The sequence below is a fragment of the Bacillus cereus group sp. BfR-BA-01330 genome, assembly GCF_022663885.1.
Taxonomy (GTDB): domain Bacteria; phylum Bacillota; class Bacilli; order Bacillales; family Bacillaceae_G; genus Bacillus_A; species Bacillus_A cereus.
In genome coordinates this window covers 403,700-461,370 of record NZ_JAKUGK010000003.1, presented here as the reverse complement: position 1 = coordinate 461,370, position 57,671 = coordinate 403,700, and the positions used below count along the sequence as shown (strand labels likewise).

Here is a 57,671-nt window from a genome sequence, read left to right as displayed (position 1 = left end):
CTTTGTATCTGTAAAACAATTAAATGTACAATCTAATATTAAACACGACGTACAAATTTTAGCTGATCCTAAATTTATTCAAACTGCTATTTTTAACATTATTTCAAATGCAATTCATTATACAATTGACCATCAGCACGTATATATAAAGCTTTATGAAAAACCAAATGGTTACGCATTAGAAGTATTAAATACAGGTTCACAAATTGATGAAGATAAACTTGCTCATTTATTTGAGCCTTTCTATCGCGCAAACCCTGATAAACACGGTTTAGTACAAGGTAGTGGTCTTGGATTATATATCGTGAAACAAATATTAGATAAACATCAGTTTCCTTATGGGATACAAAACACGCCTCAAGGTGTAAAATGTTCTATTGTATTCCCAAAAGCAATGTAAAAACCTACTACAATTTCATACCCCAAATTCATACTTCGTATGAGTGGCGGAATTTTGTAGAGTATATGACTCTGTTTCGTTCGCCCGTTATCCTTATTTGGATAGCGGGCGTTTTTTATTACTTAAAAGGAGGATTTTTTATGGAAAAGTTTAAATATTCATTGCTCGTTTTATTCGGTGCTTGCAGCTATGGCATACTTTCAACTATTTTCAAACTCGGATTCATAAATGGATTTTCAGCACATCAACTATTAGGGGGACAATATGTCTTCGGATGGATTGGACTATTTCTACTCGTTCTTTTCTTTTCACGTCATAAAGTAACAAAAAAACAATTCTTTTCCTTACTAACCGTCGGAACAACAATGAGTATGACCGGGATTTTCTACGCTATTTCTGTAGAAGAACTACCCGCATCTATCGCTGTCGTCCTACTCTTTCAGTTCACTTGGATTGGTGTCATTATCGAAGCAATTGCAAATCGAACATTTCCAAGCCGCGATAAGATTATATCTATCCTTATTTTATTTGCTGGTACATTGTTTGCAGGTGGTGTATTTGAAGGCCTCGGACAAAGTTTTTCTACGAAAGGGATTATCTTTGGACTATTAGCTGCTGTCTCTTTTTCATTCTATGTTTTTGCAAGCGGGCGCGTCGCTACGGATGTTCCGCCTTATACGAAAAGCTTCCTTATGACAACAAGCGCTACTCTTATCGTATGCCTATTCTTTCCGCCAACCTTTTTAACAGACGGTGCTTTGCAAGCCGGTCTATGGAAATATGCTTTCTTCCTCGGATTATTCGGCGTTGTTGTACCTGTCATTTGTTTTTCAATCGGTGTACCAAAGGTTGGAACAGGGCTTGGTACAATATTAGGTGCAGCTGAATTACCAACTGCTATTATTGCTTCTATTACACTTGTACATGAAGTCGTAACGTTCATGCAGTGGATTGGAATTATTTTCATATTAGTTGGGATCTTCACTCCTCAGCTGCTTACGGCTAGGAAAAAAAGGAAACAAAATCGCGTGTATAGCGCTTGAAAAAATACAGAATTTATATAAAAGATATAACTGCAATTAAAATAAGTAAATTTATCTGGAGGTATAAATGACTATTTTAAGCATCGTATTTTTTGCTATTATGTGTATCTTCTTCCTAATAAGATATATGAAAGAAAAGAAATTTTACGATTTACTTCTCATTCCCGTTTGTATATATGCAGGAGCAGTGAAAACTCCTTTCGTAGAGTACTTAAACTTTAATACTACATTTAAAATAACGTATGATATTGCAGCTATTATTCTTGTAATCCTTGCTGTACTTTTCTTTTTGAAAGATAAGACAGAGAATCATACTGTATAACAAAAGACCTTTCATTTACTTGAAAGGTCTTTTTCTCTATCTCATTTTACCGCTCCATACAGCTTCTCTATCTCATGCTCAATTTGTTTTACATCGATTCGCTCAAATAATGGCTGTACGCTATCAATTCTACTTGGCAACGTATTTTGCGGTTCCCAATTTCGTTTCACAATCGACAATGTGTTTCGAACTCTTTCACTTGAAAATGGTAAAAACGGTTCAAGGAGATTTGCAAAATTAGCGATAAGATACACACAGTTATAAATCGTTTCTTCACATGAAACTGGATCATCTTCTCTTTGTTTCCAAGGCTGCTTTTCATCAAAGTATTTATTTGCAAAACGTACTGCATCAAATATTGTTTCTAGCGCCACCTTAAATTTAGTTTGCTCAATCGCCTCTCCTACACGCTTATATAATCCTTCTACTTTATCTTTCAGCTCTACCTCAATACTTCCCTTCGGCACGATACCACCATAATATTTTTCGATAAACTTTAATGTCCGGTTCACAAAGTTCCCGTATGCACCTAATAATTCACTATTATGACTGTAAATAAATTCCCGCCATGAAAAATCAGTATCGCGATTTTCTGGTGCGTTGACGGTTAAAAAGTAACGAATAGAATCTGGATCATAGCGTTCTAATATGTCAGGCACCCATACTGCCCAGTTTTTACTTGTAGATAATTTTCTTTTTTCAACTGTTAAATATTCATTCGAAACGATATGACGCGGGATTGCTTCCTCCCCTATTCCAAGTAATACCGCTGGCCAAATGACGGAATGAAACGGAATATTATCCTTTCCGTGCACATAATATGTTTTCGCTTCGCTATCCCAAAACTCTTGATCATCTTTCCCTGTTTCTTCAGCCCAATGTTTACTCGCTGAATAATAGCCTGTCACTGCTTCAATCCATACGTAAATTTTCTTATCTTCATACCCTTCTACTGGAATTGGTACTCCAATTGGTAAATCACGTGATACGGCCCTATCTAGTAATCCTTCCTTTACATATCTCTCTGTTAGTTGAATCGCATTGTCGCGCCATGTCCCTGTTTGCTTGGCAATTTCTACAGCCCTTTTAATTTGCTCCTGAAATGTATGCAATGCGAAATAGAAATGCTCTGTTTCCTGTACAGATGGTGTACTACCACATAACTTACATTTCTTTTCTAACAAATCGAGTGGATCTAAAATAGCAGAACACGCATCGCATTGATCTCCTCTTGCTGCTTCATGGCAATGTGGACATATTCCTTCTACATAACGATCCGGTAAAAACTGCGTACACGTTTCACAATACGCTTGTTCCACTATTTTTTTATAAATATGTCCTTCTTCTAATAAAAGTAAAAAAACATTTTGAACCGTTTCATGATGGTGCTCACTATCTGTACGTGTATAGCAATCATAAGTAAAACCAAGGCTACGAAAACATCGCTGGAACTCTTCATGATACTGATCAGCAATTTCCTTCGCCGTCACACCTTCTTGTTTTGCCCTAATTGCAATCGGTGTTCCATTACAATCACTTCCTGAAACATACAGCACATTCTCACCTTTTGACCGGTAATAACGTGCTAAAATATCTCCAGGTAATAAACTCGCAATATGACCAAGATGTAATGAACCATTCGCATACGGCCAAGCGCCCCCAATAAAAATACTCATCTTACATTCCTCCTTTAAAATATAAAAAGCCCCACCCCTATCTTAAAAAAGATAAGGGCGGGGCTGTATAAACAGTCGCGGTACCACCTTATTTCGCCAATTACTCACATAATTAGCCTTAACAAGTACGGAGCTCTATGCTCTTATACTGTGGTTTTGATAACGAGTACCAACTCTCGTCGCCGCCTACTATTATCATTTGATAAGTTCAGGACGAAGCTCAAAGGCCATTGTTCAAATGAATATTCTTGCTTCTTCTCAGCTACCGAAGCTCTCTGGAAAGAATGTGTTCATCCTACTTTTCCTTTTCAACGCTTTTACGTATAACAAGTATTGTACGACTTAATCACAGAAAAATCAAACTTTTATCCAGAACGAAAAGGAAATCCCATCCTCCCGCCGAATACCTATACGTTCACAAAAGGAGTGATAACATTGAACCAAAAACAACTAAGCACTATAAATGAAAAAAGCTGGAATACAGCTGCTTATGAAGCTTGGACGAATCGCCATGGGGCGCCAGAGGATTATGCAAAAAAAATTATGGAAGATCCCACACGCGAAGTAGCACATTATTTACCTTACATACAATCTCCAAAAGGAAAACGTATTATTAACTTACTCGGCTCAAAAGGAAATAAAGCTGTCGCACTTGCCCTTTTAGGCTCTGACGTAACAGTTGTTGATATTTCAGCAAGTAATGCAAAATATGCAAATGAACTTGCGGACGCAGCAGGTGTCTCTATCCAGTATGTCGTTTCTGATGTATTAAATGTGCAGCTCTCCGAATCATTTGATATCGTATTGCTGGAACTTGGTGTACTCCATTACTTTCTAGATTTAAAACCACTCTTTCAAAAAATTGCTACTTTACTTAAGCGAGATGGAATGCTTATACTTCGTGACTATCATCCTGTTTACACAAAATTATTAGGAGTCGACCACCCATCATTTCAGGCCAATGGAAATTATTTCGATGAAGAATTAATTGAAGATGATGTTGCTTATAGCATCCTTCTTACAGAAGCACAGAAAGAATCGCTACCTAAAACAACCATCCGTCGCTGGACGCTAGGAGAAATCATTACAACACTTGCGGAAGAACGTTTTAAAATCGAAAAACTAGTTGAAGAACATGGATCTCATCAAAGATGGGTCTTTCCTTCTACTGCACCAGAAGGAATCGAAGAACGTATCCCTGGTCTATATACAATAATTGCGACAGCATGCAAAAAAGTTGAGGTTGGAGATTACCATAATTCTGTAGAATAGGACACAAGATATTTCAACATTTCGTCTCTGACTTACGTCGTCAAAAAGGGGTATGACCAACATAACGAAGAGTAATGTTTTTAGTTGATACTGATAATCGTTATCAACTAATTAGAAGTATACATGATGTCATTTCAAATTTCAATAGCATTTCTAATATTTATTTATGAATTTTATGATATGCAAATGTATACATTTTAAGAACTTTTTCTAATACTAATCTGACTCCTTCCATTATCTGCTATAATTTTCATTGAACAGATTAATAACTTCATAATAATGTTTTTATTAATTTTGTTTTAAATATCTATAAATCATAATAAACAGTTTAAATGAGGGTAGGGGTAACGATGAAATATGTTAGTATTCGAAAAAAACTACTGTTCACACTCTTAAGCATTTCTTCTTTATTTAGTATTGCTCTTATTGTTATTCTTTCATTCGCCATGAATCAAGCAAGTGAAATCGAAACGTTAAAAAATGATGTATCAAAAAGAGCGACGATTTTAAAAGAACGTGGCGATTGGTTCCAAGCACAAGTTGCTGGTTTACAAGAATATTTGCTATCACATGATCAAAAAGGATTAGATAAGTTCAATCGAGAAGGGAAAAAATTAGCTGATACTAGAGAGAAAGTAACAAGTGACAAGAAGCTCCCAGAAGGAATGAAAGAAGCTATTTTAATGGGTGGAAAATGGCGTAGCGTCATAGATAATGAGGTACTACCTCTTGCGCGTGAAGGAAAATGGGACGAAGCATCCAAAATTGCTTTATCACAAACAGATTATGTAAATGATCTTTTAGGTCGTTTTAATAAATATACAAATGAAGAGAATGAGAAACGTGACGCATTAATTGCTGATGTCGAGTCTTCTTCATCACTTATTCAATATATTATTTTCTTCTCACTTATTACATGTACATTAACGTCTATCTTATTAGCATGGTGGTTCTCTGGTAAACTCGTTAAACCAATTCGACAAATTGATGAGAAGTTAAAAGAATTAGCTTCTCAAGACGGAGATTTAACGGCTAGATTACACGTAACAAGTAAAGATGAAATTGGTGACATTGCAAATTCCTTTAATCAAATGCTCACTAACTTACAGCATATAATAAAACAAGTTCAACAAACATCAACAAGTGTAAAAGAAGCTTCCGAAAATGTATTTATCGAAACAACCGCTTCTATGGAAAATACCGCAAGAACCCAAGAAACTATGAATGCTCTTGAACACAATATTCGTTCACAAGTTTCTAGCATTGAAGAAAGTTCAACCGCAATGGATGACATGGCAACGAGTGTTCAGCGTATCGCTGAGTCCGCCTCTTCTGTTACTAGTTTAGCTGTCACAACTTCAGAAAAAGCAGATGATGGGAATAAAGTCATTGAGAAATCTATTACACAAATGCATACAATTAACGAAGCTGTTAACGCTACATCACAAGTAGTTGAGCGGCTCATTACACATACAAATCATATAGATACTGCACTTCAATCTATTTCAAATATCGCCGCCCAAACAAATTTGCTCGCTTTAAATGCTTCTATTGAAGCAGCTCGTGCTGGTGAACACGGCAAAGGATTCGCTGTTGTTGCCGATGAAGTTCGAAAACTTGCTGAACAATCTCAACTAGCCGCAACTGACATTAACCATTTACTTCATCAAATTCAAGCTGATACAAAAATAGCAAATGATATGATGACACAAGGTCAAGCAGAAGCTTCTGAAGGAATTACGGTTATTCGTACCGCCGGATCTTCATTCTCAGAAATTGTTAACCACATTAACAAAGTCTCTACACAAATGCAAGAAATGTCTGCAACTGCTGAAGAGATGGCTGCAAGCTCTGAAGAAATGAACGCAGCTTTAAATAATATCGCTTCTATTTCAAACGAAGTTGCTGCAGAAACATCACAAACAGCACATTCGGCTGGTGATCAAGTAAACAAAATGAGTATCGTGGCTAACAAATCATCTGAAATGAAAACAATCGTACAAGAACTTGAAGTTCTCGTCTCTCATTTCAAAACAAACGCTTAAAGTGAAAATGACACGAGCTCAAAGGTATAGGAATGAAAGTTTTACAGTCTCTCTTTTTTCACTTTAAAATATCTCTTTCTATCTCTCATTCCGTCTGCTATAATTCCTAAAGGAAATAAGAAAGCTTTATTCCAACTGGAGTAAAGCTTTCTTTCAATTTTTTACATTTATTAATTCTAATACTAAGATTTCACAAAGGAGGCTTTTAATTATATGAATTTTGTAAGTATCAGAAAAAAACTTATGTTCATGATGGGAACGATTTGCGCTTTATTTGGTGTCGCCTTAGCATTTATTTTATTTTTTGCTATCGACCAATCTCGTAAAGCTGAAACATTACAAAAAGAAATTTCTCCACTGGCAACAGAATTGAAAGAGCGTGGAGACGCTTATCAAGTACAGCTCTCTGCTTTAAGAGGTTATTTACTACAACATGATCAAGTCGAATTAGACAAGTTTAATGAGATGAGTAAACGTCTTGAGGATTCAAAAGATAAACTTCTTTCTAATCCAAATCTTTCTTCGTCCGTAAAAAGCACAATGGAATTAGGGTCTACTTGGAGAAAGTTCATTGAAGAAAAAGTATTCACTCTTGCAAAAGAACAAAAATGGGAAGAAGCTTTACAAGTAGCTTCTTCAGAAAACGGAACGGTCTATAAAGTAATTGGTGACTTCACAAATTACAGTAATGAACAAGCTAAATTACGTGAACAATCTATTGAAAAAATTGATCAATCTGCACTCTTAATCGAATATGTTATTTTCTTATCACTTGTTGTATGTATTATCGTTGCAATTATTCTTGCATGGTGGTTCTCTGGTAAACTGGTGAAACCAATTCAACAAATTGACACGAAACTAAAAGAATTGGCCTCTCAAGAAGGTGACTTAACGGCACGTCTACAAGTAAATAGCAACGATGAAATAGGTGCTATCGCAACATCATTTAATAAAATGTTAGAAAACCTACAACATATTATTAATCGTGTTCAAAAAACATCAGTGGAAGTACAAACCGCTTCTGAAAATATGCTAGAAAAAACGAATACATCACGTGAGGCGACATTAAGAGTCCAAAGCTCGATGTCCAACTTAAATGCAAGTATTCAATCACAAACTTCTAGTATGGAAGAAAGTTCAACTGCAATGGATGATATGGCAGTAAGTGTTCAGCGCATTGCTGAATCTGCTTCATCTGTAGCGGAACTTGCTGTTGCCACATCTGAACATGCTAGCGATGGCAGTACCGTTATCCAAAAATCTGTTTCACAAATGACAACAATACACGAAGCTGTAAATGCTACGTCAGAAGTGGTTGAACGTCTAATCACTCATACGAAATATATTGATACTGCTGTACAATCTATTTCTAATATTGCTGAGCAAACAAACTTACTTGCTTTAAATGCTTCTATTGAGGCAGCTCGTGCTGGTGAGCAAGGAAAAGGATTTGCTGTCGTAGCTGACGAAGTTCGAAAACTTGCTGAACAATCTAAAACAGCTGCAACAGACATTAATCAATTACTACATCAAATTCAAAATGATACAGAAACTGCTAGCTCTATGATGTCTCAAGGCCGTTCTGAAGCATTTGAAGGCATTAATGTTATTCGTGAAGCTGGTACTTCTTTCTCAACAATTGTAGAACAAGTAAATAAAGTATCTACTCAAATGCAAGATATATCAGCAACTGCTGAAGAAATGGCTGCAAGTGCTGAAGAAATGAACGCTTCACTTAATAACATCGCTTCTATCTCTACTGAAGTATCGAGCGAAACTGCCGCAACGGCACAATCTGCTGAAAAAAAAGTTATCGTTATGAATGAAATGGCAGTAACTGCTGGAAAAATGAAACAAACAGTTGAAGAGTTAGATCAACTCGTATCTCATTTTAAAACAGAATAGATGTTCAAAAAATATCCCTTCTTTGAAAGAGGGATATTTTTTTGAGCTCATTTCCTGCACATTATGCTCATTTCCGTTATAATGAGAATCGATATCATTAAAGTGTAGGAGGGGCTGCTTATGTCACAAGAAGCATTTGAAAATAAATTACTTGCCAATTTAGAGGCTGTTATTGACCCTGAACTAGGTGTTGATATCGTTAATCTTGGATTAGTTTATGATGTTACAGCAGATGAAAATAATAATGCTGTCATTACGATGACTATGACTTCTATCGGTTGTCCAATGGCTGGGCAAATCGTATCAGACGTTAAAAAAGTATTATCAACAAACGTACCTGAAGTTAATGAAATAGAAGTAAATGTCGTTTGGAATCCACCGTGGTCGAAAGAACGTATGTCACGTATGGCGAAAATCGCATTAGGCATTCGCGACTAAATAAAGTGGAAATTTCATCATTTGCGGATAGCGGGATAAAGAAAAGACCTGACTAGGATGTCAGGTCTTTTCTCTTATTATTTTACACCTACTGCATCATAAGCTTTCGTTACAGCTTGTACAGCTTTAGAGTTTTTACCATATAAATCTTCAGCTGACTGAAGAGCAGCTTGACGCATCATTTTGAAGTCAGAGTTTGCAGTTAAATATTTCGTAAGAGCACGGTAGTAAATTTTTTCTGTCGCTTCACGGCCCACTCCAGTTACTTTCACGCCGTAATGATCTCCGCCTTCAGATACTAAATATGCAGCTTTATTGTTAATACTGCTGTTAATATGAACACCGCCATTATCAGCTGTTCCAGTATAACGTTTACTATAGTGATCTGGGTAACCTTCACTTGGTTTTAATGGATTTGGAATAGACGCTGGGTCTTTAAGAGAGCGAAGTGCATCACCAGGTTTATCAGGTGTATAAATATCAGCACCTAAATCCCAGCTCTTCTTCTCAACCATAACACCCATAATATCAGATAACGATTCATTTAACGCCCCTGACTCATTTTTGTAAACAAGGTTTGCTGTATGTTCAGTTACAGCATGCGTTAATTCGTGACCGATAACATCAAGTCCAGCAGATAATGGAATGAATGTTTTTCCATCGCCATCACCATACATCATTTGCACACCATTCCAAGCTGCGTTATTCCAGCTCTCCCCTACGTGAACAGTTGAAATAAGCTTCGCACCTTTATCATCGAAAGAGTTACGATTAAATGTCTTTTTGTAGTAATCATATACTTTTCCTGCATTTACATGCGCATCAACTGCAGCTTTATCTTCGAAGAACTTAGATTTACTTTCAACTTCTTCTCCTGTATATCCAAGCCATTGTGAGAATAAATTAAACCAGTTCTCGTCCATATTTTCTGCATCAAATGTATGAACACCTTGTCCTCGTTTACCATCAAACAAGTTGAATTGTCCTGTTTTCGTATCTTGAGCAATTTCAAATGATTGTCTAGCACCTAATACTCCGTAACCAAATCCAGTAATGTTATCTACAGCGTTATATTTCTCAATAACATTTCCATTCGTTGCATCAACAAAATAATGCCAATACCCTGGAGCTGGTTTTGAAATCGATGCCTTAACTAAGTATGCAAGGTAGTAATTACCGTCTTTTTCATATACAAATAAATCTTTTTTCACACCATCATAACTCTTTACTTTACCAATTTCTTTCTCAATATCTGCCTTTGCAATTGTTTCTGCTTGTTCCGCAGTAATGCTTGCAGCTGCAGGAATATTTTTATCATCTAAATTCGGAATAACTTGTCCGAAGAATGCTTTTACATTATTCTCTTTATCAAGTGTAACAGTTTGATCAGAACCGTACACAGGAATGTTATTATGTTTCTCAACTAGCTTCACATGTGTCGTATCAGATTCAGCGTCTTTTTCTTCCCCAACGATATTAAAATGCTTTTCAATATTTCCTGCTAATTTAAACATATCTTTCTTACTCTCTAAGTATTGAAAGACTGTCTCTTTTTTATCTAGCCCTTCCGGTGCTTTCCATTCTTCACCTATGTATGCAGGTGTTTTAAATTCTTGATGATATTGAATTTTTTGTTCTTCCGCTTTCGTTGTCGTTGCCCCAAACGCTCCAAATCCCCCGGCGATAACAGTTAACGCTAATGCTGATGAAATGACTTGCTTTTTCACTATAACATTCCCCATTCCCATAAAGATTTTTGACACTTTTATACAATTCTTATTTTCCCAGCTGATACCTCTACCTAAAATTTGAGAAACATTTTTCAGACAATTCTAATCAAAAAAAGAGGACATCTATCGGATGTCCTCTTTTCTATAAACCTTTTATTGTTTTTTCAATTCAATTGCTAAATAGTGTGATTGCTCTTTCGCTTGAATGTGAATATCTTCTTCTACAGATTCTGCTGCATCCCGCATAACAAACGTTTCACCATTTATTACACTGCTTCCTTCAATTTGTACAAGGTACAATTGACGGCCTTCTTTCACTGGAAAATGAATTTCTTTTCCAGCCTCTAATGATAAAGAATATAAATTCGCATCTTGGTGAATTTGAATTGGTGCATTTCCTTCTACTGAAGATACCATATGGAACCATTCATCTTCACGCTTGCTCCAATCAAATTTAAACTCACCATAGTTTGGTTTATGATCTGCGCGGTCTGGTAAAATCCAAATTTGTAATAAACGCAGCGTTTCATCGCCTAAATTATGCTCGCTATGAAATACACCCGTGCCAGCACTCATATATTGAACATGTCCACGCTCAATTGTTCCGCGATTTCCCATGCTGTCTTCATGTGTTAAAGCACCATCTACAACGTAAGAAATAATCTCCATATCACGGTGCGGATGCATATCAAAACCAGTTTGCGCCGCTACTAGATCATCATTAATAACACGTAACGCTCCGAAGTTCATGTTATTTGGATTGTAGTAATTGGCAAAAGAAAAATGAAAATGTGTATTTAACCAACCATGATTTGCTCTGCCCATATTTTTATGATCAACTTTTCTAAACATATCCTTCACCTCATACTATCTCGAATTCGAGATTTATTTTAAAATTTTTTCTTACTGTAACTTTTTTAATAGTGTTAATAACTGCTTTTGTTCCTCTATATTTAAATTATGAAACTTCTCTGCTTGAAACGTTTCTTGAGGTGGGACGATTTCCTCATATAAAGCTCTTCCCTTTTCTGTTAAAGAAATATATTTCGTAGTACCCTCTTGTTCACGCAAAATCCACTCAAGCTGCTCCATTTTATTTAAAAGCTGCGTTACATTTCCTTTCGTAACAAATAGCTTATTTCCAAGTTCTTGCTGCGTTAAACGATTATGTCCTCCAACTTGAGCTAACACATCAAACTGGGCGGCAGATATATTCCATTTTTTCAAATGCTGATTCGTCTCACGAATACTCTTATTATAAAAGCGTGACAAACGAAACCATAATAGTAGCCCTAGTCTATCTTCTGTTTTCATTTCATCACCTCGCTTGTTTCATATCATTAGTTTAGAACTAAACTTAATAAAAGTCAAATACTTATTTTTAATAAGTACAAAAAGCACAGCGCTATTTCTCCACTATGCTTTACATTAACTTTCTACTCTTATATTCATCTAATTTCCTCTCCGCGAACTTCCTCGCATCTTTTTCAATCCACCGCTCTTCGTACCGTTCACTTCCCACATACAATATATCTCTCTTATGCTGCATCGCATGGCGGAATTCATGCAGTAGCGTTTTGAGAACTTGATCATACTCTTCCCACATACAAACGAAAATTAATTGCTTTTCTTTATGATAAAAACCACCTACTGGGAATAGGAACTCTTCTTCCTCTTCCCCTAATGATAGAAGCACATCATTTGCATCACACGTATCACAAAAAATAACGGGCGTTTTACATACTCCAATAAGAGAAAACAAATCCTCTCTCAACTTTTTGACATCCCAAGGAAGCTCCGAATCCAACACATACCAATTCTCTACCTGTTGATATACATTTTGAAACTGGAGTTCCATTTCTCTTTATTCCCCTTTCCAAGCACCCTTTTTCTATATGTATGCCACAATATGGTAAATATTAAACGTATTCTTTCATCCTTGAAAAAATGCCAATAAAAAAGGAATCTACGTCGACATAGATTCCTTTTCTGTAATCACTTTTTTTTCATCATTTTTTTTAATACAAAATAACCAATTGCACAAACAATAGCAGCAAGTGCAAAGTATTTCACATATGGCCCCGCAACTTTATTAATACTTTCCCACTCTGTTCCTAATTTAAAACCTAAATATACAAACACAATTGACCACGGAATAACAGCTAATGTAGTTAGCGTAATAAACTTAGCATGTGACATTTTCGCAATACCCGCTGGTATCGAAATAGCATGCCGCACAACCGGAATAAAACGTGCGGTAAAGATAACGCCAGTTCCATAACGATTAAACCAATCTTCAGCATAATCAATATGTTTCTTCTGAATTAAAATATATTTTCCATATCGCTCAAGAACAGGTCTTCCTCCATATCGACCAATCCAATAAATGAATAGTTGTGCAATTACACCACCAATTGTACCGAACGCGACAGCGCCCCAAAATGTAATGCTTCCTGTTGATACTAAATAACCTGCATAAGACAATACGATTTCACTTGGAATAACCTCTAGCATTAATCCAAGCATAATTCCCCAATAACCAAGTCCTTCTAAAAAAACTAAAACCGAATGGATCAACTCTCCTAACATCATGTACCTCTCTTTACTGTTTTCATTACAAAAATGAAAGTACAAGCAGGAAATATCTTGTACTTTTATTTTTTAAAATTTAGTTTAGTTAGTCTTCGTATCCCACTTAAAGATTTTATTTAAGAATTTATATACATTCTTCGACTCTTTTGTCAAAAGTGGGCCTAAAATGGATAGTATAAGCACGTATAGTGCTGAGAATGGTTTCAGTACTGACATTAAACCACCGGCGATACCGATATTAGCCATAATGATGGAGAACTCTCCTCTTGAAACGATTGTTAATCCGATATTTGTTGATGCTTTATGAGATAATCCAGCTTGTCTTCCTGCAATCATTCCTGCTACAAAGTTACCGATTATCGTAAGAAGGACAGCACCTAACGTTAACCATATCGCTCCGCCTAATGAGAACGGATCAATACTTAACCCGAAGCTGAAGAAGAAAATAGCTCCGAAAAAGTCTCTAAATGGAACAACAAGATGTTCAATTCGGTCACTATGCTCTGTCTCAGAGAAAACTAATCCTAGAAGAAGTGCTCCAATTGCTTCTGCAACGTGAATTGTTTCTGAAAAACCAGCAATGAAGAATAATGAAGCAAATACTACAATAATAAAGATTTCATCTGAGCTAATATTGAGCAATTTATTTAATAACGGCGTAGCCTTTCTAGCTACTATAAAGAATAGAAGCATATATCCTAAAGCAATTCCAATTGAAGTAAGGGCACCTAAGAAGGAAGCGTGATCCCCTAGTACTAAACCAGAAACAACTGATAGGTATACAGCAAGGAATATATCTTCAAACATAATAATTCCTAAAATTAATTCGGTTTCATTATTACCAGTTCTTCTTAAGTCCACTAACACTTTAGCAACGATAGCGCTAGAAGAAATCGTAATAATACCCGCAATAATTAAGATCTCTAGTAATGGGAATCCCATTATAAATCCGTATAACAAACCAAGTGAAAAGTTAATTAAAATATAAATCGTTCCGCCAATCGCAATAGAGCGTCCAGATTTAATTAGTTTTTTCATTGAAAATTCTAATCCTAGATAGAATAGAAGGAATAGAACCCCAATCCGTCCAAGGAAGGAAATTACACTTGCACTTTCAATAAATTTGAGATCGATAACACCTATTGTCGGTGCATGCGGTCCTACTAACATTCCAAGAACGATTAGAAAAGGAATTACTGAGAATTTAAATTTTCCAGCAATTACTGCTGCAATTGCCACTAAAACTAAAGCTGTACCAACTTCAAAAATTAACGTATCCATCTAATCAGTCCCCCCTATTTGAAAGTAATTCATTAATGATTTTTTTAATTTCTTCTCTCTCACCTGAAACTACAAGCATATCTCCTTCTTCAATTACTGTTTCTGGTCCTGGATTAAATAGCTTCTTCATGTTCTTCTTCATAACCGCGATTATTGTTACGCTATATGTTTTTCTTATTTCAAGATCGCCAATTGTTTTTCCGATTGCTGGAGCTGTATTCTCCACTTTGAACCACTCAATCGCTAAACCTTCAAAAACCATCTCAACATTTTCTAACGCCCTAGGCTTATATACCATTCCACCTAATATTGCAGCGATTTGTCTCGCCTCTGAGTCACGTAGTGAAATACTTGAGATGCTTTCTTCATGATCTGAATCAAAATGATACATTTCTCTACGACCATCATCATGAATGACAATTACCATCTTTTCGTTACCTTTCGTAACGATTTGAAACTTATAACCAATACCTGGAAGTTCACTTTCTCTAATATTCATTTTTAGCTCCTCCATAACTTATTTATTTTAATTTTCTGTTTTTCTGTCTTTTATTCATCCAATCAACTTTAGAAATTCTAACCACTCAGGATATTTGTGATTTGGAAATCTTTTATTGTAATAATAAGTGGACCCTAAAAAGATACTTAAAGATGTAATGATAAAAAATATATTACTTCTCATTTTCAAACTCTCAAGACTTACTTTCCATAAAGAATCTTCTTTCAAATTATCCCCACCTTCTCGCTTTAAATTTAGTTTTTTAAAATGTAAATAATTCTAAAAATATTACGATGTAACATAATCATAACACAAAAATGATTTAAGTAACATAATTTTTTAGAAAAATTGATTCTCGTATATTTTTTGCATATAATTTTCTTATTACGAAAAAAAGGAAGTGTATTATATGGTTGATATCTTTAGCAGATTCCTTGAGGTAACGAATAATATTTTATGGTCATATATTCTTATTGCAATGCTAATCGGCTTCGGTCTTTACTTCTCTTTTAAATTAAAATTTGTCCAAATTACTCATTTCAGTGAGATGGTCAGCTTAATTAGTAAAGGGTTTAATCGAAAAGAAAAAAAGAAAGATAGCATCTCACCATTCCAAGCATTTTGCTTAAGTGCAGCAGCACGTATCGGTATCGGAAACTTAGCTGGTGTAGCATTAGCAATTTCAATGGGTGGACCTGGCGCAATATTTTGGATGTGGTTTATCGCAATTATCGGAGCAGCTACTAGTTTTGTAGAATGTACACTTGCGCAAATTTATAAAGTAAAAGATGGAAGTAGGTTCCGTGGTGGACCAGCATATTACATGGAAAAAGGGTTAAACAAACGCTGGATGGGCGTCTGGTTTTCACTTCTTATTACAGTTGCGTACGGATTAATTTTCAATTCAGTGCAAGCAAATACAGTAACAATAGCGTTTGAAAATGCTTTTGGACTAGAGCGAACAATCGTAGGAGCTCTATTAGCATTATTAGTTGCAGTTATTATTTTTGGTGGCATTAAGAGCATTTCACGTATTACAGAAATGATTGTTCCGCCAATGGCAATCGTTTATATCGGCGTGGCTATTTTTGTCGTTATTAACAACTTCAGTATGTTACCAAGCATTTTCATGGAAATCTTTAACGGTGCATTCGGTTTAGACCAAGCCATCGCTGGTGGTATTGGAGCAGCAATCAAGTTCGGAATTCAGCGCGGTTTATTCGCTACAGAAGCGGGAATGGGTAGCTCTCCTAATGCAGCAGCAACATCTGATGTATCTCATCCTGTAAAACAAGGGCTTGTTCAAGCGTTAGGCGTTTTCGTAGATACATTCTTAGTATGTACATCAACAGCATTTATCGTATTATGTTCTGGACTTTACAAAGGATCAAATTTAGAAGGTATCGAATTAACACAAAACGCATTAAGTTCACAAATTGGACCGTGGGCAAGCACTTTCTTAGCGATTATTATTTTCCTATTCGCTTTCAGTTCACTTCTAGGAAACTACTATTATGGTGAAACAAATATCGCATTCATTAAAGAAAGTAAAACATGGTTAATGATTTATCGTGTTGCAGTTGTCGGAATGGTATTCTTCGGATCAATCGCTGCTCTTAAAACAGTTTGGAGTTTAGCTGATTTATTCATGGGACTAATGGTATTCACAAACTTAATTGCCATCTCATTCCTTAGCAAATTTGCTTACGCTGCATTAGTAGACTATTTGAAGCAAAAGAAACAAGGAAAAGATCCTGTCTTCGTTGCAAACTCTATCCCTGGCTTAAAAAATACAGAGTGCTGGGATGGGCAGGATGTAGAAGAAAAACAAAAGGCCGTTTAACAAATAAAAGCGGAAGTGGCTCGTTCAGAACAGGAGGGTGTTGGAACTCCTGATTACGAGGCGCTTTTTGCCTCGAATGAAGGAGTGAAACAACCGACTGTTCTAGCCGCTGGAGCTGGATATCATTTAAAGCGGAAGTGGCTCATTCAGAACCGCAGGACACTTCAAGCTCTCGACCTTGAAGCGCTTTTTGCTTCGAGCGAGAGAGCGAAATGACCGGAGATTCTAGCCGCTGGAGCTGGATATTAATTAAAAGCGGAGGTGACTTGCTCAGAACAGGAGGGCATTGGAGCTCCTGACGAAGAGGCGTTCTTTGCCTCACAGGAAGGCGCGAAATGACTGACTGGTCTAGTCACCGGAGCTGGATATCACTAAAAGCACAAGCGGCTCGTTTAGAACAAGAGCCATATCTCAAACAAAGGCCCTATTACTTCACCGTAATAGGGCCTTTTATTTACAACAGTTCATAATTTGTTCAAATTAATTCCAGCAAAAGGGTTGATTTATAGAGATTACTAGATTATAATGATTATAAATTAGTAATTGATATCACATAACAACTCAAAAGGAGATTGATCATAATGAACAAACAAGTAATCGAAGTATTAAACAAACAAGTAGCAGACTGGAGCGTTTTATTCACAAAACTTCACAACTTCCATTGGTACGTAAAAGGACCTCAATTCTTCACATTACACGAGAAATTCGAAGAACTTTACACAGAATCAGCTACTCACATCGATGAAATTGCAGAACGTATTTTAGCAATTGGCGGCAAACCAGTAGCAACAATGAAAGAATACTTAGAACTATCTTCTATTCAAGAAGCAGCATACGGAGAAACTGCAGAAGGGATGGTCGAAGCAATCATGAAAGACTACGAAATGATGCTAGTCGAACTGAAAAAAGGCATGGAAATCGCTCAAGACTCTGACGATGAAATGACATCTGACCTACTACTAGGCATCTACACAGAACTAGAAAAACACGCTTGGATGCTACGTGCGTTCTTGAATCAATAATAATTAAAAGCGGAAGCGGCTCGTTCAGAACAGGAGGGTGTTGGAACTCCTGATTACGAGGCGCTTTTTGCCTCGAATGAAGGAGTGAAACAACCGACTGTTCTAGCCGCTGGAGCTGGATATTACTTTAAAGCGGAAGCGGCTCGCTCAGAATCGCAGGGCATTGGAGCTCTCGACCTTGAAGCGCTTTTTGCTTCGAGCGAGAGAGCGAAATGACCGGAGATTCTAGCCGCTGAAGCTGGATATCATTTAAAAGCGGAAGCGGCTCGTTTAGAGTCGCTTTTTTATGTAATGGTCGCACTTAACGGTACACGAAATTATATCAACGATTTTTCAAATATATCGATCATAACTCGCAATATATCAACGATTTTTTCATTATATCGATCATTACCCGCAATATATCAACGATTTGACAAAGGATATCAATTTGCCGACAAATCACGACAATATCAGCGCCCCTCTCCCCTACTTTTATCAATATATTACAATCTCATCTATGTTAAAATATAGGAAACACCCTTTAGCTTTTCCAAATTCATCATTTACTACTTAAATGACGGGAGTGGTTCAGTTGAAAGACTACTTAATTAGAGCATTTTTTGCGTTAATAACAGTTGGTATTCTCTTACTTATGGCTAATATTTTCAATATACGTGTCGAGGTTAAGGACTATGCTTTCCTCGTTGTCGTAGCAATTGGTGGCGGCTGGGGTGGCTGGTATCTGTATAAAAAACAAAGCAATCAAAATGATAAAGGCATTCCAAAGTAATATGGAATGCCTCTTTTATTGCCTTCTGTAATAAATAATGAAATTCAGACCACTAATACAACCAATCGCAATAAACATACAAAACGATTGTGGATCTCCACCTAGATTATACTCATCAACGATAAATCCGGACATAAACAACGTTATCGCTGAAACACCGATACACAATACCGAGATAAACCAAAGCGAAAATTCATTAATCAACTCTTTCTTCTGTCTCAAAACAATTAGCATAACAAGAATAGACGCTGCTAAAATACTTTTAAAAACCGGACGTAAATATACGAACTCCTCCATCTATTTCTCCTTTCCCAAAACATTACATCTAAACATTAACATATTTAACTAAATTAAAAACACATGCCATCTTAAATTAAAACGACATGTGTTTCCGTGTTTCCGTATTTGCTATGATAGTTGCTTCCACTTCGTTCCCAAAACAGGACGCTCATAATTTTGGATTGCATGAATTAGTTTATCTGCTGTCTCAGCTGAAACGATCAATTCTTTATTTGATGAATTCATAAATCCTTCTTCTGCTGCACGTTCAACCATTTGCAAAATTGGTCCGTAAAAACCTTTTATGTTTAATAAACCAACCGGCTTATTATGTATACCAATTTGTGACCAACATACAACTTCAAATAGTTCTTCAAACGTTCCGTATCCGCCTGGAAGCGCGATAAAAGCATCCGCAAGCTCTGCCATTTTTGCTTTACGTTCATGCATCGTCTCTACTTCAATTAATTCTGTTAATCCTGTATGCACAATTTCTCCTCGAAATAGACCGCGCGGCATAACACCTGTTACACGTCCACCTAAACGAAGAACTTCGTTTGCTACTTCTCCCATTAATCCAACGCATGAACCACCGTATACAAGCTCATACTCGTTCTCAACAAACATTTTACCTAACTGAATTGCCTGCTCTTTGAATTCTGGTCTCTCCCCTAAATTAGAACCTGCAAACACACAAATCTTTCTCATTCCTACACCCCGAAACTATATATTGTTATGATACAATTGACATTGTACAACATATTGAGGAGATGAGGAAGAAATGGATATCGTTGCATTTCAAAGATGGGTTGAGGAATTTTACGAAAAACGAAGCTGGTCACAGTATAATGCCTTTATTCGCTTAAATTTCTTAACCGAGGAAGTTGGGGAAGTTTCACGAGTCGTTCGTGCTATTGAAATTGGCCGCGATCGCCCTGATGAAGATGCGAAAACAGAAGAAGAGCTAAAACAAGAACTAAAAGAAGAACTTGGCGATGTACTATCTAACCTTATTATTCTTTCGCAAAAATATGATTTAGACTTACAAGACATTATGGACGCACACGTTGCAAAGCTTTCAAAAAGGTTCGAAGTATCTAAATGAGAATATTATCAATTATGGTATAATATTCTTGTCACAATACTAAGGAGGATTTTATGTTATCAAAAAAATTGCACGACGCATTAAATGAACAAATGAACTTTGAATTTTACTCTGCCCATGCTTATATGGCAATGGCTGCTTACTGTACAGCTGAGAGCTATGATGGATTCGCTAACTTTTTCCTTGTACAAGCTGAAGAAGAACGTTTCCACGCAATGAAGCTTTACAACTATATTAATGACCGCGGAGAGCGCGCTATTATTACTGGATTTGATAATCCGAATAACGAATACGAATCTGTATTAAACGCTTTTGAAGTCGCACTTGAGCACGAGCGTGAAGTAACGAAACGTATTTACAACTTATCTGATATCGCTTGGGACGAGCGTGAACATGCAACAATTACATTCTTAAAATGGTTCGTTGACGAACAAGTTGAAGAAGAAGCTTCATTCGATAGCATCATTCAAAAATTAAAACGTATTACAAGCGATTCAAACGCACTGTTTATGCTAGATGCTGAATTAGAGAAACGTACATTTACGCCTCCAGCTGAGTAATATTTCAATCACCTTAATACATGTATTAAGGTGATTTTTTTGTTTGCTCTCTATCTTAAAATCACCTTAAATTTCCTCATATTTGACATAGTGCCAGATATAAAATGGTATTATTTTCAATATAAAAACGAATATACGAGGAGAGGAAAAATGAATCAACGTGTAGAAGCTGTTGATGCAATTCGTGGTTTTGCTTTGTTTGGCATTTTACTAGTCAATATGACATTAATTCAATTTGGGTTCTTCACCAGTGAAAAACCAACTTATCTATTTGGCGATCTTGATAAAGGTGCTAATTGGTTTATTCAATTTTTCGGCACACATAACTTTATATCCCTATTTTCTTTTCTATTTGGGCTTAGCATTATTTTGTTACAAAAAAGTATTATCGCAAAAGGAAAAAAATTCTTCCCCACATACATAAGACGTATTATCATTCTTTTACTACTCGGCTACATTCACGGCACTTTTGTTTGGGAGGGAGATATTTTATTTGCATACGGAATAATCGGGATTTTTTTAATGATATTCATCAATCGAAAACCGAAAACTTTGCTTATTTGGGCGATTATTCTACTCGCACTTATTACACTTATGTCTTATCAAACTGATCCATCTACAAATATAAATGATTTCGCATCTTATACTGAAAAAGAACATAAAGTCCATCAAACTGGAAGCTATATGGATCACGTCAACTTTAGATTGACTGAAAATCCTTTTGATTACATGGGAATTGACGGTGCATTCGGATTATTTTTCATATCAGTTTTCGCAATAATTTTTATGTCTCCACTGTTCCTACTCGGAATGTATGTAGGGAAAAAAGGCTGGCTATTTGAGGTCAGTAAACATATACCTGCTGTCAAAAAAATATGGTTTGCCACCGGTCTCTTCTCTTTTACAATTAAAATCTTAGCTATGTTCATAAAACACCCGGTTTTAATTATGTTACAAGATGGCCTTACACCAGTAACTATGACCTTCTTTTACGGAAGCACAATCATTTTATTATTCCATTACAAAAAAGCAACCCGTCTACTAACATACATGGCGAACATGGGGAAAATGTCCGTTAGTAATTACTTAGCGCAATCTATTATCGCAACAACCATTTTTTACGCATATGGATTTGGCTTATACGGGAAAATCGGCTATTTCTTCGGTATTCTTTTAACCATCGGAATTTATACAATTCAATTATTCGTTAGCACCTATTGGCTCCAGAAATACCGAATGGGGCCAGTGGAATATGTGTGGAGACTGGGAACTTATTTAGAGAAACCACGTTTTAAAAGAGACTTGGATAAAGCAAGTTAAACAAAAAAAGCAATGAGCCTACGCTCATTGCTTTTCTTAATTTATTAAAGCATAACCCCAACGATAATCGCTGATAATATACTTACTAACGTTGCACCGTATACAAGTTTTAAACCGAATGATGATACAACGTTTGCTTGTTTGCCATCGATACTCTTCGTTGCACCTGCGATAATTCCGATAGATGAGAAGTTCGCAAATGATACAAGGAAGATAGATAAAATACCTACTGTACGAGCTGATAAATCACCAGCTACTTTACCAAGATCAAGCATTGCAACGAATTCGTTCGTTACTAATTTTGTTGCCATAATTTGTCCTGCTTGTAACATCTCTGATGTTGGAATACCCATTACGAATGCTAATGGTGAGAAGATATATCCTAAAATGCTTTGGAATGTGATTCCGAAAATTGAATCGAATACACCATTAATTGCTGTAATTAATGCCACGAAACCGATTAACATCGCCGCTACTGTTACAGCGATTGAGAAACCAAGCATAATATATTCGCCTAACATTTCAAAGAATGTTTGTTTCTTGTCTTCTTGTAATTCTAAAATATCGTCTTCTTCTTTTACTTCATATGGATTAATGATATGAACGATAATAAATCCACTGAATAAGTTTAATACAAGTGCTGTTACTACATATTTTGGATCAATCATTTTCATATAAGAACCGACAATTGACATCGATACTGTAGACATTGAAGATGCACAAAGTGTGTATAAACGATTTTTCGGTAATTTGCTTAGTTGATCTTTTACTGTAATGAATACTTCCCCTTGACCAACGATTGCAGCTGCTACCGCATTATATGATTCTAGTTTTCCTAAACCGTTAACTTTACTTAATAGGAAACCGACTGCACGAATGATAATCGGTAAAACTTTAATATGTTGCAGAATCCCGATTAATACTGCTAAGAAAATAATCGGTAATAATACTGTTAAGAAGAATGGTGCTTGTCCATCGTTTGCTAGACCACCAAATACGAAATTAACCCCAGCTTCCGCAAATTTTAAAATAGCGCCAAATCCATCTGCGATCCCTTTTACTAATACAAATCCGACCTTTGTATTTAGTAAGAAATACGCAAGTACCAATTGAATGACAAGCATAAGTGCAATTGGTTTATATTTAATTTTCTTACGATCTGAACTAATAAGGAAACCTAGTACAAACACTACAAGTAAACCGACTAGAAACATTACGAACTTCATATGTGAATCCTCCACTTCTCCCACAAGTTATTGGTCGTATAACGTATAACGAATGACGTCTGACCATTGTTGTTAAAAAAATTTAAAACCCCTAAAACTATTCAACTGTCATCTAAAATCAGTAAGCGTTTACATAAATTGCAATTTATAAAAGGTAGCTTCTTCTCTCCTACCATACTTGAAAGTCTGAAATTGATACCACCTACAAATCAAATTGTAAGCGTTATCTAGACGAAATGCAATATAAATTTTAAAAGATTTTTATATGTTAATATATTCCTAATCAATTGGTTTTTTCATGTAAATTTACCATAAAAAAATAGCCCTAGCTATGAGCTAGAGCCATCCTTTTTTTATAACATAACACCAACGATAATCGCTGATAGAATACTTACTAATGTCGCACCGTACACAAGGCGTAGACCAAATGATGATACAACATTTGATTGATTTTCATCGATACCTTTCGTTGCACCTGCAATAATTCCGATAGATGAGAAGTTCGCAAATGATACAAGGAATACAGAAAGAATACCAACCGTACGAGCCGATAAATCACCAGCTACTTTACCAAGATCAAGCATCGCAACAAACTCGTTTGATACTAATTTTGTTGCCATAATTTGTCCCGCTGTTACCATTTCTGCTTGCGGGATGCCCATTACGAATGCTAATGGTGAGAAAATATATCCTAAAATAGCTTGGAATGTAATACCGAACATTGTATCAAACAAGCTATTGATTGCTGTAATTAATGCTACGAAACCGAGTAACATAGCTGCTACTGTAATCGCAATCGTGAAACCAAGCATAATGTACTCGCTCAGCATTTCAAAGAATGATTGTTTTTTCTTATTTTCTAATTTCAGTGTATCTTCTTCTTCTGTAATATCGTACGGGTTAATAATATGAATGATAATGAAACCACTAAATAAATTTAATACAAGTGCTGTTACTACATATTTCGGTTCGATCATTTTCATATAAGAACCAACGATTGACATCGACACTGTCGACATAGAAGATGCACATAATGTATATAAACGATGTTTTGGGATTTTACTTAATTGATCTTTTACTGTAATAAATACTTCTGCTTGTCCAACAATGGCAGCTGCTACTGCGTTATATGATTCTAGTTTGCCTAGACCATTCACTTTACTTAACAACGTACCAATAGCACGAATAAATATCGGTAAAATTTTAAAGTGTTGCAGAATTCCAATTAAAACCGCAAAGAATACGATTGGTAATAACGCTGTTAAGAAGAATGAAACCTCTCCTTTATTAACAAGACCACCAAATACGAAAACGATTCCAGCTTCCGCATATCCAAGAAGTGCGCCAAATCCATCTGAAATTCCTTTTACTAAAATATAACCAACTTGCGTATTTAATAAGAAATAAGATAATGCTAGCTGAATAATAAGCATAATTGCGATTGGTTTATACTTAATCTTCTTTCGATCGGCACTTATAAGAAAACCGAGTACAAATACAACGAGTAATCCTACAAGGAACATAACAAACTTCATTAATAAAATCCTCCATTTAACTCTTCATTAACGTTGAACGTCTGACCATTCAAAACAAGAAATAATCCGAACTTTCCATTTCTCCTCCAAAATCTTCAATCGGATAGGAAAGATCATAAAACCTCTTATTTCAAAGGCATTTTCCATTCTAACACAAATCACAAATCATATCCGCACTTTTCTTTAAAAAATTACATTTTATTATAAAACGTCTATGAATGTTCGTCTTTTACTATCTGCAAATAGTTGAATAAAACAAAAAAGAGCATCAAGTTTCACTTGATGCTCTTTTCATTATACCGCTTTTTCTTTATCAGCTACCGCTGACTCACCCCAACACTCTGTATTGTTCAAACCTGGAATAGACTCCGCATAAAAGACTGGATCTTTCCCTTGTTTCTTTTGCTTAATATAATCTGATAACGCTGCGAAAGCATACTTAGACAGGAATACAATTGCTACTAAGTTAATAACAGCCATAATTCCCATAAATAAATCTGCTAAATCCCAAACGATTTGAATTGTCGCTACAGATCCTAGCATAACCATACCAAGTACAGCAATGCGGTATGCATTTAATAGCACTTTACTTCCATTTAAGAATTCAATATTTGTTTCACCATAGTAGTAGTTACCTACTAATGAACTGAACGCAAACAAGAAGATTGCCACTGCTACAAATATAGAAGCCCATGGACCGATATGTTGACTTAACGCCTGCTGCGTTAATTGAATTCCGTTTAAATCAGCTGCATTATGCACATCTGATAAAAGAATAATAAATGCTGTACAACTACAAATTAATAATGTATCAGTAAATACCCCTAAAGTTTGAATGAAACCTTGTTTAACTGGGTGCGTTACGTTTGCAGTCGCTGCTGCGTTCGGCGCACTACCCATACCTGCTTCATTTGAGAATAACCCACGTTTTACCCCTAATAAAATCGCAGCTCCTAATCCTCCGCCTACTACTTCTTTAATTCCGAAAGCATGTAAGAAAATTTCTTTAAATACATATGGAATTGCCGTAATGTTTGTTACAACAACGAATAATGCCACCGCTACATAAATAATTGCCATTACTGGAACAATCATTTCAACCGCGCGAGCAATTCGTTTTACTCCACCGAAAATAATAACTGCAAGTAAACCAGCCATAACAAGACCTACTAATCTACTATCTGTTTTGAACGCCCCATCAAAGGCAGCCGCTACAGTATTAGACTGTACAGCGTTAAAAATCAATCCGAAACTTACTGTTATTAGAACAGAGAACACAACACCTAACCAGCGTTTCTTTAAACCCTTTTCCATATAATACGCTGGGCCCCCACGGAATGCATTCCCATCTTTTACTTTATAAATTTGCGCTAATGTGCTCTCTACAAATGCAGAAGCACCCCCAATTACCGCGATTAACCACATCCAAAATACTGCTCCTGGACCACCTGCTGAGATCGCAATAGCTACACCAGCTAAGTTACCAGTACCTACACGAGAAGCTGTACTCATACAAAACGCTTGGAATGATGATACGCCGCTCTTCTCTTTTTGCGCTTTCCTCGTTTTCGAGCTTGCCCCATCCCCAAGCAAACGAATCATTTCACCGAAGTAACGAACTTGGACAAATTTCACACGAAATGAAAAATAGAGCCCTAACCCAATTAACATCGCAATAATGATATATGACCAAAGGATATTATTTATATCCCCAATTACCTTAGCTAAAAAATCCATAATTGCATTGCCCCCTCTTCCTAACAATAAGAAAATTATATTCTAAAAACTTTTAGTAATCAAGAACTTTATGTTAGGTTTTATAACATCAGTACGTTAACTCTTTTAACATACGTGTTTTTTTACATGAAAATATAGCCATTACATGCATTTATCCAATACTTAATAACTTATCCTATTCGACCAGCCATACTTTTAAAACAGTACGTTCCCCACAAATAACGAGAGAAACAAACAAAAAAGTTATATTAATAATTACCTCTCACCCTTTTCATCATTTACTACAACAAAAAAGGCGAGCATCGAATTTACCTCGATGCTCGCCTTTTCAATTACACTGCTTTTTCTTTATCTGTTACCACTGGCTTATCCCAGCACTCTGTATTCGTTAAACCAGGAATAGAATCTGCACTGAAGACTGGATCTTTCCCTTGTTTCTTTTGCCTTACATAGTCTGTTAATGCCGCGTACGCAAATCGGCCAAGAAGTGTAATCGCAATTAAGTTCGTGATTACCATTAGACCCATAAATAAGTCTGCCATATTCCATACAACTTGAAGTGTCGCAACAGAACCGAATAATACCATTCCAACTACCGCAATACGGTAAATTGTTAACCACGTTTTGCTTTGCTTAATAAATTCAATATTTGTTTCACCATAATAGTAGTTTCCTAAAAGAGAACTAAATGCAAATAAGAAAATAATAATCGCTAAGAAGCTACTTGCCCATGGGCCGATTTGTGAGCTTAATGCATTTTGCGTTAATTCAATACCTTCTAAATTTGTTGCTTTATATGCACCAGAACATAGTACGATAAATGCTGTTGATGTACATACTAAGAATGTATCTACTAAAACGCCGATCGTTTGAATAAAACCTTGTTTTGCTGGATGCGTTACATCAGCTGTTGCTGCCGCGTTCGGCGCACTACCCATACCTGCTTCGTTCGCAAATAATCCGCGCTGAATACCATATTTCATCGCAGCACCGATACCGCCACCTACAGCTGAATCTAAACCGAATGCACCTTTAAAGATTTCCGTAAACACATCTGGTATTAAATAGAAGTTTTTAATGACAACAAAAATAGCTACCGCAATATAAACAAGCGCCATTGGCGGAACAATCATTTCCGACATACGTGCAATACTTTTTACACCACCAAAAATAATAACCGCAACTAATGCAGCTAATACAATACCAACAATATAACGCTCTAAACCAAATGCATTTTCAAACGCTAATGTTACTGTATTCGCTTGTACTGAGTTAAAAATTAAACCGTAACTAACTGTAATAAGGATAGAAAACCAAATTCCCATCCAACGTTTATTTAAACCTTTTTCCATATAATAGGCAGGACCACCACGGAAGCCACTGCCATCTTTTACTTTATAAATTTGGGCAAGCGTACTTTCTACGAAACTTGAAGAAGCCCCGATAATCGCAATAACCCACATCCAAAATACAGCTCCAGGTCCTCCCATAGATATAGCTAATGCTACACCAGCTAAGTTACCGATACCAATACGAGCTGCTGAACTCATACAAAACGCTTGGAAAGAAGATACACTACCTTTTTTACGCGTCTTTCCAGTTAATCCATCACTCATTAGTCGAACCATTTCCCCTAAATGAGTAATTTGTACGAATTTCAATTTAATAGAAAAATAAAGACCTAAACCAATTAACATTGCAATAAGAATATATGACCAAAGAATTGTATTTGTTGATGAAATAAATTGCTCTAAAATATTCATACAATTAACCCCTCCTTTTCTCCATAAAACGAATTATATTTAAAAAACATTCAAAAATCAACATTTTTCGACAATTTGCAATTTCCAAATATTAGCCAGGTTCACAATAACAATATCTTTATGACTGACTACCCTCCCTCTAACTGTGCATACTAAAACAAAAAATAAATTCACAAACAACCCTATTGACAAAAATACCAACCTGTAACTATAATAATTACAACAGGTTGTAACAAACCTAATTACAACAAATTCATTTACTTTCAGATATACACTTTAACAAAACACTTTGGAGGGATTTATTATGAAAATCGGAATTATCGGAGCAACTGGTAAAGCAGGAAGTCGTATTTTAAAAGAAGCATTAGATCGCGGACATGAAGTAACTGCAATCGTAAGAAACGCTGCAAAAATTACAGAAGAAAACGTAAAAGTTTTAGAAAAAGACGTATTTTCTCTTACATCTAACGACTTGCAAGCATTCGATGTAGTTGTAAATGCATTCGGTGCTCCAGCAGGACAAGAACACCTTCACATAGATGCAGGAAACGTACTAATTGAAGCGATGAAAGGTGCACCTAACACAAAATTACTTGTAGTTGGTGGCGCTGGAAGCTTATTTGTAGACGAAGAGAAAACAACACGTGTATTTGAGACACCAGGTTTCCCGAAAGAATATCTTGCAACAGCTCAAAACCAAGGTAAAAACTTAGAAATCTTACAACAAACAAATGACATCACTTGGACATTCATCAGCCCTTCTGCACTATTCGCATTAGGAAAACGTACTGGTTCTTATAAAGCTGGTAAAGACAACCTTCTTGTGAACGCAAAAGGTGATAGCTACGTAAGTTACGAAGACTTCGCAGTTGCAGCACTTGATGAAATTGAAAACCCAAAACATGTAAACGAACGCTTCACAGTAGTTTCTGAAGCTGAATAATAAAAAAATCTCGTAAAACATAATGTTTTACGAGATTTTTTTATTGTTACACTTGTTCTAAACCATTTTGAGTAATCTTAAAGGATATTTCTTGCCCCTTCATCGCATCCTCTTTTTTAACTAACTCATTCTTTTTGTACCAATTCAAACGACTCGGTTCCGCATGGTATACTTTCAGCACATCTCCATACTCAAATGCCGTTCCATTTACTTGTTCTGCAAAATTCTTTGAAGTCTCTTGCCCTTCTGCTGTTACATGCTTTTTCTCAGTTCCGTTTTGATCATAAATCGTAAGGCCTATATACTGCTCATTTACAAAGCGATAATGAATCTCCTCATTTGTAAATGTTGCATGTAATTTCTTTTCAGCGTGGTTTAACGTAACAATTGAACGTGTAACATCGGACACACCTTGATAGACTAGACTATCCCCATATGTCACTTCTACAGGAACTTCCGTCACCTTCTTATTTCCAAATCGATCTTTCGTTTCTACTTTCACTTTTTGCTGACCAATTTTTGTCGTATCTATTTCCCCTACAAAACCTACTACTTCTCCACCCTGTACTTCAACAAAGTTCTTCGCGTCTAGCGTTTCGCTATTTGTTCCGATTACTACTTGCTGCGGATTTGTTTTTACTGTTTGCTCACCGTCTAATCTTTCAAATCCATTTTCAGTTATTTTGAAGACTAATTCCTTTATCTCTTTACTTTTTCCTTCGCCCACATATACATCTTTTTGATACCAATGTAAACGAGAAGATTCCGCATGATATACTTTCACTACATCTCCATACTCAAATGCAATTCCATTTACTTCCTTAGCAAATTCTTGCGTATTCTCTAAACCTTTTACTGCTATATTTTTCTTCACTCTTCCTTCTTTATCGTACAATGTGAATTCAAAATACTTTTCATCTTTAAAGTAATCATGAATTAGGTTCTTTGTATCTGTCGCACTCAGTTTTTTCGTATCATGACGCAAAGTTACAATTGATTTCAAGTCACCATCTCTATAGCTCAGCCCATATACAAGTAGGCTATCTCCATATGTTACTGTTAGAGGAACTTCTGTCACTTTCTTATTTCCAAATCGATCTTTCGTTTCTACTTTTACTTTTTGTTCACCGATTTTTGTTGTATTTGGTTTTTCTACAAATCCAACTACTTCTCCATCTTTTACTTCAACAAAGTTTTTTGCATTTATTTTCTCTACATCTGTTCCGATTACTACCTTCTGTGGTACTGCCTTTACCTCTTGTAAAGTTTCCATTCTTTCAAAGCCTTTTTCAGTTACCTTGAAGAATAATTCTTTTTCTACTTTCGCCTTACCTTGGCCAGCAAGGCTATTATTTTGATACCATTTCAAGCGGTCCGGTTCTGCATGGAATACTTTTACTACATCACCATATTCAAACTGCATTCCACTCACTTGCTCCGCAAATTTCTTTGAAGTTTCTTGTCCTTCCGCTGTTACACGCTTTTTTGTGTTCCCATTTTGATCATATAGCGTAATCCCCATATACTCTTCATTTACATAACGATAATGAACAGGATTACCTGTAAACGTTGCGTGCAGTTCCTTTTTATCATGTTGCAATGTTACAACCGAACGTATTGCATTATCATTAGCATGAAATACTAAACTATCTCCATAAATTACTTCAAGCGGCACTTCTGTTATCTTCTTATTTCCAAAAGCATCCTTCGTCTCTATTTTTACTTTTTGTTCTCCAATTTTTGATGTATTTGGTTTTTCTACAAAACCAACCACTTCTCCATCTTTTACTTGTACGAATTCTTTCGGATCTAGTTTGTCTACATCCATTCCGACTACTACTTTTTGCAGTTTCGCCGTCACTTCTTGTAAACTATCTTTTAATTCGAACCCTTGCTCAGTTATTTGGAATAATTTCTCTTTTTTATTTTTAACTTTTCCTTGATCTACAAGTTCGTTATTTTTAAACCACTTCAAACGGCTTGGTTCTGCGTGGAATACTTTTATTACATCACCATATTCAAAATCCAATTCATTTAGTTCCATCGCAAATCTTTTTCCCGTTTCTTGTCCTTCTGCTGATACACGTTTCTTTTCAATCCCATTTCGATCATATAGCGTTAAGCCCATATATTCTTCTTTTTCAAAACGGTAATGTATTTCATTATTAGTAAAGTTTACATTTAATTTCTTCTTATTGTGGTGAAGTGTCACTGTCGACATTACATCATCTGAAAGTCCTTGAAAAACTATACTGTCATCATAAAATCCGTTAACTTGGACAGGAATTGAATTTTTATTTCCTTTCTCATCCCCAATTTCTACTAACACTTCCTGTTTCCCATTCTCTAATTTAGGCCATACAATCTTTCCTGTTACTTTTACATTCTCACCTAAATTTCGAACAAGCTTACTTGCTTCATTCTCGTCAGAATCTGTACCAACTAAAAGATTTTGTACTTCATTAGCAGGTTCACCATACGGAACCTTATACAGTTCAACTTGCTTCTCACGAATATCATTACTATCTGTAGCTTTCCAGATTTCCTTTTCTAATTTAGGTAACTTTGATTTTTCTATTTTCTCTCTAATATCATCATTTGGTGTTAATCCCCACTCCTCAAAGAAAGGAATTAAATTTTGCCCTGCCACTTTTGATGTCATATAAATAAATAGCTGCTTTTTCTCTTCATCAGAATGAGGCATTTCACTCTGAGGTAACAAACGATAAGCTTGATGTAACCTAGGATAAAAATGTTCTCCATACACTACATTTAATTGCCAAAACATTGTAAGAGGATTAATGTCATCAATGAATCTTTCTGCTTTAGGCTTCTCTAAATACTCAAATGAGTTTTTATAGTGCTCATCCATTTCTAATTGATTCCCTAACGCCTTTTGAACAGCTAATGAGTAAATATTTACTGTTACTTCCCTTACTTTAGACCACTTCCACGGTTCTTGCTGATGTAAATGACCAACTTCATGCCACGGTCCCCATCCATCCTTCTCAAGTACCTCTATATCTAAAACTCTATTCATTGCAGTTGGAATATATCCTGTATGATAATGTTTCGCAAACATAAAGTCCCCTTTAGCAGGCTTCCGTTTTTCAACAAACTGAACATAATGAGTTGGAGATTTTGCAACCCCAACACTGTCCTCAGATAATCCTGCCACTGCGTTTTCTAAACGGATAATCTTATCATGCAATTTCATTAAATCTGTTGGATCCGTATTCTTCATATATTTCTGCACAGAATCGTAAGTAGTAGTAATTAAGCTTCTCTCACCTTTTAATTCAACTGCATAAGGATCCTTATATTTTTTTAACATTTCATCCCAATCTTTTTTCGTATGCTTACCTAAAATAAATAAAGGAAAGTGACTACCACCATTTGTAACGGAAGCTGTTACTTCTCCTTCGTTATTCATATTATAAAAATATAAAATACCGCCTCTTGAAGATGAAATAACATTTTTTCCTGGTTTTAAATCAAACTCCTCTGGGTCCTTTTCATCATAAGATCTCGTTCCAATAAAAGCTTGGATAGACTGCGTTCCTTTTATGTCAATTGTAATCTCTTCATTTGGCTCTGCATAAATTCCAGTCGGTTCATTAGCGGAAAGTTTCCAAGTAACTCTTAAACGATTATTTTCTTCTTCTACGCTACCTTTCCCCGGCAACTGGAATACTCTCTGCTCAAATTTATTCTCTTCCAACTGCCCGCCCTTATTCTCTTCCAAAGGCGCCGCATATCCTTTTGATGCTTCGAAAGCTACTGGTGATAATAATGTAGATATACATATACCTGCTACTAATACCCTACTCTTTTTCTTCTTTGACATAATCTGTGTCCCCTGTCCTTTTTTTAGACAAACCATCCTATATATTCGTTTAATGAAAAATCCTATTATCTTTATAAAAACATTTAACGAATAGACTAACACCTCGCGCACCTGTATCTATTACTACCGCATTTCCCTCCATGTATTCGCTTTCTTACATTGTACAATTTTTATGTAATATCCCCTCCTCACTTCTCTCTATTTGTGATGAGTTCTCTTGCTACATAAAAAAGAGAATAGTAAAAGATATTTTTCAGTATTGTCATCTATACATCTAAAAATGTGAACAACAATATATTTTTACATTTTCTTCATATATGACCATCTATAGGTAGTTTTTCCAACTGAATTGTACACGCTTTACACTTTGTTTGATAGCCTCTCTAATTAGAATAATGTTACAATTTCGCGAATAAAATCCATTTATTGTAACGTTTAGATTTCTCCATATTTTATTATTTTTAAATACTTCTTCAAACGTTAAAATAGTGTTTCACTCGATTAATTATTATCTTGATATATCTTTAAAGGATTCATATGAAAAAGCATTGGCATATACCAATGCTTTTTCATTATCTCTTTTGATTCGGTTTATGCGGTTCATTTGGAGTATATGGCTTATTTGGTTTATTTGGAGCCTCAGCCTTTTTCCAACTTACCGCTAACTCTGGACTTGTTTTTTCTTCACTACGCTCAAGTAATACTACTGCATTTTGAATAGTCGGTGTACCTTTATGCGCAATCCCTTGTAATTTCGTTAAATTTCCTGATACTTTAAAGCTAAATCCACCAGCTGGTGTTTGTTTCGGAATTAAAATGCGGAACTTTTCTCCTACATTAAATTCTGTTTTTGTTTCGCCTTTTTCATTTGCAAATTTCACGCCCGCTGGTGCACCTGTTGCTTGCACTTTATACGTTCCGCTTTTTGCATTTGTTTCTACTGTATATAAGCCTGTTTCAAAGAAATCATTTTTTAAGACTGCTTCTTGTTCTTCTGTAGGAGTTACACTCATCGTAATTTCTTGTAGCTCTTCGCTAGCGTTTGCTTTTGCAACGATATCTTTTGTTACTTTCTCTACATTTTTATTTCGGAAATCTAAATCATTAACATCAATTTGTTTTAACGCATTCCATACTGCAAGCTGCGTTGCGTAATGCGCCTCTCTCCAATCAGATACTCCTAATTCTTGTGGGCTCTTTTGTGGATATCCATTCAACAGTACACGGTACACATTAATATCCACTTTACCCATTTCTGGTAAATCTTGACCACTCGGAGATTTTAAATCTACATTTAAGCAAAATGCAATTTTTCCATCTGCCGTTTTAATAAGTTCTGTTCGAATTGGTTTCTTCTTTGACTTACTATAACTCCAATTCATTTCATACTTTGTATGATCCATAACTTCTGCGAATGCTTTTTGAAGTGGGAATAATACAAATAAGACACTTAAAAACATAGCTAAAAGTTTGAACGATTGCTTTATATTCATGTTTACAGCCCCTTAATAACAAACTTAATACTAAGTAGTATTTATTTAGAAACTATTTTTATGCAAAAAAAAAGAGTGCTTTTAAGCACTCTTTTTTCTTACCTTAATCTTAGAAATCGAAGTTATCAGGATCTGGACCAACGCGATGATTTTGATTTAACGCATCGATTTTTTCCATATCTTCTTTCGTTAATTCAAAGTTAAATACATCTGCGTTTGCAATAATGCGGTGTTCTTTCGTTGATTTTGGAATTGTGATTACTCCATTTTGAAGATCCCAACGTAAAATAACTTGCGCTGTTGTTTTACCGTGTTTCTCAGCAATCTCTTGTAATGTTTCGTTATCTAATAATTGACCTTGCATTAGTGGTGACCATGCTTCCATTTGAATACCTTGTTCTTTACAGAAAGCTTGTAGTTCTTTTTGTGTTAAACGAGGGTGGTATTCTACTTGGTTAATCATTGGTTTAATTTCTGCATCTTTCATTACATCTTGTAAGTGATGGATTTGGAAGTTACTTACACCAATTGCACGTACGCGCTTTTCTTTATAAAGTGTTTCTAGCGCTCTCCATGTATCTTTATATTTTCCTTCTGAAGGCCAGTGAACAAGATATAAATCTAAATAATCTAGTCCTAATTTTTTTAGACTCTCTTCGTATGCAGCGATTGTTGTTTCATACCCTTGATCTGCGTTCCATACTTTTGAAGTAATAAATAATTCTTCTCTTGCAATACCAGTCGCTTCAATACCTGCACGAATTCCTTCACCTACAGCTTTTTCATTTCCGTAAATTGCAGCTGTATCGATGCTGCGGTATCCTGCTTTAATTGCTGATTTTACAGCTTCTACAAGTTCTGGTCCTTCTTCTACTTTAAATACACCTAAACCGAACCAAGGCATTTCTACACCGTTATTTAATACTGCTTTACTTTGTAAGTTTTTCATTTTATTTTCTCTCCTTTTATTTTACTTGATCTCTTTTTTCTAATGTCATGCTCCACGCTGTTAAAATAACAGCGGCTACTACCATAAGGCCACCTACCCAAGCAGTATGGATTAATCCTAATGAATTCGTTACAAGGCCACCTATATAAGAACCTAAAGCGATCCCTCCGTTAAATGCGGCAATATTAATTGCTGAAGCAACATCAACCGCACTCGGAACAAAGCGCTCTGCCAATATAACTACATATACTTGTAGCCCCGGAACATTCATAAATGCGAATAGTCCCATGAAAATAATTGTGATTAATCCAGCTACTTTAAATGGCGCTGTAAATGTTAAAACAAATAATATAATCGCTTGAATCAAGAACATGTAAAATAGCGCTCGAATCGGATTATGATTCGATAATTTTCCGCCGACCATATTCCCTATCGCAATTGCGATTCCATACACTAATAAAATGATAGTAACAGTACTTGCTTCAAATCCTGTTACTTCTTGTAATAACGGAGATAAATACGTAAATGTTACGAATGTACCGCCGTATCCAAGTGCAGTAATAATGAAAACAAGTAATAGTCTTCCATTTTTAATTAATTTAAATTGATCACGAAACGATACAGGTACACCATTTTTTAAATTAGATGGGACGAGTATACTGTTTGCGATGAAAGCAATAATTCCAATTACAACAATCGCCATAAATGACGCTCTCCAGCCAAATTGTTGACCGATAAATGTTCCAATTGGCACACCAGTAATAGTCGCAACTGTTAATCCAGTAAACATAATCGCAATTGCGCTAGCACGTTTATTCTCTGGTACGATTGCAGCTGCAATTGTAGATCCAATTGACATAAACACACCATGTGCAAACGCAGATACAATTCTTGCAATAATTAATACAGTGAAGCTTGTTGCTACCGCCGCAATGCCATTACCAATAATGAAAATAACCATAATCCACATTAATAATGTCTTTCGCGACATACTAGCCGTTAACGCTGTTAAAACAGGAGCTCCTACCGCTGCTCCTAACGCATATAAGGAAACCGTTAAACCGGCTGTTGTAACCGAAACATTTAAATCTTTTGAAATAGATGGTAGTAAACCGACACTAATAAACTCGGTCGTACCAATCCCAAACGCACTAATTGCTAGCGCTAATAAAGCAAACATACTTCTTCGGCTCGTCTGAGCTTCCGAAGATGGTACTGTATATGAACTCAATTGAATTCCTCCTTATTACAAGAAATCCAATCATAATAGTATGATAAAAAGGCCCTTTTATCTTCTAAAAAATATATTTCATACTTACAAATGCTATTATGAATGGTTTCATTCCTTTTTTGAAGAACGCACTTTAAAGTACGATAGGCACTAAAAAGTAACATAGTCACTTTTTGGTACCGTACTACTCATTTGCCTCTTACATGTGCTATTATGAAACATATTTAACATAATAAAAAGTACGTACTTTAAAGTGCTATAGGTACTAAAAAGTAACATTTGTATGATTTAACTTATTTTACTCACAAAGGGAGGATTTCATATGAAGAAATACAATATTCCTGTAGAGGCGACTTTAGAAGTTATCGGCGGAAAATGGAAGGTTGTTATCCTTTGTCACTTAACGAAAGGTACAAAGAGAACGAGTGAACTAAAACGTTCCATGCCTGGTATTACACAAAAAATGTTAACACAGCAATTACGTGAATTAGAAGACGACGGCGTCATTCAAAGAAAAGTATACAACCAAGTCCCACCGAAAGTAGAATATTCTCTTACCGACTACGGTTGGTCTTTAGAATCCATTCTTGATTCTCTTTGTTCTTGGGGCGAATGCCATCTTGAAAAAGAAGGTAACACATCGATGCTAATTGCAGAAGGTGAATAATAGGAAAAAGGAAAAAACGAACATGAATTTGTTCATTTTTTCCTTTTTTTCTATATATATATGTACATTTCTAACTGGAACAAAATATTTTATACGCTTTCATACCTTGTCAGCACTACGTTATACACTCAATATCAAATAATTAGGAATCATTTTTATGTTAACATAGGTGCATATAGTATATAATATAGGATATATATTATATACACTTTCCGGTAACGGAGCTTTTCCATTATGCGGACAAGCCATGTATCGGACAGTTCATAAATAATAAGTAAGACGTTATGGTTTTAGATTTATGTCAGCTTACTTGCTGTCATAAATTTAAAGGCATTTTATTGTGTTTTGTGAAACTTTGTATAAAGTTTCGTAACCGTTTACTATCTTACTTATAAAAAATAAGAGTATTGCTATCGTAAAGGAGAATTGGAGATGCCAGAAACTATGACTCAAACAAAGCCAGAACAAGAAACTGTACAAATTTCTGCTAGCCAAGGACAACTTGATGTACTTGATCAGTTGTTAAAACCTGAGGTACAAGAATCATTAACAACACTAGTAGAACAGCTTCCAAAATTAACTGAGCTTGTTAACATTTTAACTAAGTCTTATGACTTCGCTCAAACTGTTGCTACTGATGAAGTATTAAAAAGCGACACTGTTGGTGCAATCACAGAGCTTGTAGAACCTGTAAAAGATACAGTGAAAAGCATGGCTGCTACTGCAATCGAAGCGAAAGATCGTGCTGACGAAAGCAACGAAGTTATCGGCCTGTTCGGTCTATTAAAATTATTAAAAGATCCACAAGCACAAAAAATGTTCCGCTTTGTGAACGCATATCTTCAAATTAGTGCAGAACGTAACAATAAATAAGTTAACTTATAACAACAATTAGTAAAGACGGGGGATATCATACTATGTCAAAACAAATTGTCATCTTAGGCGCTGGTTATGGCGGTCTTCTTGCCGCTTTAAACGTACGTAAATATTACAGTAAATCAGAAGCACAAGTTACAGTGATTAACCAATACCCAACGCACCAAATCATCACTGAACTACACCGCCTTGCAGCTGGTAACGTGTCTGAGCAAGCAGTTGCAATGCCACTTACAAAGCTTTTCAAAGGTAAAGATATCGATCTTAAAATCGCAACAGTTGAGTCATTCTCAGTTGATAGCAAAGAAATCAAACTAGCTGGCGGCACTACTTTATCTTACGATGCACTTGTAGTTGCTTTAGGAAGTAAAACTGCTTACTTCGGTATTCCAGGACTAGAAGAAAACAGCATGGTATTAAAATCTGCTGCTGATGCAAATAAAATCTACAAACACGTTGAAGACCGTATTCGTGAATACGCGAAAACGAAAAACGAAGCTGATGCTACAATCGTAATCGGTGGTGGCGGATTAACTGGCGTTGAGCTAGTTGGTGAGCTTGCTGACATTATGCCTAAACTTGCAAAAAGCCACGGCGTAAATCCAAAAGAAGTGAAACTTCTTCTTGTTGAAGCAGGTCCAAAAATCCTTCCAGTATTACCAGACCACTTAATCGAACGTGCAACTACTAGCCTAGAAGCGCGCGGCGTTACATTCTTAACTGGTCTTCCTGTAACAAACGTTGCTGGCAACGAAATCGACTTAAAAGACGGTCAAAAACTTGTTGCTAACACATTCGTTTGGACGGGCGGCGTACAAGGTAACCCATTAATCGGTGAATCAGGTCTTGAAGTTAACCGTGGACGTGCAACAGTTGATGCATACCTACAATCTACTTCTCACAAAGACGTATTCGTTGCTGGAGACAGCGCTGTTGTCTTCGCTCCAGACGGACGTCCATACCCACCAACTGCACAAATCGCTTGGCAAATGGGTGAGTTAATTGGATACAACTTATACGCAGCACTAGAAGGCAAAGCATTCGAAGAGTTCGCACCTGTAAACTCTGGAACACTTGCTAGTCTAGGACGTAAAGATGCGGTTGCTACAATTGGAGCAAGCAATACTCCACTTAAAGGCTTACCAGCATCATTAATGAAAGAAGCAAGTAACGTTCGTTACTTATCACACATTAAAGGTCTATTCAGCTTAGCTTACTAATCTGAATATAAGCCCGAATCATGCCCTGCATGGTTCGGGCTATTTTTATCCGTAATTTTCTCTAACTTATTTATTCGGCAGAAGAATCGTATAACCCTTTTAATTATCTAAATTTACTGATTATTTTATGTCCAAATTGTGTATACGAAAAGATGGAAGTATCCTTCCTACTCCCATCCTTTCACACAAACTATTCGCCTAACTTCACAAGGCTGTAATTCTTCTTCCCTTTACGGATAATAATAAATCGTCCATCAAAGGAATTCTCTACCGTAACATCTGTACCCACATCTGTTACCTTCTCACCATTCATAGAAATAGCTCCATTATTAATATCTTCACGCGCTTGTCGTCTAGATGGCTCAATTCCTAAATCAACTAGCCATTCTACGATGTTTTTCGTCTCTTTTGAAGACTGAAATGTTGGCATCTCTTTAAAACCTTGTTCAATTTCATCAGCTGTTAACGATTTAATATCTCCGCTAAATAACGCTGCTGTAATTTTCACAGCTTGCAGGAATGCTTCTTCTCCATGAACGAATTTCGTCATTTCTTCCGCTAATACTTTTTGCGCTTCACGTTTATGAGGCTCTGTTTCTACCTTCACTGCCAATTCATCGATGCGCTCTTTCGTTAAGAATGTAAAGTATTTCAAGTATTTAACTACATCGCGGTCATCTGTATTTACCCAGAACTGGTAAAATTCAAACGGTGTCGTTTTTTCAGGATCAAGCCAAACCGCACCACCTGCTGATTTACCAAACTTCGTACCGTCCGATTTTAATAATAACGGAATCGTTAATCCGAATACTTTCGCCTCATGACCTTCTAACTTACGAATTAAATCTAAACCACTCGTAATATTTCCCCATTGGTCACTGCCACCAATTTGCAGTTGAACATCCTCTTTCGTGTATAAATGATGGAAGTCCATCGCTTGCAAAATTTGGTACGTGAATTCCGTGAAAGAAATACCTGTATCTAAACGGCTTGCTACAATATCCTTCGCTAACATGCTATTGATGCTAAAGTTTTTCCCGTAATCACGTAAAAACTCAATAATATTTATTTCATGTGTCCAATCATAGTTATTTACCATCTTCACTTCGCTATTTCCACCAAAATCAAATAGCTTTTTCATTTGTGCTGTTAACGCATCCACATTATGCTGAACTACTTCTAACGTTTGAAGTTGACGCTCTGATTGTCGTCCACTCGGATCACCAATTGTTCCTGTTGCCCCGCCAATTAAAATAACAGGATGATGACCAGCTAATTGGAATCTCTTCATCATCATAAACGGAATCAAATGTCCAATATGCATACTATCACCAGTCGGATCAACTCCGCAGTATAGCGAAATCTTTTTCTCTTCTACTAGCTTACGTAAACCTTCTTCGTCAGTCTGCTGATTAATGGCGCCGCGCCATTCTAATTCATCAATAATATTCATCTTTTGTCATCCCCTTTATTTTTTAAAAACAAAAAAGCCCCTATGTCTACGATAGACATAGGGACGATTATTCACCGTGTTACCACCCAGTTTGCATAAATAGCATAGCTACTCATACCACTCTTAGCAATAATATCGATTGCTAGTCCGCTTAGCATTACCTAAGATACTCCAGAGTGTAATTCGCAAGTTTGTTTGTGCTAGGTTCCAGCAACCCCTAGCTCTCTCGTTAACAGTGACAAACTGCTACTGGGCTCTTTCAACGTATGTTATTTGTTAAATTATTAGCCATTATATTGAATTGAAAACAAATTGTCAACAATACCCAAATATTATTTTAAAATAATTCATATCTTCATACGTATTTCTTTATTCCTTATCTTCTCCAATAATCCTTACTTCTCGCTCCAACTTCACGCCAAATTTCTCTTCAACTGTCTTTTGTACGAAGTGAATTAAATCGATGTAATCTTGTGCTGTTCCGTTATCAACATTCACCATAAACCCAGCGTGTTTTAAAGAAACTTCTACTCCACCAATTCGCTTACCTTGTAGTCCTGAGTCTTGAATTAACTTACCAGCAAAGTTATTTGGTGGGCGCTTAAATACGCTACCACATGAAGGATATTCTAGAGGCTGTTTTGACTCACGTTTAAACGTTAAATCATCCATTTTTGCTTTAATTTCTTCATGTACACCTTCTTCAAGTTCAAATCTCGCTTCAAGAATAATGTAATGGTTGTTTGCAAATACACTCTTACGATATCCAAATTCAAATGCTTCTTTCGTCAAAGTACGTAGCTCTCCATCACCTGTCATTACGACAGCTTCTGTTAATACAAACGAAATTTCACCGCCGTATGCACCAGCATTCATATATAATGCTCCGCCAACTGAACCTGGAATACCACAAGCAAACTCAAGACCCGTTAAGTTATGGTCTAAGGCAATACGTGATACGTCAATAATTGCTGCACCACACTGTGCTACAATCGTCGTTCCTGTTACAGTAACACCTGTAATATGAATTAAACTTACTGTAATCCCGCGAATTCCACCATCTTTAATAATGACATTCGATCCATTTCCTAAAAACGTAACTGGAATATTATATTCGTTCGCATATTTAATAACTTCTTGAATTTCATCATAATTTGTAGGCGCAACAAAAACATCTGCTTTTCCGCCAACTTTAATATGCGTATGATTCTTTAACATTTCATCTTGTTTAACATGTCCTTCAGGCAATACCGTACTTAAATATTTATAAACCTCTTGCATATTCATTTTACGATTCCTCTATTTCTATATTCATTTTATCCCGTTATACGGGCCCATAATATCCCCACGTACATGAAAGAACCTAAAGTGGTGGATACAGTGTACCCAAAATCAATTCGAGACACCTATAAACCTCTTAATTTATAAGAGGTGCCACTCATATTAAAATATATATTGCATAATAAAGCAACCCAAATGGACTACTAAACTTGACATGTCATCAGAAAGACAACAATTTGTAAAATATGTGACTTTTTCAAAACACTATCCCTCAGTATCTTACTATACCACACAAAAAGAAAGTGGTATTTTTTTGTACTTTTTACTTTATTTACATCAATAAAAAAGAGCACATCCGACAGAATGTGCTCTTTCTATACTCTTTATATTACTTTTCGTTCTCTTCTTTTTCTTTATCAAACCATAACAGCTCATCGTTATCAACTTCACCATTATAATTGATTAAAATTTCTTCTCCTGCTTTTATATCCTTATAAGCATAGAAGTTAAACGTATGGTTCTCGAAGACAATATCATACGTTGCATTCGGTGTATATGAATGATTAAATAACATACCGTATCCTAAAAGGATTGCCGTATGATTGATTCCATACTCAAATGCGTAGTCAGCAAGTAATGTTTTCTCAATATGTTCATGCTGTTCATTCGGATAAGAGATAACTGGTGCTGCGTGTATCAACTCACCTTTTTTAATATCACGAGTTGCAAATACACCTCTATTAAATTCTCCATCACTAAGTTCAGAAGTCTTAACTTCGATCATATGCGTCACCTATTTAATTCTTTCTTTGAAGTATTTTAATTCCGCTATTAGCTGAATTTTATCTCCTTAAGCTTGGCAGAAAACGCGCAGAAAAGCAATTAAATTCCTATCAAGTATTCGTTTCAATGAAAAAAGAGCACATCATTCGTGCTCTTTCCAAGCAATATTACTTTTCTAAAATATCTTCTAACAACTTCACTTGCTCGCTAACAGTTTGTAACGTCTTCACTGACGTATCATTTCGATGTTTTTCTTCTTCCACACTCGCTAGCACTTCTTCTGTAGCTGTAGAAGTTTGCTGAATTACGTTAGAAGCATGCGTAACATCCTTTACGATATTCGTCGTTTTAACTTGGAAACTTTCTTGATGAACAACAACCTCTCGCATTACTTCATTAATCGCATCAATAAACTTCCCTAAATCAGTTACATTTGTTAAAACGCTTGCTAACATCTCGTTACATTCTTCTTGTACTCTTTCTGACTTTTCTACTTGTACTTCTACCTTACTTGCTTGATTACTAAACTCCTTCAAAATCCCTTGAATTCTTCCCGCAGAACGATTTGATTCTTCAGCAAGCTTTAACACTTCACTCGCTACAATAGCAAAACCTTTTCCATGCTCGCCTGCCCTCGCAGCTTCAATATTTGCATTTAAAGCTAGCAAACTCGTCTGACTTGAAATATTCGTTATTACATCTACAATTTCATTAATTTGTTTCGATTGCATCATTAAATCTCTAAATATAATTCCAGACTGTGAAACAACATCATTTAAACTTCTCATGTTAGTTTCAAAATTTCTTAGAGTATGTACACTACCTTTTGAAATTTCTAAGCTTTCATCCACACGAGCCGATGCAGTTCTTACTTGAGAGATGATTTGTTCAATATTTCCCTCCATATCATTCAATACTTCTACCGAACGATACATCATCTCTGATTGTGATTGCGTACCAACTGCCACCTCTTCAAAGGCAAAATTAATTTCACTCATCGATTCCATCGACGTGTTCATATTTTGTCTTAAATGATTGAAATTACTATCTAGTTTCACAACTGTTTCTTCAATAAGTCTTTGCGTCTCTTCTAACTCCTGAGCTTTTCTCATTACTTCTTGCTTCTCATCACTTAAACGAAGGAGCAAATTAGAACCGATTTTCGTGACGCCCCACATAGCGATTGTTACAATCGCTAACAAACTTGCGAAATTAGCAGCTTCAGACGAGGCTGTATAAGCAAAAAATTGCTCCGGCCAATAGCTACAAAGGATAAATGTGATCACAACAGCTACCCCGCCAAGAATTAAAATGAGACGCTCACTTAAGTAAATAAGTGAAACAGCTAATGTAAAATAGACCATTTGAAATACAGCCGGGCTTTCATTAAAAGCTTGTACCATAATGTAAGACATTGTAAGCAACATAAATGTCATGATATATTTATACGCTGATTCCATACTTTTTATAAAAGTAAACAGCGTTCCAAATGCAACGACAGAAATACCACAAATCCAAAACGCTATTGCTCTCTCTGTAAAAATATATCCATAATACCCAATTGCGATTATCCCAAGAAAGAAACTACAAATCGTTATAAACAGTAATAAATGATTTTTCTGTGATTCTTTCTCAAGGTTAGAAAAACAAGTCCTCTTTAACCACTCCATATGAAGCCCCACCTTCTACTTATACATATCAATTACTTCAGTTTAAATACCGCACTTACTGGGTTATGATCACTATTTTCAAACTTTAAATCTTTCCCTTGTACATTTACAATCTCTACATTCGGTGAAACGATAAAGCCATCAATAATAGTGACGAAATTTTCACCTTCTACATATTTCTTTACATCATCTCTCACAGTCATAACAGACGGATCTACAGCCCACTTAAAGCCACCGTCTGTAGTAAAGTCCTTCGGTAACTCTACTAACCACTCAGGGCGCTCTTTCACGAACTTCGGATCACTTAATTGAGCGTTTGAAACTAATTGATTCCAATCTCCGCCCATTATTACGTAATCACCATTTTCATAATGCTTGTTCATATATTCTTTTAAGTACTCTACTTGCTGTTTTCTAATTTTCCCGCCTTCATCATAAGCAGACAAATGTAAATTTACGAGTCTAACATGTTTCCCATTATTAACAGGAATTTTATATTCCACAATTGCTCGATCTAAATCAAACAAACGCTTTGGCCAAGGCTCCATTCCAGGAAGCTGGAACCTCTTCGCTTCTTGAACAGTGTATTTAGAAAACGTACTTAATCCAGCCTCCGCATATCCCATTGGATTTATTATTGGCACTGGAACCCATTTCGTATCGTAGTTCTTGCCAAATGACGAAACATAATCAGGTAATCCTTTTTTCAAAAATTCATGTTCATTTACATCAAATGAACGAAGTGACTTTATATCAACTTCTTGTAATAGTGCAAAATCACTATTCTCATTTTGTAAAAACGAAAGCATATTCTTTAAATTAGTTTCCGTTTGCTCTTTACTACTTGAACCAGATCCCTTTCCACCATCCATAAAGAAATCTTGATCCTTATCTAACCCAGCATATCCAATATTAAATGTTGTAACTTTAAACTCATTTCCAGTCGCTAATACGCGCTCCTTATTATTCTCCACCTTCAAGCTTATAACATCAGCAGGCTGTTCTTTAGTAAGTGTCATATACGCTAGAAATCCTCCTACAATGCCCGCTACTACTAAAACACATGTAAATACGATTTTTAAAAATTTCTTCAAATAAATGACTCCTTTTCACGCAAATTTATTTTTCTTTATTTTCAGTCAAATAAAACAAAACGACACACATAAGAAACATTTTATCATAATTAAAACCGTATATCACTATATTTAGTTGATAAGTAATCGATCCCATTTTAATTACTTGAAAAACCTTCAGACATCAAAAAAAGAAACGTTACACCCACCTCCTCACTGGAATTTAAACGGTATATTTAGTACACTATATGTAATAATCCTAGGCGATGGAGTTCGCCATAAACGCTGCTTAGCTAATGACTCCTACCAGTATACATACTGGTAGGAGTCTATTTTTTTGAGCAATCTATTTAAAGAGGTGAGAAAATTGATTTATATTATCGTCGGCATTGCCGGTATATTAGGAGCTCTTTCTCGTTATTATTTAGGTCTTAATATCACCACATTTTGGCATCATTCATTTCCATTAGCAACATTACTCATTAACTTAATCGGTTGCTTCTTCTTAGCGTGGCTAACTACTTATATCGCCCGGCTAAACATCTTACCTTCAGAGGTCATCACAGGCATCGGAACTGGATTCATCGGTTCCTTTACGACTTTTTCAACATTTAGTGTAGAAACTGTGCAATTGATCAATCATTCTGAGTGGAGCATAGCCTTCTTATATGTATCATGTAGCATACTTGGTGGCCTCATTATGTCTGGCCTTGGCTATACACTTGGAGATTTCTTAATTAAGAAATCTCTTACGGAAGGTGATTACTCATGATAGAAGCCTTATTAGTCGCAACAGGAGGATTTTTCGGTGCGATTACACGATTTGCAATTAGCAATTGGTTTAAGAAAAGAAATAAAACACAATTTCCACTTGCTACATTCCTTATTAATATAACAGGGGCGTTTTTACTTGGATATATAATCGGCAACGGAGTTACTACAGGCTGGCAACTATTATTAGGTACTGGATTTATGGGTGCATTCACTACATTTTCTACGTTTAAACTAGAAGCCGTTCAACTTCTCAATCGAAAAAATATTAGCACTTTCCTTTTATACTTAAGCGCTACGTACATAATTGGTATCCTCTTCGCATTCCTTGGAATGAAGCTAGGCGGAATATGAAAAAAAGCGACTCTATTGAGTCGCTTTCTTTCATAAGAAATATGTCCCGCCATATGGAATAGAAAATAAACCAGCTGGATGTACATCGTAATGTACAATTTGCATCGGAAGCTGTGAATACGGCATATACTGACTTTGCATCATTTGTGCAAAATATGCTTGTTGTTGCATTTGAATAGCTTGATTCATAGCATGAATTGTTCCCTGTGCCCCAGCCAGCGTAATAGCTGCTCCTACTTGTCTTCCATTATAAAAATGATGGTTCATCATGATTCATCCCACTTATTCTTTTTCTTCCATATGGTATGTTTCTATTTCATAGTGAGTATTTTGTCCCTATTGGTAACCCCTATTTATTGCCCTTTTTCAGCTTTGAAGTAATAAATCCAAATAATAATACGCCAATACCACTAAGGAACAATACATAACTTATCGGTACTAGGAAAAAGAAAGGTTCTTCAAGGAATCCATCCGCTCCTACTTTACTGTTTGAAGCATGTTTAGTTAAAGAAATAATCGCTAAAATCATGAAAGAAATAGCTACTACGTATTTATTTTTCATTTCACATTCTCCTCTACTTATGTAATTCTCCTTAAATCGTTAACATCATATTATCTAAAAAAACATTAACATTCAATAATTACTTATTGTTTAACGATAAATAATTATTGACTAAACTAATAACAAAAAGATTTACGAAGCATATTAAATCACTTCGCAAACCCTCTGTATTATAAATATTTACACTTCAAACCTCTTGCTTAATACTATATACATTGCGCAAAATAGCACGAATATCCCAGCATAAATTAACAAAATCTCTACACTAAACATATCCGACAATGGCCCAAATATTATCATTCCTAGAGGAAGCGCGCATGAATTCGCAATTTGTACAAGACTGAACATCCGTCCGTGCATTGATGGTTCTACTTTCTCCTGCAATAACACAGTAACTGGTGTATTGAAGCACGGCATCGTTATACCAATTAAAAAATTAAAGACTAAATATATAATAAATATTGGTGCTATTCCGAGTCCAATCATAAGCAGTCCATATAATGCACAAGCTAGCGCTGTTGTATACATACGATTACGAAAACCACCCCACGCCGCAATTAATACGCCACCAGCTGCCGCACCCGCACTAAAGGTCATCTCACTAGCAGTAAGTCTCCACATTTCGGCCCCGAAAGAACGAGTTACCATTAAAGGTGTTAAAAAAGCAGCTGGACTTATTAAAATCATGACGATAATTAATAAAACGATTAGCCTTTTAATAAATACATTTTCTTTTAAATAAGAGAATCCTTCTTTAATTCCTTGTAGATTAGATTTTTGCTTACTCTCTACATTCACATGTCCTTCCACCTGAATGATAAACATAATACTAATTCCAATCATAGCCGTAATAACATCAATAAAAAATGTTGTTTCAATGCTGGCAATAGAAAGAATCATCGCACTTGCTGCTGGAGAAAGAAACATAATTAAAGATGTAATACTGCTATTTATTCCATTTACTTTCATAAGATACTCTTTCGGAACGATTTGCGGAATTAATGCATTTACAGCTGGCGTTTGTACTCCTGTTCCAGCTGAACGAATGAGTAACACAATAAAAAGTAACCAAATACTTTTATATCCTGTTAAAAATAAAATTGCTAAAACTAACGTCGCAATCGCTATAATTCCATCAGATAACATAATCATCTTTTTACGGTCATAACGATCAATCCAAACACCTGCAAACAAAGATATCGCAATTTGTGGTAGAAAACCGCAAACAGTTGAAATAGTCAACATCACTCCTGATGATGTTGTAAGGGTGATATACCATATAATCGCGTATTGTACGAGAGAGGAACCGAACAACGAAATAGTTTGAGCGGTCAAAAATAATATAATTTTCGTTTTCCAATTGTTTTCACTCATATGTTTCACACCCCCTTAACTAATCCTGTCTCTATATGAAAGATGCTATCTGCCCAATCAAGATAAAAACTCGCTTCGTGAGATACGAGTATAATGCTGCCCTTAAACTTAATTAGCGCCTTTTGCAAAGCTTCCTTCGCTTCTGCATCTAAATGATTTGTCGGCTCATCTAAAATTAATAAGTTACAAGGTGATAATAATAATCCGCACAGTTTCACCTTCGATTGTTCACCACCACTTAACGTACGAATTTCTTGCGAAACGTGCGTATCCTTCACTCCACACGCAGCTAAATGATGGCGTATTTCCTTCATATTCAGTTTAGGAAACTGTTCTGAAATAATTTGAAGCGGCGTTAAAGAATCATTGCTCCAATTTAAATCTTGCTCATAATATCCAATCTTTATTTGCTCTGAAAAGTGAAACTCTCCAGAAATACTATCAATATTTCCAACGATTGTTTTTAATAAAGTAGATTTTCCTACTCCATTGAAACCTGTAATAACAAGTTTTTGCCTACCCATTACTGAAAAATTCAACTTTGGTAAGAGAGCGAAGTCGTAACCAACTTCAAGGTTATTTACTTCAAGAACTGTCTGAACTGAAATGGGAAGTTCCTGAAAATGAATAGACGGTTTATGAGTAAAACTTGGTGGCGCAATTCTTTCCATACGCTGTAATTGTTTTCTACGACCTTGCGCTATTTTTGAATTCACCCCAGCAATATTTCTACGAATATACTCTTCCGTTTTTTCAATTTTCTTTTGCTGTGCATAATATTGGCGAATATAATCTTTTCGCAAATGCTCCTTCTGCCTTACAAAATCTGAGTATTTGCCGTAATACTTCTTAACTGTCCCGAACTCTACATCACATATGCAAGAAGTTACCTTTTCCAGAAAATCAAAATCATGTGATATGACAATAAACGCTCCTTCAAAATTCATTAAATAATTAGCAAGCCACTCCACATGCTCCTTATCAAGAAAATTCGTCGGTTCATCTAGTAATAAAATATTAGGCTCTTCTAATAAGAGCTTCGCTAAAATTACCTTTGCACGCTGCCCTCCGCTTAATTCACCAATAACACGATCCATCCCAATCACATCAATACCTAAGCCGGATGCCACCTTATTCGTAATACTATCTACTGAATAAAAATCATGAGCCTCGAGCAGTCCTTGAATTTCTGCCGCTTTCAATAGTTGATTTTCATCTCCAGTCATCGCACTTTCTTCATATAACTTGTTCATTCTCTTTTCCATTTCATACAAATCATAAAAAGCTCTCTTTAAATATTGTGAAATGGTATAAACCTCATCAATTTCAGCGTATTGATCAAGATGCCCAATTTGAATATTAGGTTGCCACTTTATGTCTCCCTTATCAGAAATAATTTCCCCCACCAATATTTTCATTAATGTGCTTTTCCCTGCACCATTCTGTCCAACAATTCCCATATGCTCCCCTTTATGCAAATCAAAAGAAGCATTTTCGTATAATACTTTATCTATAAAACTATGTGATAAACTTTCAACTTTAAGTAAACTCATTTTTATTCCTCTTTTCCTGAAATTAAAAAAGCAGAGAGATAGCGTCATTCGACACTAGCCCTCTGCTTCGTGGTTTTTTCTATACTACTCCAATTTATAGTAAATACTCATCGGAATAATATACACAAAGGGCCATAGACAAAGCATTGTCTATGGCCCCTTAATCTATTTTATACACCAGCTGAAAAACCATAACGAAATAAGCATAGATAAACTATACTTTTTTAGAAAAGTTATTCAGCCGATGAATATAGGGAATTTATACCCCTTGATTAAGCTCCGTACAACGCTTCACCGTATACATTTGTGCGGAGCAAAGTTTTCTAATGAGTTTTACAAATTTTATATAAAGCATATTCTGCACCTTCCTTAATACTTAAAAGGGATTTTAGCATACGTTTTTACGAAGCGTCAACATTACTTCCGAATCTTTCAACTACTTGTTTTCAAAATATTGCTTCTGAAACATACACATTCTTATCGCATTATGATAGTTACCATCAACGAAAAACTCATCGATAAGTTCGCCTTCTACCATAAATCCAACCTTTTTATAAACATGTACTGCTTTTTCATTTTCCTTATCCACAACTAAATATATCTTATGCATATTTAATACAGCGAAAGCATAATCCATTGCTAAACGCGTCGCCTCTACTGCATAACCATATCCTTGATAATTCGGATCAATAATAATTTGGAATTCTGTTCTACGGTGAATATAATCGATTTCTACTAACTCAACTAATCCAACCATTTCATTGTCTTTCTCAACGATAAATCGGCGTTCGCTTTGATCATGTATATGTTTATCGTATAAATCTTGCAGCTCCACAAATGCCTCATACGGCTCTTCAAACCAATATGACATAATATGCGCATTATTATTCAGTTCGTGTACGAACTTTAAATCTTCTCGTTCCAATGGACGTAACTTCAATTCCTGATTCATTCCTATAACCTCCAAGTAAAAGAAACCTCTTCACTTAATTTCTCAATTTTTTTCGATTTCAAACGCCCTAATTTCATTGTAAACTTTCAAGCAACTTGAAGGTCAAGATGTAAAAAAGTAGTGCAAACTTATGTCTGCACTACTACTCTTTTCTCAAATCTCTCATATTCGATATGTATAAAGCAATAACTAAAACAAGAATTGCTCCTGCGTATAATAACGTCTCCATCGGTTCCTCATGAGACACAATAATCAATCGAATTAAGGCCGTAATTCCGATATAAATAAAATAACGTAACGGGAAATGATAGTTCGATTTAAAATACTTAATAATTAATGCAATGAACTCGAAGTATAAGAAATAGACGATGATACTTTCAACCAATTTATAAGACGTATACTCTTTTGCCGAAAAAATATACTGCACAAACGTAATTGTCTCATTCACTAAGAAAATCGATAACACAATGGATAATATAATTAAAGCTATATTTAATATCCATTGCAAAACACTAGCTATAACATGATCGATATTAAATGACTTCATTTTCTCTTTAGACTCCCCTTCGTATAAGTACTTATTTATTATAGCAAAATTACGATTGGAAAGAAGTTAAATCATATATTCGTCCTTTGTTGTTGCCAGTGTAGGGGAGATTTAGTGTGTGGAGAATTCTATTTACAACCATACCCGACGAAACATGGAGAAACTCTTTCAAATTACCGTTCGTACATGTCGTACTAATGAGCAATGCATAATCTCGTATAACATCCTCATGTGCCACTTTTGAAAAATCTTTACAACTTGTACAACGCCAGCCCTTCTTCACTTTAACCATTGGAATAACTAAGCATTTCTCACATTGTACTCCATTTAACAACTCCTCTTTTTCTATTTTATATTGCTCAAGTATATTTTGTTGAAGTGGAGAATGCTCCGTTATTATTTGATGAATGAGCCTATCTACATTATCTATAACTTTTCTCTTATATTTACTTTCAAACCACTTTATTTTATGAGGTAAATTTGCACTATGAATAATTGTATGAAGAAGATTGTCATCTGAAGATTTTATAATGGTACGAGGCGAGCTAATAACAACGAGGGACTCGATTGGAAGACTAGAGGAAAATCCATGTAAGCTTAACCATTTCTTTAATTGTATTTCTTGCCTTTTTATTTGTAAAACCGGATCTGGAAATCCCTCTGAATTTCCTTCTGTTATTCGGATAAGTTGATTAAACTTTGCATCAAACATTAATGTACCTGCTATATTTTTTATCTCAAGAAAAAGAAGAAACTTTGTGGAAATGATAATAGTATCAATTTGAAAGTATTGATCATGATTAGATAAGCGAACATCATGTAAAACACTATACTCTTTCTCAGAAATAAAACTAAGTGGATAATCAATTGCTTGCTCCCCTTTATACCCCGCCATGTGTTTTGCCAAGTTTTCTCCAATTAAATTTCGTTTTGGATGATGTACAGGTAACCTTCTAAGCAGTGCTTCTAACTGTCTTATATAAATCGGCATTTTTCTTTCTTTCACAATCACCTCAAACACCCCTTTACAAATATATCAACGATTTTTTCAATATATCTATCATAACTCACAATATATCAACGATTTTTCCAATATATCTATCACAACTCACAATATATCAACGATTTTTCCAATATATCTATCACAACTCACAATATATCAACGATTTTTCCAATATATCGATTGGTCGACAATATCTGACACTACCTCACTCCAATCACTCACAGCATATCCTAGAAAAACATCTTCAGCAAAAACTTAAAATCGTATTTCCTCATAAAAAAAACATAACCCGCTCCTCCAGCAAAGTTATGGTTTTTAACCCTGCAATGCCACTCTATCTATAACTTTGCCGTGAAGTCCACAAAATCCATTTGTACTTATAGCAACTTTCACTTTTTTCACACTGAAACTATATACCCCAAAATCGTTTCACAACGTTATTACTTCCGCATAGCTACAATTTATATAATAACGGTACAGTACAAATAACGTGCTGAATCACTAAGTATGGGGGCATAACGATGAACGAAGCGTTGCTATTAGTAGACATACAAAATGATTACTTTGAAGGTGGCAATATGGAATTACATCAACCTGAAAAAGCCGCACAAAAAGCGAAAGAAGTTTTGAAAGCATTTCGTGAAAAACATAAAACAGTTATTCACGTACAACATATTGCGAACAATGAAGGAGCTACTTTCTTTTTACCCGATACAGTAGGTGTTCAAATTTATGATGATGTACAACCGATTGCTAACGAAAGAGTCTTACAAAAACACCACCCCTACAGTTTTTCTCAAAAGTTTTGCACTACAATCGATTAGCTATATTAGCAATTACATTATTATTAGCGGCTTTCCTTCTTCTTTACAATGTATTTTTTTGATTACTCGTAGGCACTACAGCAAGCTAGCGATTTTTTATAAATATGAACAAATTTTAGGAATTAGTTTATCTTTTTTTAATGTTTTATTTAGAGGCAGTTTATAGTCAGGTATTAACATAAGAAACGTAGCAACTAAGTTCATATATGACGCACTGCTACTATAATCGCTAACCGTACTACTTGAAATCATAAAATAAGGAGACGATAAAACATGAACAAAAAAGCAAAAGCACTTTCATCCGTACTGCTCGGATTCACATTAGCATTAACAGGGTGTGCTGGTACTAAAGCTGAAGAAAATCATGGGAAACAAAAACAAGAACAAGTTGCTAAAGAAACAAAAAAGGAAAATAAATTAACTAAAGGGCAAAAAATGGCTAATATTCTTAGAGAGACAAATTGGCAAGGTACACGAGTGTATGACAAAGATAAGAATGACTTAACAAAAGAGAATGCAAACTTCATTGGTCTTGCAAAATATGATGCGAAGTCCGGCAGATATGAATTTTTTGATGCTAAAACAGGTGCAAGTCGTGGTGATAAAGGCACTTTCTTTGTCACAAATGATGGGAAGAAGAGAATATTAATTTCAGAATCAATGAAGTATCAAGCTGTCGTTGACATGACAAAACTAAATAAAAATGTATTTACTTATAAACGAATGGGGAAAGACGCTAACGGTAAAGATGTAGAAGTTTTCGTTGAACATGTCCCATATAAAGAAAAAGAACTTTCTTTCACTGATCCGGACAAGCAGCTGAACACGACTACAGGAGATATTGTTAAAAACGTTGATGGAGATAAAATTTTAGGCAGTACCCTTTGGCATGGAACAAAGGTATTAGATGAAGCTGGTAATGATGTAACACAGTTTAATTCGAATTTTATAAGTCTAGCAAAATTCGATGACAAGTCTAATAAATATGAGTTCTTCAATAGCGAAACAGGTCAAAGCCGCGGTGACTATGGCTACTTCGATGTTGTACACGAAAATAAAATAAGAGCCCATGTTTCAATTGGAAATAACAAATACGGTGCAGCTCTTGAACTTACTGAACTAAATAATAAGAGATTTACGTATAAAAGAACTGGTAAAGATCAAGCAGGTAAAGATATCACCATATTCGTTGAACATGAACCTTATAAAGGTGATATGAAACCACAATTTAGTTTTTAAATACGTTTGATTAAAGATCCTGTACTGAGTTGCAGGATCTTTCTTATTAAGCAAGAGAACGAAAAGACGAAAAACATGTAGCTTTTCGTCTTCACAATATTTCCACCTTATAGTTGATGATTTACAAAACCTAAAAACATACCGATACAAAATAAAATAAATCCAATTAGAATTAAGGGAAGAGTGAAGCCACCCCAAGCTGGTTTATTAGCAAACGCCCTTATTTTAAAATTAATCCTCGCTAAAGACATGATAACGATACCCGCTATTGATAAAATTGTAGTTACATAAGTCATCTAGAATAATACTCCTCTTCTATATTGATTTTATATCTCTGCAAACCATCTACATAAGTGTTACAGTCCACTATTCATACATGTCATCCCAATTGTAGCAATCCAGCTTTGTGCACATCATTTGTAAAATTCATTCTTCATTCCTAAAAAAAGACAGAACCAGACGGTTCGGTCTTTTTTGTTTTATAATAATCTCTTTTATTTTTGCTACAATACCTTTTTCTTATAAATCTTACGCCAACACAGCTTTTGATTAACTTATCCTGAAATATTATGAATTTGCGTTCAACTTATCTAAAATACCTTTATCTATTTTTGCTTGATTCACTTTAGCTATTTTAGAAACAATCCCACGGCGATCTTCCCAATCAATCAAATAATATTGATTTTTTTCCAATTCATTTTGCAAGGAAATTTTCAGTTTTCTTTCTTCCCCTTTTTTATCGTACACCTTCTCATCGTAAACATGATACGTAAGAACTTCTCCATTACTCAATTTTTCGTTTTCTACTTTAGAATCAGTCGTTACTTTTACATAATATTGTTTAGTCAAATAGTATCCATTCCCTGACTTCATATAGTAGAAAGCACCTCCTACTATAGCTAATAACGCAAAAATTCTCATGATCCATTTCATATGATAATACCTAACCTTTCTATTCTACTTGTAAGATTTATACCCGTTAAAATATAAATCTTCCTTACCTTAAGTATGCTTTAACCATACAGATGGTACAATCCAGTTTCCTTACACCCACATTACATTTTTGTAATCCTATCATTTTACAAAAGTTTCTTAAGTTGGCCCAAAACAAAGGAACATAAAGTTTTATTCCTCCAATTGCCACACTTTTAGCAACACTTGTCCAAGTAATAGGAATTTCATTTCAATCCATTTTACGTGAAGAAGTAAATCAACGCCGATTAACTATATTAGGAATTACATTATTAATCAGCCCTCATCAATCGGGCTGCCCGGCAAATAGAGGAATAAAATTTGTGACTAAGTAAAAAAGCGCCCTACTTATAGGGCGCTTTTTTTATACTTAATGACTAATACTAGCTGTTGGATATAATGTTGTTCCTCCAATTGAAACTTTTATTTCATTTGTTAATGGAACGTTTTGTTCATTAATAATTGTTCTCCACCATTCCCATGCAAGACCTGTACATTCTCTTGCTACAATTTTTATATTTTTTGAGTTCGGTGGAAGAGGGATAACTGTAGAGTAATGAGCCGTTTTGTCTTTTCCGCTACCATCCCATGTTTTATGTGTTAGTACTTCGTTACCCTTTTGGTCAAATGTGAATTCATCCCAAGATACATCAAATTGAGCAACGTAAGCACCGTAATGATCAAGTGTCATTTTAGCACTTGAATATTCTGTAGTTGTCGTCTCAATATAATCTGTATTGTTATGAACAGCAGCAGTTGCATTATCTTTTAAGAAAGTACTTGTATATGAAATTGGGTATGCTGGATTTTTAAGACTTAATTCAGCATTATCTTTAATAATATTTCGGATTTCATTGAAATCTTTAGTAACAACCTTGTTATGCTCTTTCGCATCTCCGCCTAATACTACAGCAGTAAAGGTACTTTCTTCAAAAATATCTTTATACTGTCCACTTGTTTCAACGCTGTTATTCTTAAGTAAGGCTTTAAAAGCAGCTTGTACATCTTTGCTCTTAGATGTTGTTTCTAATTTTACATAAATCGTTCTACCATAAGCTACATTTGAAACCATAACAGGTGGAGCCGAATTACTTACGCCTTTTCGAGTTAACTCATCAAAAGTAACGCTATTATCAAAAAGGTCGGATGGATTGTTAGGTAGTTCAGCACTTACCGTATAAAATATTTGCTTATACGCCGCTACCATCACTTTTTTCTCTCCATTTGCAACCGCATTAAAATCAATGTTTAGACTGTTATCAAGATATTTAGCGTTAACATTAAGAGCGCTTGCGATTTGCGATTTACTATAAACCATGGATTCCGTATACTGCATTCTTGCAGGTAACGTATGTGTTGTAGAATACTTTTCATTCCAAGTAGATACTAAATCGTCTACTGCTCCAGCTACATTACCATATGTCGGATTTTGGACAGTGATTGTATTTTCTTTTCTCATGCCCGGTAAGTCTATACTAATATTCAAAGGCTTTCTCTTAGCCACTAATAAACTCGGTTGATTGTCTGCAAAAGCTTTATTTGCAAGTTGTACAGCTCCTGGATACGTGCGATTCACTACAGAATCAATAATTGAAATATCGACTGGTGACGTTGTAAGTGATTTTTTTTCGCGTTCTACTACTACAAATTTACCATTTGAATTGATACT

53 protein-coding genes, 1 pseudogene, 1 riboswitch and 2 other annotated features (2 of these 57 running past the window's edge) are annotated in these 57,671 nt (G+C 35.5%); of the genes and pseudogenes, 21 read left to right on the top strand and 33 right to left on the bottom strand.

Features of this window, described 5'->3' with window-relative positions:
- The 3 genes from MR112_RS11365 to MR112_RS11355 all read left to right on the top strand — a co-directional run.
- Positions 1-400: the final stretch of a sensor histidine kinase gene (locus MR112_RS11365; RefSeq protein ID WP_000201958.1), read on the top strand. 1,043 nt of this gene lie to the left of the window's left edge; 400 of the gene's 1,443 nt are visible here — the last part of the coding sequence; its start codon lies beyond the left edge, outside the window; its stop codon occupies positions 398-400.
- A gap of 140 nt (positions 401-540) precedes the next feature.
- Positions 541-1,443: an EamA family transporter gene (locus MR112_RS11360; RefSeq protein ID WP_000410485.1), complete on the top strand. Its 903-nt coding sequence runs from the start codon at positions 541-543 to the stop codon at positions 1,441-1,443.
- Between the two features lie 67 nt (positions 1,444-1,510).
- Positions 1,511-1,765 (top strand): hypothetical protein, encoded by a 255-nt coding sequence (locus tag MR112_RS11355; protein ID WP_242244967.1) that lies wholly within the window; start codon positions 1,511-1,513, stop codon positions 1,763-1,765.
- A 41-nt stretch (positions 1,766-1,806) separates the two neighbouring features.
- Here MR112_RS11355 and metG read toward each other — a convergent pair whose 3' ends face one another.
- Positions 1,807-3,441, bottom strand: a complete 1,635-nt coding sequence (gene metG, locus MR112_RS11350) for a methionine--tRNA ligase (RefSeq protein WP_074554288.1) — start codon at positions 3,439-3,441, stop codon at positions 1,807-1,809.
- 50 nt (positions 3,442-3,491) lie between these two features.
- Positions 3,492-3,762 (bottom strand) — a binding site (T-box leader).
- Positions 3,763-3,876: 114 nt separating this feature from the next.
- Here metG and MR112_RS11345 point away from each other — a divergent pair.
- From MR112_RS11345 to MR112_RS11330, 4 genes are all read left to right on the top strand, one after another.
- Positions 3,877-4,713 carry a class I SAM-dependent methyltransferase gene (locus MR112_RS11345; protein ID WP_242244966.1) on the top strand — a complete coding sequence of 279 codons (837 nt, stop codon included), beginning with the start codon at positions 3,877-3,879 and terminating at the stop codon, positions 4,711-4,713.
- Positions 4,714-5,063: 350 nt separating this feature from the next.
- Complete coding sequence (locus tag MR112_RS11340) at positions 5,064-6,758, top strand: methyl-accepting chemotaxis protein (RefSeq protein ID WP_086395720.1); 1,695 nt, start codon at positions 5,064-5,066, stop codon at positions 6,756-6,758.
- A 213-nt stretch (positions 6,759-6,971) separates the two neighbouring features.
- Positions 6,972-8,663, top strand: coding sequence for a methyl-accepting chemotaxis protein (locus MR112_RS11335; RefSeq protein WP_001012208.1), 1,692 nt, complete (start codon positions 6,972-6,974; stop codon positions 8,661-8,663).
- Between the two features lie 120 nt (positions 8,664-8,783).
- On the top strand, positions 8,784-9,101 hold the full coding sequence (locus tag MR112_RS11330; protein WP_000076422.1) for a metal-sulfur cluster assembly factor: 318 nt from the start codon (positions 8,784-8,786) through the stop codon (positions 9,099-9,101).
- A 77-nt stretch (positions 9,102-9,178) separates the two neighbouring features.
- On the opposite strand, the gene nprB is transcribed toward MR112_RS11330, so the two are convergent.
- From nprB to MR112_RS11295, 7 genes are all read right to left on the bottom strand, one after another.
- On the bottom strand, positions 9,179-10,828 hold the full coding sequence (nprB, locus tag MR112_RS11325) for a neutral protease NprB (RefSeq protein WP_000745123.1): 1,650 nt from the start codon (positions 10,826-10,828) through the stop codon (positions 9,179-9,181).
- 156 nt (positions 10,829-10,984) lie between these two features.
- Positions 10,985-11,683, bottom strand: coding sequence for a pirin family protein (locus MR112_RS11320; RefSeq protein WP_000488927.1), 699 nt, complete (start codon positions 11,681-11,683; stop codon positions 10,985-10,987).
- Between the two features lie 51 nt (positions 11,684-11,734).
- The gene (locus MR112_RS11315) at positions 11,735-12,145 is read right to left on the bottom strand and encodes a MarR family winged helix-turn-helix transcriptional regulator (protein ID WP_000845467.1); all 411 of its coding nucleotides are present in this window, start codon (positions 12,143-12,145) and stop codon (positions 11,735-11,737) included.
- A gap of 109 nt (positions 12,146-12,254) precedes the next feature.
- A complete protein-coding gene (locus MR112_RS11310; RefSeq protein ID WP_000422806.1) occupies positions 12,255-12,689 on the bottom strand; it encodes a DUF3920 family protein in 435 nt (144 codons plus the stop codon).
- A 137-nt stretch (positions 12,690-12,826) separates the two neighbouring features.
- Positions 12,827-13,420 (bottom strand): undecaprenyl phosphate transporter UptA, encoded by a 594-nt coding sequence (uptA, locus tag MR112_RS11305; RefSeq protein WP_000900214.1) that lies wholly within the window; start codon positions 13,418-13,420, stop codon positions 12,827-12,829.
- A gap of 84 nt (positions 13,421-13,504) precedes the next feature.
- Positions 13,505-14,704 (bottom strand): cation:proton antiporter, encoded by a 1,200-nt coding sequence (locus MR112_RS11300; RefSeq protein ID WP_000380223.1) that lies wholly within the window; start codon positions 14,702-14,704, stop codon positions 13,505-13,507.
- A 4-nt stretch (positions 14,705-14,708) separates the two neighbouring features.
- Positions 14,709-15,203: a cation:proton antiporter regulatory subunit gene (locus MR112_RS11295; protein ID WP_001026075.1), complete on the bottom strand. Its 495-nt coding sequence runs from the start codon at positions 15,201-15,203 to the stop codon at positions 14,709-14,711.
- Positions 15,204-15,612: 409 nt separating this feature from the next.
- Between MR112_RS11295 and MR112_RS11290 the strand changes: the two genes are divergently transcribed.
- From MR112_RS11290 to MR112_RS11280, 3 genes are all read left to right on the top strand, one after another.
- Entirely contained in the window at positions 15,613-17,046 is a 1,434-nt protein-coding gene (locus tag MR112_RS11290; RefSeq protein WP_000227591.1) for an alanine/glycine:cation symporter family protein, read from the top strand.
- A gap of 581 nt (positions 17,047-17,627) precedes the next feature.
- The gene (locus MR112_RS11285) at positions 17,628-18,068 is read left to right on the top strand and encodes a Dps family protein (protein ID WP_001041895.1); all 441 of its coding nucleotides are present in this window, start codon (positions 17,628-17,630) and stop codon (positions 18,066-18,068) included.
- Positions 18,069-18,642: 574 nt separating this feature from the next.
- Positions 18,643-18,840, top strand: a complete 198-nt coding sequence (locus MR112_RS11280) for a hypothetical protein (RefSeq protein WP_000656316.1) — start codon at positions 18,643-18,645, stop codon at positions 18,838-18,840.
- Positions 18,841-18,855: 15 nt separating this feature from the next.
- Here the strand turns inward: MR112_RS11280 and MR112_RS11275 are convergent, their stop codons facing one another.
- Both MR112_RS11275 and MR112_RS11270 read right to left on the bottom strand, forming a co-directional pair.
- A complete protein-coding gene (locus MR112_RS11275) occupies positions 18,856-19,137 on the bottom strand; it encodes a hypothetical protein (RefSeq protein ID WP_000390910.1) in 282 nt (93 codons plus the stop codon).
- Between the two features lie 111 nt (positions 19,138-19,248).
- Complete coding sequence (locus MR112_RS11270; RefSeq protein WP_001225758.1) at positions 19,249-19,827, bottom strand: LOG family protein; 579 nt, start codon at positions 19,825-19,827, stop codon at positions 19,249-19,251.
- Between the two features lie 73 nt (positions 19,828-19,900).
- Between MR112_RS11270 and MR112_RS11265 the strand changes: the two genes are divergently transcribed.
- From MR112_RS11265 to MR112_RS11255, 3 genes are all read left to right on the top strand, one after another.
- Positions 19,901-20,224 (top strand): MazG nucleotide pyrophosphohydrolase domain-containing protein, encoded by a 324-nt coding sequence (locus MR112_RS11265; RefSeq protein ID WP_000355744.1) that lies wholly within the window; start codon positions 19,901-19,903, stop codon positions 20,222-20,224.
- 53 nt (positions 20,225-20,277) lie between these two features.
- Positions 20,278-20,784, top strand: coding sequence for a ferritin (locus tag MR112_RS11260; RefSeq protein WP_000949403.1), 507 nt, complete (start codon positions 20,278-20,280; stop codon positions 20,782-20,784).
- Positions 20,785-20,934: 150 nt separating this feature from the next.
- Positions 20,935-22,104, top strand: coding sequence for a DUF418 domain-containing protein (locus MR112_RS11255; RefSeq protein WP_001076350.1), 1,170 nt, complete (start codon positions 20,935-20,937; stop codon positions 22,102-22,104).
- A 44-nt stretch (positions 22,105-22,148) separates the two neighbouring features.
- Here MR112_RS11255 and MR112_RS11250 read toward each other — a convergent pair whose 3' ends face one another.
- From MR112_RS11250 to MR112_RS11235, 4 genes are all read right to left on the bottom strand, one after another.
- A complete protein-coding gene (locus tag MR112_RS11250) occupies positions 22,149-23,330 on the bottom strand; it encodes a NupC/NupG family nucleoside CNT transporter (protein WP_000673874.1) in 1,182 nt (393 codons plus the stop codon).
- 353 nt (positions 23,331-23,683) lie between these two features.
- Complete coding sequence (locus MR112_RS11245) at positions 23,684-24,865, bottom strand: NupC/NupG family nucleoside CNT transporter (RefSeq protein WP_000673841.1); 1,182 nt, start codon at positions 24,863-24,865, stop codon at positions 23,684-23,686.
- A 294-nt stretch (positions 24,866-25,159) separates the two neighbouring features.
- Complete coding sequence (locus MR112_RS11240) at positions 25,160-26,602, bottom strand: alanine/glycine:cation symporter family protein (RefSeq protein ID WP_000346373.1); 1,443 nt, start codon at positions 26,600-26,602, stop codon at positions 25,160-25,162.
- Positions 26,603-26,934: 332 nt separating this feature from the next.
- A complete protein-coding gene (locus MR112_RS11235; RefSeq protein ID WP_001022930.1) occupies positions 26,935-28,365 on the bottom strand; it encodes an alanine/glycine:cation symporter family protein in 1,431 nt (476 codons plus the stop codon).
- Between the two features lie 304 nt (positions 28,366-28,669).
- On the opposite strand from MR112_RS11235, the gene MR112_RS11230 reads away from it, so the two are divergent.
- Positions 28,670-29,308 carry an NAD(P)-dependent oxidoreductase gene (locus tag MR112_RS11230; protein WP_242244964.1) on the top strand — a complete coding sequence of 213 codons (639 nt, stop codon included), beginning with the start codon at positions 28,670-28,672 and terminating at the stop codon, positions 29,306-29,308.
- 46 nt (positions 29,309-29,354) lie between these two features.
- On the opposite strand, the gene MR112_RS11225 is transcribed toward MR112_RS11230, so the two are convergent.
- From MR112_RS11225 to MR112_RS11210, 4 genes are all read right to left on the bottom strand, one after another.
- Positions 29,355-33,155, bottom strand: coding sequence for a putative mucin/carbohydrate-binding domain-containing protein (locus tag MR112_RS11225; RefSeq protein ID WP_242244963.1), 3,801 nt, complete (start codon positions 33,153-33,155; stop codon positions 29,355-29,357).
- A gap of 572 nt (positions 33,156-33,727) precedes the next feature.
- Positions 33,728-34,648, bottom strand: a complete 921-nt coding sequence (locus tag MR112_RS11220; protein WP_001022532.1) for a thioester domain-containing protein — start codon at positions 34,646-34,648, stop codon at positions 33,728-33,730.
- A 109-nt stretch (positions 34,649-34,757) separates the two neighbouring features.
- A complete protein-coding gene (locus MR112_RS11215) occupies positions 34,758-35,597 on the bottom strand; it encodes an aldo/keto reductase (protein WP_000793532.1) in 840 nt (279 codons plus the stop codon).
- A 16-nt stretch (positions 35,598-35,613) separates the two neighbouring features.
- Positions 35,614-36,777: an MFS transporter gene (locus MR112_RS11210; protein ID WP_002026553.1), complete on the bottom strand. Its 1,164-nt coding sequence runs from the start codon at positions 36,775-36,777 to the stop codon at positions 35,614-35,616.
- Between the two features lie 373 nt (positions 36,778-37,150).
- Between MR112_RS11210 and MR112_RS11205 the strand changes: the two genes are divergently transcribed.
- The 3 genes from MR112_RS11205 to MR112_RS11195 all read left to right on the top strand — a co-directional run bounded on the left by MR112_RS11205 (position 37,151) and on the right by MR112_RS11195 (position 39,591).
- On the top strand, positions 37,151-37,495 hold the full coding sequence (locus tag MR112_RS11205) for a winged helix-turn-helix transcriptional regulator (RefSeq protein ID WP_000760481.1): 345 nt from the start codon (positions 37,151-37,153) through the stop codon (positions 37,493-37,495).
- 432 nt (positions 37,496-37,927) lie between these two features.
- A complete protein-coding gene (locus MR112_RS11200) occupies positions 37,928-38,368 on the top strand; it encodes a DUF1641 domain-containing protein (protein WP_001115309.1) in 441 nt (146 codons plus the stop codon).
- Positions 38,369-38,412: 44 nt separating this feature from the next.
- Positions 38,413-39,591 (top strand): NAD(P)/FAD-dependent oxidoreductase, encoded by a 1,179-nt coding sequence (locus MR112_RS11195; RefSeq protein ID WP_000043202.1) that lies wholly within the window; start codon positions 38,413-38,415, stop codon positions 39,589-39,591.
- Positions 39,592-39,781: 190 nt separating this feature from the next.
- On the opposite strand, the gene tyrS is transcribed toward MR112_RS11195, so the two are convergent.
- The 5 genes from tyrS to MR112_RS11170 form a co-directional block, all read right to left on the bottom strand.
- Positions 39,782-41,044, bottom strand: coding sequence for a tyrosine--tRNA ligase (gene tyrS / locus MR112_RS11190; protein WP_061536034.1), 1,263 nt, complete (start codon positions 41,042-41,044; stop codon positions 39,782-39,784).
- 56 nt (positions 41,045-41,100) lie between these two features.
- Positions 41,101-41,316 (bottom strand) — a binding site (T-box leader).
- A gap of 97 nt (positions 41,317-41,413) precedes the next feature.
- A complete protein-coding gene (gene murB, locus MR112_RS11185; RefSeq protein WP_001057102.1) occupies positions 41,414-42,331 on the bottom strand; it encodes a UDP-N-acetylmuramate dehydrogenase in 918 nt (305 codons plus the stop codon).
- 382 nt (positions 42,332-42,713) lie between these two features.
- Positions 42,714-43,109 carry an SET domain-containing protein gene (locus MR112_RS11180; protein ID WP_000573649.1) on the bottom strand — a complete coding sequence of 132 codons (396 nt, stop codon included), beginning with the start codon at positions 43,107-43,109 and terminating at the stop codon, positions 42,714-42,716.
- 166 nt (positions 43,110-43,275) lie between these two features.
- Positions 43,276-44,778, bottom strand: a complete 1,503-nt coding sequence (locus MR112_RS11175; protein WP_000455083.1) for a DUF4077 domain-containing protein — start codon at positions 44,776-44,778, stop codon at positions 43,276-43,278.
- Between the two features lie 32 nt (positions 44,779-44,810).
- A complete protein-coding gene (locus MR112_RS11170) occupies positions 44,811-45,872 on the bottom strand; it encodes an endonuclease/exonuclease/phosphatase family protein (RefSeq protein WP_242244962.1) in 1,062 nt (353 codons plus the stop codon).
- A gap of 232 nt (positions 45,873-46,104) precedes the next feature.
- A riboswitch (Fluoride riboswitch) is annotated at positions 46,105-46,164 on the top strand.
- Between the two features lie 54 nt (positions 46,165-46,218).
- On the opposite strand from MR112_RS11170, the gene crcB (MR112_RS11165) reads away from it, so the two are divergent.
- Together crcB (MR112_RS11165) and crcB (MR112_RS11160) are read left to right on the top strand one after the other, a co-directional pair.
- Complete coding sequence (crcB, locus tag MR112_RS11165; protein WP_000639315.1) at positions 46,219-46,623, top strand: fluoride efflux transporter CrcB; 405 nt, start codon at positions 46,219-46,221, stop codon at positions 46,621-46,623.
- Positions 46,620-46,976: a fluoride efflux transporter CrcB gene (gene crcB, locus MR112_RS11160; protein WP_000568587.1), complete on the top strand. Its 357-nt coding sequence runs from the start codon at positions 46,620-46,622 to the stop codon at positions 46,974-46,976. The genes crcB (MR112_RS11165) and crcB (MR112_RS11160) overlap by 4 nt, the downstream gene beginning before the upstream one ends.
- Positions 46,977-47,006: 30 nt before the next feature.
- Here the strand turns inward: crcB (MR112_RS11160) and MR112_RS11155 are convergent, their stop codons facing one another.
- The 7 genes from MR112_RS11155 to MR112_RS11125 all read right to left on the bottom strand — a co-directional run bounded on the left by MR112_RS11155 (position 47,007) and on the right by MR112_RS11125 (position 52,970).
- On the bottom strand, positions 47,007-47,246 hold the full coding sequence (locus MR112_RS11155; RefSeq protein WP_000980930.1) for a DUF3947 family protein: 240 nt from the start codon (positions 47,244-47,246) through the stop codon (positions 47,007-47,009).
- A 79-nt stretch (positions 47,247-47,325) separates the two neighbouring features.
- Positions 47,326-47,538: a DUF3955 domain-containing protein gene (locus MR112_RS11150; RefSeq protein ID WP_242244961.1), complete on the bottom strand. Its 213-nt coding sequence runs from the start codon at positions 47,536-47,538 to the stop codon at positions 47,326-47,328.
- A gap of 180 nt (positions 47,539-47,718) precedes the next feature.
- On the bottom strand, positions 47,719-48,912 hold the full coding sequence (locus MR112_RS11145) for an MFS transporter (protein WP_001293755.1): 1,194 nt from the start codon (positions 48,910-48,912) through the stop codon (positions 47,719-47,721).
- 5 nt (positions 48,913-48,917) lie between these two features.
- Positions 48,918-50,465 (bottom strand): ABC-F family ATP-binding cassette domain-containing protein, encoded by a 1,548-nt coding sequence (locus MR112_RS11140; protein WP_242244960.1) that lies wholly within the window; start codon positions 50,463-50,465, stop codon positions 48,918-48,920.
- A gap of 436 nt (positions 50,466-50,901) precedes the next feature.
- Entirely contained in the window at positions 50,902-51,417 is a 516-nt protein-coding gene (speG, locus tag MR112_RS11135; RefSeq protein WP_001071095.1) for a spermidine N1-acetyltransferase, read from the bottom strand.
- A 142-nt stretch (positions 51,418-51,559) separates the two neighbouring features.
- The gene (gene psiE / locus MR112_RS11130; RefSeq protein WP_000834708.1) at positions 51,560-51,964 is read right to left on the bottom strand and encodes a phosphate-starvation-inducible protein PsiE; all 405 of its coding nucleotides are present in this window, start codon (positions 51,962-51,964) and stop codon (positions 51,560-51,562) included.
- 49 nt (positions 51,965-52,013) lie between these two features.
- The gene (locus MR112_RS11125; RefSeq protein ID WP_242244982.1) at positions 52,014-52,970 is read right to left on the bottom strand and encodes a nuclease-related domain-containing protein; all 957 of its coding nucleotides are present in this window, start codon (positions 52,968-52,970) and stop codon (positions 52,014-52,016) included.
- Between the two features lie 518 nt (positions 52,971-53,488).
- On the opposite strand from MR112_RS11125, the pseudogene MR112_RS11120 reads away from it, so the two are divergent.
- Together MR112_RS11120 and MR112_RS11115 are read left to right on the top strand one after the other, a co-directional pair.
- Positions 53,489-53,761, top strand: a pseudogene (locus tag MR112_RS11120) (isochorismatase family protein); the annotation flags it as partial.
- 303 nt (positions 53,762-54,064) lie between these two features.
- A complete protein-coding gene (locus MR112_RS11115; protein ID WP_242244958.1) occupies positions 54,065-55,030 on the top strand; it encodes a DUF4822 domain-containing protein in 966 nt (321 codons plus the stop codon).
- A gap of 107 nt (positions 55,031-55,137) precedes the next feature.
- Here the strand turns inward: MR112_RS11115 and MR112_RS11110 are convergent, their stop codons facing one another.
- From MR112_RS11110 to alo, 3 genes are all read right to left on the bottom strand, one after another.
- Positions 55,138-55,326, bottom strand: a complete 189-nt coding sequence (locus MR112_RS11110) for a hypothetical protein (RefSeq protein ID WP_000222858.1) — start codon at positions 55,324-55,326, stop codon at positions 55,138-55,140.
- A gap of 271 nt (positions 55,327-55,597) precedes the next feature.
- On the bottom strand, positions 55,598-55,963 hold the full coding sequence (locus MR112_RS11105; protein WP_370658487.1) for a YxeA family protein: 366 nt from the start codon (positions 55,961-55,963) through the stop codon (positions 55,598-55,600).
- A 409-nt stretch (positions 55,964-56,372) separates the two neighbouring features.
- Positions 56,373-57,671, bottom strand: the 3' portion of a protein-coding gene (gene alo, locus MR112_RS11095; protein WP_242244956.1) for an anthrolysin O/cereolysin O family cholesterol-dependent cytolysin Alo. The gene runs 240 nt beyond the window's last position; 1,299 of the gene's 1,539 nt are visible here — the last part of the coding sequence; its start codon lies off the right edge, out of view — the gene reads right to left on this strand; its stop codon occupies positions 56,373-56,375.

What these genes read in the sequence shown, in the direction of transcription:
- MR112_RS11255 (WP_001076350.1), top strand. Translation starts at nt 20,935, where the DNA reads ATGAATCAACGTGTAGAAGCTGTTGATGCAATTCGTGGTTTTGCTTTG.
- MR112_RS11240 (WP_000346373.1), bottom strand. Translation starts at nt 26,602, where the DNA reads ATGGATTTTTTAGCTAAGGTAATTGGGGATATAAATAATATCCTTTGG.
- MR112_RS11150 (WP_242244961.1), bottom strand. Translation starts at nt 47,538, where the DNA reads ATGAAAAATAAATACGTAGTAGCTATTTCTTTCATGATTTTAGCGATT.
- MR112_RS11220 (WP_001022532.1), bottom strand. Translation starts at nt 34,648, where the DNA reads ATGAATATAAAGCAATCGTTCAAACTTTTAGCTATGTTTTTAAGTGTC.
- MR112_RS11265 (WP_000355744.1), top strand. Translation starts at nt 19,901, where the DNA reads ATGGATATCGTTGCATTTCAAAGATGGGTTGAGGAATTTTACGAAAAA.
- MR112_RS11200 (WP_001115309.1), top strand. Translation starts at nt 37,928, where the DNA reads ATGCCAGAAACTATGACTCAAACAAAGCCAGAACAAGAAACTGTACAA.
- MR112_RS11285 (WP_001041895.1), top strand. Translation starts at nt 17,628, where the DNA reads ATGAACAAACAAGTAATCGAAGTATTAAACAAACAAGTAGCAGACTGG.
- MR112_RS11195 (WP_000043202.1), top strand. Translation starts at nt 38,413, where the DNA reads ATGTCAAAACAAATTGTCATCTTAGGCGCTGGTTATGGCGGTCTTCTT.
- MR112_RS11145 (WP_001293755.1), bottom strand. Translation starts at nt 48,912, where the DNA reads ATGAGTGAAAACAATTGGAAAACGAAAATTATATTATTTTTGACCGCT.
- MR112_RS11320 (WP_000488927.1), bottom strand. Translation starts at nt 11,683, where the DNA reads ATGTTTAGAAAAGTTGATCATAAAAATATGGGCAGAGCAAATCATGGT.
- MR112_RS11300 (WP_000380223.1), bottom strand. Translation starts at nt 14,704, where the DNA reads ATGGATACGTTAATTTTTGAAGTTGGTACAGCTTTAGTTTTAGTGGCA.
- MR112_RS11260 (WP_000949403.1), top strand. Translation starts at nt 20,278, where the DNA reads ATGTTATCAAAAAAATTGCACGACGCATTAAATGAACAAATGAACTTT.
- MR112_RS11270 (WP_001225758.1), bottom strand. Translation starts at nt 19,827, where the DNA reads ATGAGAAAGATTTGTGTGTTTGCAGGTTCTAATTTAGGGGAGAGACCA.
- MR112_RS11175 (WP_000455083.1), bottom strand. Translation starts at nt 44,778, where the DNA reads ATGGAGTGGTTAAAGAGGACTTGTTTTTCTAACCTTGAGAAAGAATCA.
- uptA (WP_000900214.1), bottom strand. Translation starts at nt 13,420, where the DNA reads ATGTTAGGAGAGTTGATCCATTCGGTTTTAGTTTTTTTAGAAGGACTT.
- MR112_RS11110 (WP_000222858.1), bottom strand. Translation starts at nt 55,326, where the DNA reads ATGACTTATGTAACTACAATTTTATCAATAGCGGGTATCGTTATCATG.
- MR112_RS11245 (WP_000673841.1), bottom strand. Translation starts at nt 24,865, where the DNA reads ATGAAGTTTGTTATGTTCCTTGTAGGATTACTCGTTGTATTTGTACTC.
- MR112_RS11250 (WP_000673874.1), bottom strand. Translation starts at nt 23,330, where the DNA reads ATGAAGTTCGTAATGTTTCTAGTCGGTTTACTTGTAGTGTTTGTACTA.
- MR112_RS11115 (WP_242244958.1), top strand. Translation starts at nt 54,065, where the DNA reads ATGAACAAAAAAGCAAAAGCACTTTCATCCGTACTGCTCGGATTCACA.
- MR112_RS11225 (WP_242244963.1), bottom strand. Translation starts at nt 33,155, where the DNA reads ATGTCAAAGAAGAAAAAGAGTAGGGTATTAGTAGCAGGTATATGTATA.
- crcB (WP_000568587.1), top strand. Translation starts at nt 46,620, where the DNA reads ATGATAGAAGCCTTATTAGTCGCAACAGGAGGATTTTTCGGTGCGATT.
- MR112_RS11290 (WP_000227591.1), top strand. Translation starts at nt 15,613, where the DNA reads ATGGTTGATATCTTTAGCAGATTCCTTGAGGTAACGAATAATATTTTA.
- MR112_RS11330 (WP_000076422.1), top strand. Translation starts at nt 8,784, where the DNA reads ATGTCACAAGAAGCATTTGAAAATAAATTACTTGCCAATTTAGAGGCT.
- MR112_RS11235 (WP_001022930.1), bottom strand. Translation starts at nt 28,365, where the DNA reads ATGAATATTTTAGAGCAATTTATTTCATCAACAAATACAATTCTTTGG.
- MR112_RS11315 (WP_000845467.1), bottom strand. Translation starts at nt 12,145, where the DNA reads ATGAAAACAGAAGATAGACTAGGGCTACTATTATGGTTTCGTTTGTCA.
- MR112_RS11360 (WP_000410485.1), top strand. Translation starts at nt 541, where the DNA reads ATGGAAAAGTTTAAATATTCATTGCTCGTTTTATTCGGTGCTTGCAGC.
- MR112_RS11140 (WP_242244960.1), bottom strand. Translation starts at nt 50,465, where the DNA reads ATGAGTTTACTTAAAGTTGAAAGTTTATCACATAGTTTTATAGATAAA.
- speG (WP_001071095.1), bottom strand. Translation starts at nt 51,417, where the DNA reads ATGAATCAGGAATTGAAGTTACGTCCATTGGAACGAGAAGATTTAAAG.
- MR112_RS11355 (WP_242244967.1), top strand. Translation starts at nt 1,511, where the DNA reads ATGACTATTTTAAGCATCGTATTTTTTGCTATTATGTGTATCTTCTTC.
- MR112_RS11275 (WP_000390910.1), bottom strand. Translation starts at nt 19,137, where the DNA reads ATGGAGGAGTTCGTATATTTACGTCCGGTTTTTAAAAGTATTTTAGCA.
- MR112_RS11180 (WP_000573649.1), bottom strand. Translation starts at nt 43,109, where the DNA reads ATGATCGAAGTTAAGACTTCTGAACTTAGTGATGGAGAATTTAATAGA.
- murB (WP_001057102.1), bottom strand. Translation starts at nt 42,331, where the DNA reads ATGAATATGCAAGAGGTTTATAAATATTTAAGTACGGTATTGCCTGAA.
- tyrS (WP_061536034.1), bottom strand. Translation starts at nt 41,044, where the DNA reads ATGAATATTATTGATGAATTAGAATGGCGCGGCGCCATTAATCAGCAG.
- MR112_RS11215 (WP_000793532.1), bottom strand. Translation starts at nt 35,597, where the DNA reads ATGAAAAACTTACAAAGTAAAGCAGTATTAAATAACGGTGTAGAAATG.
- MR112_RS11210 (WP_002026553.1), bottom strand. Translation starts at nt 36,777, where the DNA reads ATGTTTGCTTTATTAGCGCTAGCAATTAGTGCGTTTGGGATTGGTACG.
- MR112_RS11155 (WP_000980930.1), bottom strand. Translation starts at nt 47,246, where the DNA reads ATGATGAACCATCATTTTTATAATGGAAGACAAGTAGGAGCAGCTATT.
- psiE (WP_000834708.1), bottom strand. Translation starts at nt 51,964, where the DNA reads ATGAAGTCATTTAATATCGATCATGTTATAGCTAGTGTTTTGCAATGG.
- MR112_RS11105 (WP_370658487.1), bottom strand. Translation starts at nt 55,963, where the DNA reads ATGAAATGGATCATGAGAATTTTTGCGTTATTAGCTATAGTAGGAGGT.
- MR112_RS11340 (WP_086395720.1), top strand. Translation starts at nt 5,064, where the DNA reads ATGAAATATGTTAGTATTCGAAAAAAACTACTGTTCACACTCTTAAGC.
- MR112_RS11205 (WP_000760481.1), top strand. Translation starts at nt 37,151, where the DNA reads ATGAAGAAATACAATATTCCTGTAGAGGCGACTTTAGAAGTTATCGGC.
- MR112_RS11230 (WP_242244964.1), top strand. Translation starts at nt 28,670, where the DNA reads ATGAAAATCGGAATTATCGGAGCAACTGGTAAAGCAGGAAGTCGTATT.
- MR112_RS11335 (WP_001012208.1), top strand. Translation starts at nt 6,972, where the DNA reads ATGAATTTTGTAAGTATCAGAAAAAAACTTATGTTCATGATGGGAACG.
- MR112_RS11295 (WP_001026075.1), bottom strand. Translation starts at nt 15,203, where the DNA reads ATGAATATTAGAGAAAGTGAACTTCCAGGTATTGGTTATAAGTTTCAA.
- MR112_RS11310 (WP_000422806.1), bottom strand. Translation starts at nt 12,689, where the DNA reads ATGGAACTCCAGTTTCAAAATGTATATCAACAGGTAGAGAATTGGTAT.
- metG (WP_074554288.1), bottom strand. Translation starts at nt 3,441, where the DNA reads ATGAGTATTTTTATTGGGGGCGCTTGGCCGTATGCGAATGGTTCATTA.